This is a genomic window from Citrobacter sp. wls615, from assembly GCF_005281355.1.
In the GTDB taxonomy this organism is placed as follows: domain Bacteria; phylum Pseudomonadota; class Gammaproteobacteria; order Enterobacterales; family Enterobacteriaceae; genus Citrobacter; species Citrobacter werkmanii.
Window position 1 is genome coordinate 1 of sequence record NZ_SZXM01000089.1, and the last position, 57,671, is coordinate 57,671.

The following is a 57,671-nucleotide window of genomic DNA, read 5'->3' on the forward strand; positions in this document are numbered from 1 at the left end:
CTTACGCCTTACTGGTGCGCATAATGTATATTATGTTAAATTAAGTGATTCGCATAAAGTCATAGAATTAAGTCCCCATTAGTCTTTCGTTTGCTGGCATTTGGACATTGGTTGACACCACTACTAACTTATCGCTTCTGAAGAGTTCTTCCATCGCGATTATCCTGAAGTGTCAGGCTTGTCCACCCTCCTCTTTTTACTGCTTCAACGAACGTTCCTTGGAAGAACAGTGCCGATTTGGGCCATTGCTGGTCGTTCCGCTTTCTTGTAATCTGTCTCGTTGCATAACTGACAAAATCTGGAAATACCGAACTGGACTTCATATGAATGCTCATACTTCAAAAGACCCTTTACATGGCGTAACGCTAGAAATGCAGGTCAATGCGTTGGTCGATCGTTTTGGTTGGGCTGAGCTTGCTCAACGCATTAACATCAACTGCTTTAAAAATGAACCGAGCGTTAAATCCAGTTTAAAGTTTCTGCGCCGTACGCCGTGGGCGCGTGCTGAAGTTGAAGCGCTCTATCTTGATTCGCTGCATGACGTGACCCCGTACAACAACACCGCGCCTGCTATTGATCCCTGGGCTAACAGCCGCAACAAGAAACAATAAGAGCAAAGTCTGATGCCAGCATCCGGTTTCTTTTCAGGAAAATATCAGAAAAAACTGGCGAATATCTTCGTCCGTTGCCATGCCAGATTACCGCGAACCAACCTGAAATGGTTCGCGGTACTTGTGGGCAGTATGTTGTTACTGGGCAGTTGCTCTTCACAGCCGCCCGCTCCCAAAGTCACCCCACTACCTCCGGTGAATAAACCGCAACAGAGTAAGGAGCCGGTGCGTGGAATCTGGCTGGCGACGGTTTCTCGTCTGGACTGGCCGCCGATCTCATCAGTGAATGTCAGTTCCCCTGCCATCCGTATCAGCCTGCAGCAGAAAGCGTTGACGGATAAGCTGGATAACCTGAAACGTCTTGGCATCAACACCGTTTTTTTCCAGGTCAAACCCGATGGTACCGCATTGTGGCAATCTAAAATCTTGCCTTGGTCAGATACGCTAACCGGCACGATTGGTCAGGATCCGGGTTACGATCCGCTACAGTTTATGCTCGATGAAGCGCATAAACGCGGCATGAAAGTCCATGCCTGGTTTAACCCCTACCGTGTGTCCGTTAATATCAAACCGTCAACGATCACCGAATTAAACAGCACGCTGTCGCAGACGCCTTCCAGTGTTTATGTCCTGCATCGGGACTGGATCCGCACCTCGGGCGAGCGTTTCGTGTTAGATCCTGGTATTCCCGAAGTGCGCGACTGGATCACCAGCATTGTGGCGGAAGTGGTGGAACATTATCCGGTCGACGGCGTGCAGTTTGATGACTACTTCTATACCGAGTCTCCCGGTTCAGCGCTTAACGACAGCCAGACCTTCAGAAAATATGGTCAGGGATTTGATTCCAAAGCTGACTGGCGGCGCGATAACACGCAACGACTGATCGCCCAGGTTTCGCGGACCATCAAGAAACTTAAGCCTGAGGTGGAGTTTGGCGTCAGCCCCGCGGGTGTGTGGCGCAATCGCTCTCACGATCCTGCGGGTTCCGACACCCGTGGCGCGGCAGCGTATGATGAATCCTATGCCGATACCCGTCGCTGGGTGCAATTAGGCTTGCTGGACTACATCGCCCCACAGTTGTACTGGCCTTTTGCCCGTGATGCGGCACGATACGATGTGCTGGCGAAATGGTGGGCAGATGTTGTGAAATCAACCAATACCCGCCTCTATATTGGTGTGGCGCTGTATAAAGTCGGCGAACCTTCACGAAAAGAGCCGGACTGGACAGTCAAAGGCGGCGTGCCAGAACTGAAAAAGCAGCTCGATCTGAACGAGTCCGAACCACACATCAACGGCACCATCCTGTTTCGCGAAGATTATCTTAATCAGCCGCAAACGCAGGAGGCCGTAACCTATATTCGCAGTCGTTGGGGGCGTTAATGGTTATCTTTAGGTCTGTGTAGCGACTGAACCTGCATCACCGGGACAGTAACCGGCGGACATTATCATTAATTTGTTTCTGGATCGTATCCAGCGTGGTTTGCGTTATCTGATCGGGGTATTTGTCACTGGCGATAGCGCTCAGCCCTAACGCAGAGTGGCAGATCTTTTCGATTATGACGTTCACCTCGTCAGCAGAGAACTCAGCTTCCTGAACGCCAAGCAACTGAAGGTGCTTTCTTTCGATATCCAGCGCTTCCCCCAGCACGTCCATTTGGTGGTACCCGCCGGGTCCTTCACACCAGGTGACGTCGTAAGCCGGAGCCAGAGTCCAGTTTCCATCGGCTGACATTAAATAAGCAAAGTTCTTCGGATGATCGTCACGATTGTTGAATGCCACGTTGAAAACCACGCGTTCGAACGCTTTCGCCTTTTCTCTGACATCATTGGTACAGATCTGCGTGGCGCGCAGAAAATCCCGGTAATCTAAAGCGCCGGGTAACTGGTAATTTGCGCCGGTTAGAGCCGCCAGACTCTGCATTGGAATACGTATTGACTGGTCACGGTCGAAACGGCGGGTGGCAAAGGCCGCCTGCCCACCAGGCAGATCAAAATATGCCGTATCGGGCGTGCTAATCCCACATTGACGCAAGCATTCAGCATAAACAGCTTCGATGGCGCATACTTCAGCATGCTCATGCCTGGCGGGAAATTTAATCAACCAGCTTTCGCTCCCGGGCAGCGGAGCAGTGGTAAATTTTGACGTGACACTGTCACGATAAAGTAGCGCTTTTGGCCTTGCCCCTTGTGGCGAACCGCCCATCTGAAGCAATTTTTGCAAGAATTCCCCGCCGTCTCCACTCAAGACTTCCTGCACCTCTGCGGCCAGTTGTTCGAGAGGAACATCCTCTTTTGAAATCTTCTCGACATCTGACTGAACGGGCTGGAATGTCATGGCGCCCATCGCGTTGTTGCCGACCCAGGTTAACCGCTCCAAAGGACCTATGCGCGCTGCGTTTAGTCCGCGACGTTTAAATAATCGGTCCATCAACAGCATACCCCAGCCATCAGGTAACGAATCATAGACTGGTCCAGGCAATCCCAACTGATGAGCCGGGAAATCCCTGCGTAAACGTGGACCGTTCAGCGGTAACATCAGCCGGGACAGTTCCAGTCCCTTACGTATGGCGTCTTCACTGTATTCAAAGGCGATCAACGGGCGTCCGGTCAGGGCTGTGGAAGACACCAGTTTTCCCCACAGCCATTTTTCACCCCAGCCTTCATAAAAGACATCAACTTGTTCAGGCATCAGAATTTTTCCTTTTCACCCGCTGGCGTGCCGCGCTCTTCTCGTAACGCAAAATATCATCCAGACTGTCAATCTTGGGTTTGAATAAACCCTCCAGCGCATCGCCATAGCCTAACACCATTGCGACTTTGACCAGATTCTCAAATCCCACATTCTTACCTGTTTCCAGATTCGAAACGGTATTCACACCGACACCTGAACGCGCGGCAACATCTGCCTGCGTCATTTGTCGGGCGAGTCGTTCCTTACGTAATCTGTTACACAGCAGTTTGACGATGTCAGTAGCTGTATTGAGCGTTAAATCCATAATATTGGGCCTTATTTGGATAAATGCCAGTTTACACACAATATTATAGAGTTAAGTCGAAATTAATACAAAGCGGATAACATATGTTTTAATGGATTTAACGCCATAAGTCCGCGATAAAACCCATTATATTGTATTTAAATCATAGTCGGGTACGGTGATTAATCTGCCGCTATGCAGACTAAATGACCACGGTGCAGCTGGATCGCGCCCTGTCGTTTTAACCGGGCAAGCGTATCCATAATGGTGCTGCGAGAAAGTCCGGTTCGCTCCCTGATATATTGTACCGCCGGGATTCTTTTTTTGATGTCATCCGGCTCTTGTTGTAAAAGTTCAAGATGTCCCCAAACCATATCAGTTGCGGTTCGACTGGTGATCAGGCGATCGCGCTGGCTCATTACCTGAATAATATAGGCTTCAACTATTGCCACAGATTCCCAGAGTCGCTCACGGTTAACGATAGTCATGAAATCCGTTTTCTTTACTACATGAGTAGTACATGGGCTGACCGCTTCAATATCATAAAAGTTATGCCCTGTAGGAAGAAAGAACTCGGCCATTCCCAGCATCATCGGTGCCTGCTGACTGGCCAGGATTAGCCCATCAGTGCGTCGGCGAATGACGATTCTACCTTCGGTCAACAACCAGATCCCGTTCTCCCCCTGAGAATCCATAATAAAAGAACCGCTACGATATAGCGATTGGGCTTCAGAAAGTGGCAGTAATGCGTTGAAAAGTTTGGTTATATTAGTCGCAAGGAGTTCTTCGCTGCTACCGGTTTGTTCAGTATTGCTGGTCATAGAAGGCTCAGTATAATTCACTAAATAATCTTATTAATGATTATCGGTAATAGAGAAAAAATCAAACCTGAAAAGTCCATTTTTGGATTTGATTATTAACATTAGCCTTACAAGAAAGTCTGATTTTATACTTGCAATACATTAAAACTACTTGCTAATAAAAATGCAGCGATAATGTCGGCCAATAAAAATGGTTCTTATTGGAGTTCCTATGTTGCTCAATTATTTATCATTAGCAATACTCATCCTGGTGTTCTTAATTATTTTTTATGGCGTATTAATCTTGCACGACATCCCATACGAGATCGCTAAGAAACGCAACCACCCTCACCTCGATGCCATACATGTCGCGGGTTGGGTCAGTTTATTTACGTTACATGCGATTTGGCCATTTCTCTGGATTTGGGCAACATTATACAATGATAAGCATGGCTGGCATGGAAATACCTCAGGACATAATATCGCTGAGCTAAGCGCGCGGATTGCGATACTGGAAAAAACACATGAACAAACTAATAGCGCATACAGCCCGCAGGATCCAAAGGTAAATTAATCGTGGAAATATTATTAACATTAACCTACGCCGCTATCGTTTACGTCATTTTTAAAGTATTTAAGGTTCCGTTGAATAAGTGGACATTACCCTCAGCGGTATTGGGGGGCGTGGTCATGCTTGGGGCACTGATCCTTACCATGAATTATAATCATCCCTATACAGAAGATGCACAAAAATTGGTTGTGGGCATTCCCGTTGTTCCGCAAGTTACCGGGGTGGTTTCAGAAGTAACGGATAAAATTAACACACCAATAAAAAAAGGAGATGTACTGTTTAAAATCGATCCTGCCCGTTATAAAGCTAAACTGGAAAAGCTTGAAGCGGACATTGTTACGGCAAAACATGACGTTCTGGCCCTTGAGGAGAAACGCAATAGCGCGCGACTGCAGCTAGAACAGGCCAGGGCTGAACGTGATAAATATTACAAAAACTATCAGCGCTACCAGAAAGGCAGTCAGGCAAAAGTGAACCCATTTACTGCCAATGATATTGATACTGCGCGCCAGGATTATCTGGCTCAGGACGCGGCGATGAACGCCGCCAATGCTGAACTGAACAGTATCCAGAAAGAACTCGACAGCACCATTCATGGACAAAACTCGCAGATCGCCAGTCTGCAAGCTCAAATTGATGAGGCTCGATTTAATTATGAGCAAACCATTGTTCGCGCCCCCAGCGACGGTTATGTCAGCCAATTACTGGTTCGTCCTGGAACCTATGCGTCGAGACTGCCTTTTAAGCCTGTTATGGTGTTTATTCCTGCGCACAAAAACCAAATTGTTGCGGCATTTCGTCAAAATTCGATCTTACGTCTTAATGTGGGGGATGACGCTGAGATTGTCTTCAATGGCTTGCCGGGACAAGTAATACAAGGAAAAGTCGTCAGTGTTGCCCCCGTGATCCCTACCGGGGCTTATTATGCCCAGGGAACATTGCAATCCTTAAACGTCACACCGGGCAGTAACAAAGTGCTGGTCAGTATCGAAGTTGATAATAATCAGGCTGAACAGCAACTCCCAGACGGTGTTGCCGCTCAGGTTGCCGTCTATTCAGCTCAGCATTTTGAAGCATTATCATTGCTACGGAAAATACTCTTGCGCATGACCAGTTGGATGCACTACCTGTACCTTGATCATTAATCGACTGTCCGGGTGCGATAGCTGCACCCGGACTTCACTCGACGCTCAGACAGTAGCGGGTTCTGGTAATCTAAACGACGAGACCAGCAGCGCCAGTTGTTCCGCCTCCTCTTTCAGGGCCTGTGTACGTGCGGCGGCATCATCAATTAACGAGGCATTCTGCTGAACGGTGCTGTCCATTTCGGTAACGGCCAGCGTGACTTCGGAAACGCCTTTACGCTGTTCTTCGCCTGCAACGCGTATTTCTCCCATCAACTGACGCACCTGCCGTACGTTACTGACCAGTTCTCCCAGCCGTTCGCCTGCATTGTGAATTTGCTGACTCCCGCTACCAACATGTGATACAGATTCATCAATCAATGCTTTAATTTCCTGCGCGGCAGTGGCGCTACGCTGGGCCAGCGTACGTACTTCAGAGGCGACAACCGCGAATCCTCTACCTGCATCGCCCGCTCTGGCGGCTTCAACGGCGGCGTTCAGGGCGAGAATATTGGTCTGGAACGCAATGCTGTCAATCACCGCGACAATTTCTACCATTCTCCCGGATGACGCGCTGACGTTATCCATTGTTGAGATCACGCCCTGCATGACATCACCGCAACGGTTGGCCGTTTGCGCGGTGCTATCGGATAGCTCATCTGCCAGTTGTGTATTACTCGCATTTTGGTGAACGGTCGCATTTAACTGTTCCATCGCCGCCGAACTCTCTTCCAGCGCAGCGGCTTGCTGCGTGACGCGAGATGAGAGTTCCATATTGCTGTCAGCCAGGCTGACGGCATTATTCGCCACCACCACGCTGCTGCTTCTGACGGTGATCAGGATGGCTGATATTTTATCGACGAAAAGATTAAACGCCTCGGCGATAGCCGAAATCTCATCTTTACCGCGTACATCCAGACGACGTGTAAGATCGCCTTCGCCCTGCGCAATATCATCGAGTGCCTGGCGGGTATCATCGAGACGCGAAATCAGTCGGCGAACCACCAGCCAGGATCCCACCAGCAATAGCGTCATAATTGGGATCAACACTTCCAGCACGTCCTGCATCATCACTTTGGCGAGACCGACGATGCGTGATTCAGGCGTCACCAGCCCCACGACCCAGCCGGTATCCGCCATCGGGAATAGCATTACCCGGGACGGCGTATTCAACACATTGTCATTGGCAAGCGTAATCGTTTTCACTCCATCTGCCGGACGTAAAGATTTAAGACCGTTTTCCACCGGGATAAGCCATTGCGCGCTTTGCGCTAGCTCGTTAATGGTTTTGTGTTTTGTCAGGTCGGCCTGCGGGAAATAGAGAAGTTGTCCCTGTTTATCCACCACGAACGCGTAACCGCCGGTGCTATTTCCCTGCTGTTGCATAAAGGTGGCAACGTTATCCAGACGAATATCGGTAGTGGCGACGCCGGCAAACTTACCGGCCAGTTGGTAAGGAACGCTGCAGGTTACCATGTTGACCCCGGAACTGGCGTCCTGGTAAACATCAGACCATAAGCAGCTGTTTTGTGAATGACCTTTGGCATGCTGATACCAGCTTTCATTGTGGTATCCGCTTGATCCTTCGACGTTATAGTCGTTGGAATACATCAGCTTTCCTTCAGCGTTACGCGCCCAGAAAAAGCTGCGCTTTTCTACGCCTGCTGTGAAAGCGTCTGGCTCTGGCCAGATGCCGCCGCCGGTAATGATCGACTCTTTATCTTCACCAATCAAATGCGGAACAACGCTTTGGTACAGCGATTCATCGTTGGGCAGCACTTCGGCCAGTCGCGACAAACCGACGGTCTCACCTTCAATTCGCGACAACACGGTACTTAACTGACGGGTTAAACCTTGCCCCGTTTCTTCGATCAGGGCGGTATTGATTTCAACCACGCGCGGCTGCCCTCGCCAGAGCATAATCGCAACAATAACAAGTGTAGTGACTGCAAGCAGCAGAATGCCGCCAATGGTTAAACGCGTTGAAATACGAGTAGGATACCAGACCATACAAACTCCTTCTGCAAAAGGCTAACTTTTACCCAGTATCGGCACCGGCATTTTTATCTTTATAAACTTTCCTTAAGTATTGCAAAATAAATAAGTGACAGCGTCACAAATAGCAAAACCCAGCACTTTGGCCGGGTTTTAATAACGCTTTAATTTTATTTTGATAATTCTTTTTTGATTTCGTCTTTTATTTTGCTTAATTCACTCTGCGGATGTTTTTTACAAAGTTCTACGGTCAGAGGTACTGCGGTCGTGACGGTTTCGTTATAGTCGACGTAATCACCACCTTTGAAATCTTCATCTTCATTGAGCACCCAGAAAGCCACCGGAGCCATGGTCTGCGGGTTCAGATCGATGAACTCCTGGCAGCTCATGCCTTTCGGTGTCACTTCAGTTTTCGCGCTATCAGTGGCTGCATTGACGCTAACACTGGTTAACAGCGCTGCGACCAGAATACCTGCTGTAGAAAGGGAGAATTTATTCATTGTAGTACTCCATTTATAATATAGATAATATCTACACTCGCGCTTCAAACCGTTAATGTAGTTCGCAAAAAATAATACCCCTACCGTAATAAGAATAAAGATTGCCATTATTCATTTGGCTGAAAGTTATATTTACCATTACTGATTCTGATGTTTGAGAGGAAATGTTGTCGACAATGTGATCGTTCCGACGAAATCGGCATATTCATACCCCGCTCTGCTGTCGCTGCACCAAAACTGAACTACGCTGCACAAATGTTGATCATTAGTTAATGAATATGGTTTGTGTTTTAACAAAAACAGCCTGCGTGCAGCTGTTAGCGACCTGGCACGCGTCCTGCATTGTTAATTCACTAACAGTGAGCGGTAATCTGACAGACAACTAACAGCGAGAAGGTAATGACAGCGAAACCTGAATTATTTACCCGCATAGAACAGACCTTCAGCCAGCTTACGCCGAGCGAAAAGCGCGTAGCCGGATGGCTGTTAGCCCATGGTGTACAGATCCCTTTTGAAACTGCGGATGGCATCGCTAAAGCGGCAGGAACCAGCGGTATTACCGTAGGGCGCTACCTGCGTAAACTGGGCTTTCGCAATCTGGAGGATGCAAAAGCCAGCCTGCGTGAGCTGCCCGTAGTCCCCTATCAACCCTGGGGAATGAACGAGCGGCTGGATTCCTGGCACCAGCAACAAACCCTGCCAGATCGCGCGCAGCAGTCGCTGTTACTGGAAATCGACGCCATTACCCACGTCTATCAACTCGCGCAAAGCGATACATTTTTACGCATTGCGCAGCAGCTGGCGCATGCGGAAGCGGTTTACATCCTCGGAATCCAATCTACGCGTGGGATTGCCAACGCCTTTTTTAGTCATCTTGAATACCTGCGGCCTAAAGTCAGCTACTCCGAGGGGCTTTCCGGCAGTTGGGTCGAGTCGCTGAATTCGGGATTTAACCAGCCATACGTGGTGATCACCGACATGCGCGCCTACTCCGCCATCTCCCGACAATATTGCCGCGTCGCGACAGAACGCCAGATTCCACTGGCGCTGATCACCGATGTGTGGTGTCCGTGGGCCAGAGATTATGCCCTTGATTTACTCCAGGTAAAAACTGACACCGGACATTTCTGGGATTCTCTGGCTCCCGTGAGCTGTCTGTTCAACTTATTACTTTCTGCGGTGGTGGAGCAACTTGGTGATTCCCTCGCAGGACGCCTGCAAACCAATCGCCAGTTACAACAACAGTTTGGTCAATTCGAACAATAAACAGGAAATGTGCTATGTCAGAAATCCCAGAACTGGTCGATCTGTCGGTGATATTCCCGTCGCTGCATATCGATCTCAAATACGCCACTGCCGACAACATTACCGGCGCGCCTATCTACCGGGAAGCTCGCTGCCTGTTACACCGCGAGGCGGTAACCGCGCTGGCTAAAAGCATCAGTATCGCGCAACTGGCGGGCCTGAAGCTTGTAGTGTATGACGCGTATCGCCCCCAGCAGGCGCAGGCGGTGCTGTGGAATGCGTGCCCGGATCCCCAGTACGTCGTCGATGTGGCGATTGGATCCAATCACAGCCGCGGGACGGCCATCGACGTTACGCTGATGGACGAGCGTGGCAATGTCCTCGATATGGGCGCTGATTTTGATGAGATGCACGACCGTTCCCATGCCTGGCACCCTTCTGTTCCACCGGCCGCGCAGCGTAACCGGTTGCTACTCAACGCCATTATGTTCGGTGGCGGTTTTGTCGGCATTAACAGCGAGTGGTGGCATTTTGAATTGCCTGATGCCGCCCGTTATCCGCTGCTTGACGACCAGATAGCCTGTTTCCCTGTTCCCCCCATAACAACACAACATCCCTTTTAATTCTGGAGCCTGGTTATGAAGACTACACCTGCGTTAAATGCGTTTTTTCGCCCCGCTCTGATCGCCGTTGCGCTGGCATTTGCCCTGCCTGCCGCGCAGGCCGCCGTGCCTAAAGATATGCTGGTCATCGGTAAAGCCGCCGATCCGCAGACGCTCGACCCGGCCGTGACCATCGATAACAACGACTGGACGGTCACCTATCCCTCTTATCAACGTTTGGTTCAGTACAAAACCGAAGGCGGTAAAGGCTCCACGGAAGTTGAAGGTGATTTAGCCAGCGGCTGGAAAGCCTCTGACGATCAGAAAGAGTGGACGTTTACCCTGAAAAACGATGCCAAATTCGCCGACGGTACGCCGGTGACAGCTGATGCGGTGAAACAATCCTTTGAGCGCCTGCTCAAAATTGGCCAGGGACCCGCTGAAGCATTCCCGAAAGATCTGAAGATTGAGGCCATTGATGACAACACGGTGAAATTTACCCTCAGCCAGCCGTTCGCACCCTTCCTGTATACGCTGGCAAATGACGGGGCCTCAATTATCAATCCGGCTGTCTTAAAAGAGCACGCGGCAGATGATGCCCGCGGATTCCTGGCGCAGAACACAGCAGGCTCCGGTCCTTTCATGCTGAAAAGCTGGCAAAAAGGACAACAGCTGGTGCTGGTGCCAAACCCGCATTATTCCGGGGCCAAACCAACGTTTAAGCGGGTTTCGGTAAAAATCATCGGTGAAAGCGCTTCCCGTCGCCTGCAATTGTCGCGTGGCGATATCGACATTGCCGATGCGCTTCCTGTCGACCAGCTTGCCGCTTTAAAACAGGAAGGCAAAGTTAACGTAGCGGATTATCCCTCACTGCGCGTGACCTATCTGTATCTGAACAACAGTAAAGCGCCGCTCAATCAGGTGGATTTACGCCGCGCCATCTCGTGGGCCACCGATTATAAGGGCATGGTGAATGGGATCCTCAGTGGCAATGGTAAACAGATGCGCGGTCCGATCCCTGAAGGAATGTGGGGTTTTGATGACAAGGCTATGCAATACAGTTTTGATGAAGCCAAAGCGAAAGCTGCATGGGACAAAGTCACGAGCAAACCCGAAAGCCTGAGCTTCTTGTATTCAGATAATGACCCTAACTGGGAGCCGATTGCCCTCTCAACCCAGGCCAGTCTCAACAAGCTGGGTATTAAGGTGAAGCTGGAAAAACTGGCGAATGCCACCATGCGTGACCGTGTGGGTAAAGGGGATTACGACATTGCTATCGGCAACTGGAGTCCGGATTTCGCCGACCCGTACATGTTTATGAACTACTGGTTTGAGTCAGATAAAAAAGGTCTGCCGGGTAACCGTTCGTTCTACGAAAATAGTGAGGTCGATAAGCTGCTGCGTAGCGCATTAGCCACCACCGATCCGGTCGCCAGAACCAATGATTACCAGCAGGCGCAAACCATCGTGATTGATGAAGCGGCCTACGTCTATTTATTCCAGAAAAACTATCAACTGGCGATGAACAAAGACGTCAAAGGATTTGTATTTAACCCCATGCTGGAACAGGTCTTCAACATCTCCACCATGAGTAAATAAGCCACGTTGATGCGGAGCCACTCAGGCTCCGCAAGGGGAAGCTAATGACGTTCTGGAGCATTTTACGCCAGCGATGCTGGGGTCTTATTCTGGTGGTTATCGGTGTTTGCGTGATCACCTTTATTATTTCGCACCTGATCCCAGGCGACCCCGCGCGGTTGCTGGCGGGCGATCGCGCCAGCGATGAGATAGTCGAAAATATTCGCCAACAACTGGGGCTGAACCAGCCGCTATATGTGCAGTTCTTTCGCTATGTGAGCGATATCTTTCAGGGCGATTTAGGCATTTCCATTCGCACCGGTCGTCCGGTACTGGATGAGCTGCGTATCTTCTTTCCCGCTACTCTGGAGTTGGCTTTCTGCTCTTTGCTGCTGGCGCTGGTGATCGGTATTCCGTTAGGTATTTTATCTGCGGTCTGGCGCAACCGTTGGCTTGATCACCTCGTTCGCCTGATGGCGATTACCGGCATCTCCACGCCTGCATTCTGGCTGGGGCTGGGGGTTATCGTGCTGTTTTACGGTCATCTGCAAATTTTGCCCGGCGGTGGTCGGTTAGACGACTGGCTGGATCCACCGGCTCATGTCACTGGGTTCTACCTGATTGATGCCCTGCTGGAAGGCAATGGTGAAGTCTTTTTCAATGCGCTCCAGCACCTGATCCTACCATCACTGACGCTGGCTTTTGTGCACTTAGGGATCGTTGCCCGCCAGATTCGCTCCGCCATGCTGGAGCAACTGAGTGAAGATTACATTCGTACCGCGCGCGCCAGCGGGCTGCCGGGCTGGTACATCGTGTTGTGTTACGCGTTGCCGAATGCGCTTATCCCATCAATAACGGTTCTCGGCCTGGCATTGGGCGATCTGCTCTACGGTGCGGTACTAACCGAAACGGTATTCGCCTGGCCGGGAATGGGCGCCTGGGTAGTAACGTCGATTCAGGCGCTCGACTTCCCGGCGGTGATGGGATTTGCCGTAGTGGTCTCTTTCGCTTATGTGCTGGTCAACCTGGTGGTGGATTTACTCTACCTGTGGATTGACCCACGAATTGGACGCGGAGGTGCTGAATGATGCTCACTCAAGAAACGCCGACCGCCCCACAGACTGCTCGTCGTCGTACGGACTGGGCGAAATTGTTGTGGATGATGAAAAGCAGCCCGCTGACGCTGATAGGCGGGGTCATCATTGTACTGATACTGTTGCTGATGGTGCTGTCACCGTGGATTACGCCTTACGATCCTAATGCCATCAATTTAAGTGCGCGCCTGCTGCCACCGTCTGCGTCCCATTGGTTTGGTACCGATGAAGTGGGTCGCGATCTGTTCAGCCGTGTTCTGGTCGGAAGCCAGCAGTCGGTCGTCGCTGGTCTGGTGGTGGTGGGAATTGCCGGCGGATTGGGTTCGCTGCTGGGTTGTCTATCTGGCGTCATGGGGGGACGCGCCGATGCAATTATCATGCGAATAATGGACATCATGCTGTCCATCCCTTCGCTGGTGCTGACGATGGCACTGGCCGCTGCGCTGGGACCCAGCCTGTTTAACGCCATGCTGGCGATTGCCATCGTACGTATTCCTTTTTATGTGCGCCTCGCCCGCGGCCAAACGTTAGTGGTGCGTCAGTTTACCTATGTCCAGGCTGCGCGGACCTACGGCGCTTCTCGCTGGCACCTGATTAGCTGGCACATTTTACGTAACTCTTTACCGCCGCTGATTGTGCAGGCATCGCTGGATATCGGCAGCGCGATCCTGATGGCCGCCACGCTCGGGTTTATTGGTCTGGGCGCACAGCAGCCCAGCGCGGAATGGGGCGCGATGGTGGCGATAGGCCGCAACTACGTGCTTGATCAGTGGTGGTATTGCGCTTTTCCCGGCGCCGCAATTCTGATTACTGCCGTGGGCTTTAATCTTTTTGGCGATGGTATTCGCGACCTGCTGGATCCGAAAGCCGGAGGAAAACAGTCATGACACAACCCGTACTGGAAATTGAGGATTTGCATCTGAGTTTCCCCGGCTATAAAGCTGACGTGCATGCGCTGAACCATGTTTCGCTGCATATCAACCGCGGAGAAATTGTCGGCGTGGTCGGTGAATCCGGTTCCGGCAAGTCCGTGACGGCGATGCTTACCATGCGGCTGCTGCCGGAGGGCAGTTATCATATTCACCAGGGACGCGTTTCGCTGCTGGGTGAAGATGTGCTCAACGCCAGCGAAAAGCAGATGCGCCAATGGCGTGGCGCACGCGTCGCCATGATCTTCCAGGAGCCCATGACCGCGCTTAATCCCACGCGACGTATCGGCCAGCAGATGGTGGAAGTTATCCGCCATCACCAGGCGTTAAGCCGCGCGGATGCTCGCCAGAAAGCCATCGCTTTACTGGAGGAGATGCAAATTCCGGACGCGGCGGAAGTGATGAAACGTTTCCCGTTTGAGCTTTCCGGCGGTATGCGCCAGCGGGTGATGATTGCGCTGGCCTTTTCCTGCGAGCCGGAACTGATCATTGCCGATGAACCGACCACCGCACTTGACGTCACGGTACAACTGCAGGTGCTGCGTTTGCTGAAGCTAAAAGCGCGCGCCAGCGGGACAGCGGTGCTATTTATCAGCCATGATATGGCGGTGGTTTCACAATTGTGCGACCGGTTATACGTCATGTATGCCGGAAGCGTGATTGAGAGCGGCCCTACACCAACCGTTATTCAGCATCCGACGCACCCCTATTCCATCGGCTTGCTGAAATGTGCGCCGGAACACGGCGAACCGCGCGCATTGCTGCCTGCCATTCCCGGCACCGTACCGAATTTAACCCGCTTACCGACCGGATGCGCATTTCGTGAGCGCTGTTTTGCCGCCGGTCCTCGCTGTGACGAGACGCCTGCATTAAGCAGTCAGGGAGGCGCGGATCAACAATCTGCCTGCTGGTATCCGCAACTGGAGACAACACATGTCTGAATTTTTACTGGCCCTGCAGGATGTTCATGTCAGCTTTCCCGCGCGTAAAAACTGGCTCGGCAAGGTTACCGAACGGGTGCATGCGATCAACGGTCTGGATTTACAGATTCGTCAGGGAGAAACGCTGGGGATTGTCGGTGAGTCGGGCTGCGGAAAAAGTACGCTGGCGCAACTGCTGATGGGGATGCTGCAACCGAGTCAGGGAAACTACTCTCGCCACAATGACAAGCGGCACAGCGGCATGCAGATGGTCTTTCAGGACCCGCTTTCATCGCTTGATCCGCGTTTGCCGGTGTGGCGAATTATCACCGAACCGGTGTGGATCCAGAAACGAAGCTCCGAGCGTGAACGCCGCATTCTTGCCGAAGATTTGGCGCAACAGGTAGGGATCCGCCCTGAATATCTCGACCGTCTGCCGCATGCGTTCTCCGGCGGGCAGCGTCAGCGTATTGCCATTGCCCGGGCGTTGTCGTCTGAGCCGGACGTGATCGTACTGGATGAACCCACTTCGGCGCTGGATATTTCCGTGCAGGCGCAAATTCTTAATCTGCTGGTGTCATTGCAGGCCCGCAGAAATCTGACCTATGTGCTGATATCGCATAACGTGTCGGTGGTTCGCCATATGAGCGATCGCGTGGCGGTGATGTATCTTGGGCAAATTGTTGAACTGGGCGAAGCGCAGCAGGTTCTTACTCATCCAGCCCATCCCTACACGCGATTATTACTGGAATCAGTTCCGAAAACGGGAGCACCGCTGGCGGAGGATTTAGTGTTACGGAAAACCGAACTACCGGGGAACCGAACGCTGCCCGAGGGCTGTTTTTTTCGTGACAGATGTCCGTTGGCGATCCGTGGCTGTGAGAATAAACAGGCCTTGCTGACCAGCGAAACGGGAAGTGAAGTTCGCTGCTGGCGGGCGGTTAACATGCGCTGAATGCGGCGGAAAATCAGGTGCAATACGCCTTTTTCAGTGTTTCCACCAGCACTTCGGAGGCGGTAGATAACTTATGATGTGCCGAACGCAGAACGCCGATCCGACGCTGGATCACCGGCGTGTCCAGATTGATACAGGTTGCGCCTAATTCTGTCATTTGCGTACGGCACAGCGCGGGTACGGCGCTGCCGCCCAGGCCCTTAGCCACCAGCCGGCCAACGGTCACCAGCTGATGGCTCTCCAGCGCCACCTCCAGCGAATGCCCGCTTTGCACCAGTTGTTCTTCCAGCATCAGACGCACGGCGGAAGGACGTTGCAGGGTGATGAAATCCAGCGTCAGCAGTTCACGCCACGCAATACGATCCCGCCCTGCCAGTCGGCAGGTTGGCGGGACAATCGCGATAAAACGATCCACGCCAAGTGGGGTGAAATGCAGATGCCCGGAATAGTCCGGTTCGAAGGCAATGCCCATCTCCACCCGCCCTTCACTCACCATCTCAATGACCTGTTCGTTAATCACATCGTGAACCGTTACGTTGATACCAGAATAGGAATCACGAAACGTTTTTAGTACCGATGGCAGGACGTTAGCGGCAAATGAAGGCATGGCGGCAATAGAGATTTTACCGCGTTGCAGCGTGAATCGCTGGCGCATTGCCTCTTCCGTGTTCTCCCAGTCCGCAAGCAGCTGTCGCCCCATATTCAGCAACGTTTCCCCTTCCTGCGTCAGGGTCACTTTGCGGGTGGTTCTCAACAGTAAAGCTCCACCTAACGAATCCTCCAGTCCTTTGATCGCCAGGCTTAATGCGGGTTGCGACATATTCAGTCTTTCACTGGCATGAGCGAAATTCAGAGTGTGAGCTACCGCTAAAAACGCGCGTAACTGTTTGATGCTCATTCCCATTTCGCATTCCTTTAACTTGTTGAATACCTTTAATTAACATTAAATTGATAAAAAAACCCAATGAGTGAGTCACAAATTTAAAATTAACAAATCATTTTTCTCCCCCAATGATGTCTGCAAGGACAACAGGAGGGGCAAGTATATGGCTGGACTGGATAAACGGGTCGCCACGTATCAAGAGGCGCTGGAAGGACTGACCGACAACATGACGCTGCTGGCGGGCGGTTTTGGCTTGTGTGGGATCCCTGAAAATCTGATTGCCGAAGTGCGTCGTCGGGAAGTTCAGGGACTTACCGTGGTGTCAAACAACTGCGGCGTGGACGGTTTTGGCCTCGGCGTGCTGCTGGAAACGCGTCAGGTGCGCAAAGTGGTCGCATCTTATGTGGGTGAAAACGCGCTGTTTGAAAAGCAGGTGCTTAGTGGCGAACTGGAAGCCATCCTGACGCCGCAAGGCACGCTGGCTGAGCAGTTGCGCGCTGGCGGCGCGGGGATCCCCGCTTTCTTCACCGCGACCGGATACGGTACCCCCGTGGCCGAAGGAAAAGAGGTGCGCGAGTTTGCCGGACGTCCGTACATTTTAGAGCAGGCCATAACCGGGGATTTTGCGCTGGTCAAAGGCTGGAAAGCCGACTGGTACGGCAATGTTATCTATCGCCATACCGCACAGAATTTTAATCCGCTTATGGCCGCTGCCGGGCGCATTACCGTAGTGGAAGTCGAAGAGATCGTCCCCCCTGGCGAGTTGGATCCCGCTGCGATTCATACCCCCGGAATTTTTGTTAACCGCATTATTCAGGGGCAATTTGAAAAACGTATTGAACAACGCACCCTACGCCAGAAAGGAGCCTGACCATGTTAACGCGTGAACAAATGGCAATGCGTGTCGCCCGTGAGCTGCGCGACGGTTATTACGTCAACCTTGGAATTGGTATTCCCACTCTGGTAGCGAACTACATCCCCGATGGTATGGACGTGATGCTGCAATCGGAAAACGGTTTGCTGGGTATGGGGCCGTTTCCCACCGAAGACGAAATTGATGCTGACATGATCAACGCCGGAAAACAGACCGTGACGGCGCGTAAAGGCGCAGCGATTTTCGACTCGGCGCAATCCTTCGCGATGATCCGCGGCGGCCACGTTGACCTGACGGTGCTCGGCGCGTTTGAAGTCGATGTTAACGGCAATATCGCCTCGTGGATGATCCCCGGAAAAATGGTGAAAGGCATGGGCGGCGCAATGGACCTGGTGGCCGGAGCCGACAACATCATCGTGGTGATGACCCATGCCTCCAAAAACGGTGAGTCAAAATTGCTTCCCGCCTGCACCCTGCCGCTGACCGGCGTGGCCTGCATCAAACGCGTACTTACCGATCTGGCGTTGCTGGAGATTGCCGACGGGGCGTTCATTCTGCGTGAACGCGCCCCGGGTATCAGCGTGGATGACATCGTCGCCAGAACCGCCGGCAAGCTGATCGTTCCTGAAAATGTCCCCGAGATGCAATTTAACTGAGGAGCTGACCATGCAGGATGTTGTTATTGTCGCGGCAACGCGCACCCCGATTGGCAGTTTTCATGGCGCGCTGGCGCCGCTTTCGGCGGTTGAACTCGGTTCGGTGGTGATCCGTTCCCTGCTGGAAAAAACGGCGGTGGCACCAGAGCAAATTGATGAAGTGATTTTGGGTCAGGTGCTGACGACGGGTTGCGGCCAGAATCCGGCCAGGCAAACGGCGTTACGCGCAGGACTTCCGGTAACTACGCCGGCGTTAACCATTAATCTGGTGTGCGGCTCGGGCCTTAAAGCTGTGCATCAGGCGGTACAGGCGATTCGCGGCGGTGATGCGCAAATTGTGATTGCCGGTGGGCAGGAGAGCATGAGCAACGCGCCCTATTTTCTCGACGGCGCGCGGGCAGGTCTGCGCCTGGGTCATGCCAGCCTGAAAGACAGCGTAGTACATGACGGTTTGTGGGATGCCTTCAACGACTATCACATGGGCATTACTGCGGAAAATCTCGCGGATAAGTTTGTTATCAGTCGTGAGCAACAGGACGCATTTGCTCTGCACTCCCAGCAAAAAGCGGCTGCCGCAATGGAAGCCGGTCGTTTTAGTGCGGAGATTACCCCGGTCAGCGTTCCGCAGGGGAAAAAACCGCCGCGTGTAGTGGACCGTGACGAACAGCCTCGCCCGGATACTCAGGCCGATAAGCTGGCGCAGCTCAAGCCCGCCTTTCGGCCAGGAAACGGTACGGTGACCGCCGGGAATGCTTCTTCAATTAATGATGGCGCCGCGGCGGTGATGCTAATGAGCGCCGCCAAAGCCGCGGAACTCAATTTGCCGGTTCTGGGACGGGTGGCGGGCTACGCGGTCTCCGGCGTCGATCCGGCCATTATGGGCATTGGGCCAGTAGAAGCGTCACTTCAGTGTCTGAAACGGGCTGGCTGGACGCTGAACGATGTTGATCTCATTGAAGCCAACGAAGCATTTGCCGCACAAGCGCTGGCGGTTGGCGAATCACTGAACTGGGACAGCAGCAAAGTTAACGTCAATGGCGGCGCGATCGCGCTGGGTCATCCGATTGGTGCCTCCGGGTGCCGGATTCTGGTGACCCTGCTGCATGAAATGGCCCGCAGCAACGCCGCCAAAGGGTTGGCCACACTGTGCGTAGGCGGTGGTCAGGGGGTCGCACTGGCAGTAGAGCGTCCAGAGGGGGTATCTCATGCAAAATAATTCTATCTGCGTACTTGGCGCAGGTTTAATGGGCGTCGGCATCGCTACCCACTTTGCCCGTTTTGGTCACGATATCTGGTTGTACGACACCGATAGCAGCCGGATTGCGGAAATTAACCTTATTGCCAGCGGTATTGTGGATGAGCTTATTGCTACTGAACAATTTGCTCTAAACGAAAAAGCATCGGTTATAAACCGTCTACACGGCACGACGTCGCTACAGGATATTGCCGCGTGCGGCTTGCTGATTGAAGCCATCCCGGAACGCCTCGAACTTAAGCATGCGCTGTATGCGCAACTGGAAGAGCTGATCGCACCGGAGGCAGTGATCGCCAGTAATACCAGCGGATTGCCCCCCGATGCCCTGGCAGAAAAACTTGTCCATCCTGAGCGGTTGCTGATCGCCCATTTCTGGAACCCGCCGCACTTTATTCCGCTGGTTGAAATTGTGCCGGGGACGGCAACGAAGGCGGAATATCTTCATGAATTACAACAACTACTGCTGTCGATGCAACTGGAAGCGGTCGTGCTCGATCGCGCCGCGCCAGGGTTTGTCGGCAACCGTCTGCAATTCGCCCTGCTGCGTGAAGCGTTGCATATCGTTAAAAGCGGTATCGCCAGAGCGGAGGTGGTGGATCAGGTAATGCGTGCCTCGCTCGGACGACGCTATGCCATGGTTGGCCCGCTGGAGGCGGCTGATATGACCGGTCTTTCTACGGTACAGGACATTTGTCGGCATCTGTTACCGGAGCTGGCAACAGGTAGCGACATGATGTCGCTGGTCGCTGACAAGGTCGCCAACGGTGATACCGGTTTGCGCAGCGGCCAGGGATTTTATCGCTGGGATGATTCGCGCAAAGAGTACATCCAACAACGCAGAGAGCATCAACTGCGCTTTGCCCTGAAACCGTAACTTCTCTTTCTGTACCCTACTATAACAATGATATTGAGGAGTCATGATGAGTGTATTAATCGCCCTGGCAGCGCTGGGCCTGCTGATGCTTGCAGCCTATCGCGGATACAGCGTCATCCTGTTTGCCCCCATCGCGGCATTAGGTGCTGTATTGCTTACCGAACCCAGCGCCGTCGGCCCTGCCTTCACCGGCCTGTTTATGGAAAAAATGGTCGGTTTTGTGAAGCTGTACTTCCCGGTGTTTTTGCTGGGAGCGGTGTTTGGCAAGTTAATCGAGTTATCTGGTTTTTCCCGCTCAATTGTTGCCGCCGCCATCAATATCCTCGGGCGGCGTCACGCCATCCCGGTGATCGTGCTGGTGTGCGCGCTGTTAACCTACGGCGGGGTATCGCTGTTCGTCGTGGCGTTTGCGGTGTATCCATTTGCGGCGGAGCTGTTCCGCCAGAGTAATATTCCTAAGCGCCTGATCCCGGCCACCGTCGCGCTGGGCGCGTTCTCCTTCACGATGGACGCCTTACCTGGCACGCCGCAGATCCAGAACATTATTCCGACCAGTTTCTTTGGGACTAACGCCTGGGCCGCACCGTGGCTGGGGCTGATAGGCTCACTGTTTATTATTTTCGTCGGTCTGGTTTATCTCGAACGTCAGCGTCGTAAAGCGCAGGCTAAGGATGAAGGCTATGGCACTGAACTGTTAAACGAGCCGGAAACGCCGGATAACATTAACCTGCCAAACCCGATAATCGCTATCTCTCCGCTGATTCTGGTTGGGGTGTTTAACCTGCTGTTTACCCGTTGGATCCCACAGTGGTATGGCGCAACACATCAACTGGAACTGCCAGGCCTTGCCAAACCGATTACCACCGAAGTCGGTAAAATCACCGCTATCTGGGCAGTGGAAGCGGCGCTGATTTCAGGGATCTTACTGGTGGTGCTGTTCGGCTATCGCAACATTAAAGGTCGCCTGGCGGAAGGCAGCAGAACGGCGGTTGGCGGCGCGATCCTCGCGGCGATGAACACCGCGTCGGAGTATGGTTTTGGTGCGGTGATCGCTGCCCTGCCGGGTTTCCTTGTGTTGTCAAAAGCGCTGGCGGCGATCCCTGACCCGCTTCTTAACGAAGCCATCAGCATCACCACGCTGGCCGGGATCACCGGCTCGGCATCGGGTGGGATGAGTATTGCCCTTGCCGCCATGTCTGACACTTTTATTGCCGCTGCCCATGCCGCCAATATTCCACTCGAAGTCTTCCACCGCGTGGCGTCAATGGCTAGTGGCGGCATGGACACCCTGCCGCACAACGGCGCGGTCATTACCCTGCTGGCAATTACCGGCCTCAGCCATCGTCAGGCATATGGCGGGATTTTCGCCATCACCGTGATCAAAAGCCTGGCCGTGCTGTTTGTTATCGGCGTCTTCTACACCACCGGAATTGTTTAAGGAAAATTATCATGAACTTAACGGGAAAAACCGCCCTGGTTACCGGCTCGACCAGCGGTATTGGATTAGGCATCGCTCAGGTGCTGGCACAAGCGGGCGCTACGTTGATCCTCAACGGGTTTGGTGATGTTGAAGCCGCCAAAGACGCCGTGGCGCAATATGGCAAAACGCCAGGCTATCATGGCGCGGACCTGAGCGATGAAGCGCAAATTGCTGACATGATGCGCTATGCCGCAAGCGAATTCGGCGGCGTGGATATTCTGATCAACAACGCCGGGATCCAGCATGTGTCTCCGGTAGAAACCTTCCCGGTTGAAAAATGGAACGCGATTATTGCTATTAACCTCTCATCCGTTTTTCACACTACGCGGCTGGCGCTGCCGGGTATGCGCGCACGAAACTGGGGACGCATCATTAATATCGCCTCGGTTCACGGCCTGGTAGCTTCAAAAGAGAAATCCGCTTACGTGGCCGCAAAACACGGTGTGGTGGGATTAACCAAGACCATTGCACTGGAAACCGCGCAGACGGGCATTACCTGCAATGCGCTGTGCCCCGGTTGGGTACTCACGCCGCTGGTTCAGCAGCAGATTGATAAACGTATTGCCGAAGGCGTGGCGCCTGACGTCGCACGTGACGCCCTGCTGGCGGAAAAACAACCGTCGCGTGAATTCGTCACGCCGGAGCAGTTAGGGGAACTCGCGTTGTTTTTATGTTCAGACGGTGCGGCACAGGTGCGCGGCGTTGCGTGGAATATGGATGGCGGCTGGGTGGCGCAATAACATCATCGGGTGCCGGATAAGACGTAGTCGCATCCGGCACGCCACGATTAAGACTTCAGCTGATAATCCAGTGTAATTTCCGCGTTCAGCACCTGCGAAACAGGGCATCCGGCTTTCGCTTTCTGGATGATGCCGTCAAACGTGGCGGCGTCTATCCCCGGAACGCTTACTTCACTGTGCAGCGCTACTTTGGTTATCGCAAAACCCGCATCCACCTTATCCAGAGAAACATCGGCAGTGGTATCAATAGCATCTGGCGTAAAGCCCGCTTCACCCAGCATTAACGAAAGCGCCATTGAGAAGCAAGCCGCATGAGCCGCGCCAATCAACTCTTCAGGATTGGTGCCTTTTACCCCTTCAAACCGGGTATTAAACCCATACGGTTGCTGATTTAGCACGCCGCTTTCAGTCGATACGGTACCTTTACCGCGCTTAATGTCGCCTTCCCAGTGTGCCTGACCTTTCTTATGGATAGTCATTACCGTTCTCCTGTGTTGTCGTTGAAGTTACAAGTATAGGACGCCTGAGAAAATGCATGACACATACGGGATAGTTCTGCATTTACCGCTTAAGCATTGACCTTTCAGATAAAATGACCGACCATCCGGAAAGCCGTTATTTTAAACATCGGCTTTCTATCAGGTTGTATTTCGTCCGTTTTTATACGGACTCGCCCTTGAAACCAGAAACAGGATTAAGGAGTTAGAATGAAATCGAACCGTCAGGCCCGTCATATTCTTGGACTGGACCACAAAATCTCAAACCAACGTAAAGTCGTGACCGAAGGTGACAAAACCAGTGTGGTCAACAATCCTACCGGAAGAAAGCGCCGCGCTGACGGCAAATAGTCTTTCGCTGGTCTGACTGAATAACGAGATAAACACCATTGCAACCGCAGTGGTGTTTTTGCTTATAAAACCCCTTAACCCATTCACAATGCTTTATACTTCGCCCGTTTCCCTGGCGGACAGGCCACACTCGATCATAAAGAACGCCAGGGACGGTTATTCAAAAAAGAGTGAGTGACATGGAAAACGAAACTAAAAAACTGCGTTCCCTTTACATCCCCTACGCTGGCCCGGTACTGCTGGAATTCCCTTTACTGAATAAAGGGAGCGCTTTCAGTGTGGAAGAACGCCGTAACTTCAACCTGCTGGGGTTACTGCCGGAAGTGGTCGAGACGATTGAAGAACAGGCTGAACGCGCCTGGATCCAATATCAGGGATTCAAAACCGAAATCGACAAGCATATTTACCTGCGCAACATCCAGGACACCAACGAAACCCTGTTTTACCGACTGGTGCATAATCACCTTGATGAGATGATGCCGGTTATCTATACCCCAACGGTAGGTGCTGCCTGTGAGCGTTTCTCTGAGATCTACCGTCGCGCGCGCGGCGTATTTATCTCTTATCAGAACCGCCACAATATGGACGATATCCTGCAGAACGTGCCTAACCACAATATCAAAGTCATCGTCGTTACCGACGGTGAACGTATTCTGGGCCTTGGCGACCAGGGGATCGGCGGGATGGGTATTCCGATCGGTAAGCTGTCGCTGTATACCGCGTGTGGTGGGATTAGTCCGGCCTACACCCTGCCGGTCGTTCTGGACGTCGGTACCAACAATCAGCAACTGCTGAACGATCCGCTGTATATGGGCTGGCGTAACCCGCGTATCACTGATGATGAATACTACGAATTTGTCGATGAATTTATCCAGGCTGTGAAGCATCGTTGGCCGGACGTACTGCTGCAGTTCGAAGACTTCGCACAGAAAAATGCGATGCCGTTGCTGAACCGCTATCGCGATGAAATTTGCTCATTTAACGACGATATTCAGGGCACCGCAGCCGTTACCGTTGGTACGCTCATTGCCGCCAGCCGCGCGGCGGGTAGCCAGTTAAGTGAACAGAATATCGTGTTCCTCGGAGCGGGCTCCGCCGGTTGCGGGATTGCCGAGCAGATCATCGCGCAGATCCAGCGTGAAGGTTTAAGCGAGGAAGCGGCGCGTCAACGCGTGTTTATGGTCGATCGCTTCGGCCTGTTAACCGACAAAATGCCGAACCTGCTCTCCTTCCAGACCAAACTGGTGCAAAAACGCGAAAATCTGCAGCACTGGGATACGCAAGAGGATGTGTTGTCGTTGCTCGACGTGGTGCGTAACGTTAAGCCGGACATCCTGATTGGTGTTTCCGGACAGACCGGCCTGTTTACCGAAGAGATCATCCGCGAAATGCACAAGCATTGTCCGCGCCCGATCGTCATGCCGCTGTCTAACCCGACTTCACGCGTGGAAGCTACGCCACAGGATATTATCGCCTGGACCGAAGGTAACGCACTGGTTGCGACCGGTAGTCCGTTCGCGCCGGTAGTGTGGAAGGAAAAAGTCTTCCCGATTGCCCAGTGTAACAACGCCTATATTTTCCCGGGTATCGGGCTGGGTGTTATTGCTTCTGGCGCATCGCGCATTACCGATGAAATGCTGATGTCAGCCAGTGAAACACTGGCGCAGTATTCTCCGCTGGTGTTGAACGGCGAAGGACTGGTGTTACCAGAACTGAAAGATATTCAGATCGTTTCCCGCGCGATTGCCTTTGCCGTGGGTAAAATGGCCCAGCAGCAAGGCGTGGCGGTGAAAACGTCCGCCGAAGCGCTGCAACAGGCGATTGACGATAATTTCTGGCAGGCGGAATATCGCGACTACCGTCGTACTTCTATTTGACGGTTTGCCCGGCAGACTCAGCTGCCGGGCGTTCAAAGCTTGCGCAACTGCGTAACTTGCGATTACACTTTCATCACCGATTAACTTTCTGAAAAACAAAAGGAGGATACTTATGCTGTACTGTGAACGTTTTATCGTTTCACATGCTTTTGGCGATCGCCAGTGCTCAAGCGTTATCGGTATCGTGCTGCGATAACTTCTACTTGAGCGAAGCTAACTTCTCAATCCCCTTCTCTCGGGCTTACCGGGTTATCGTCAGCGATGTTTGACGAGGCGTTTTTACGCCTGTAACTCTTGAGTAAGCAACAATGAGCACATTACTAACCGCACAATCCTTACACGTTGATACGGCATTCGGTACGCTATTCGAAGATCTTTCCTTCACCCTGAAAAAAGGCGACCGCATCGGGCTTATCGGTTACAACGGCTGCGGCAAAAGTACGCTGTTAAAACTACTCGATGGCACGATTTCACCCACCAGCGGGACAATTGCGCAGGCGAATCACTGTCATCTTGCGCGTGTGGAGCAACATTTACCTGACGATATACTGCCGCTGACGCTGCAAGAGGCGGTGCTTGCTCAACTTCCCGAGCATGAACGCGCGAGCCAACAATGGCGAGTTGAAGCGTTGCTGGCCGAAATGGGTTTCACGCCGGAGAATTTATCTCTGACAGCACAAACGCTGAGCGGCGGACAACACACGCGTCTGTTATTAGCGCGGGCGCTGATGCGAAACCCTGACCTGCTACTGTTGGATGAGCCAGGTAACCACCTGGATTTGCCCACGTTACTGTGGCTGGAACAGTTCTTACAGAACTGGTCTGGTAGTTTTGTGGTTGTTTCCCACGACCCGCAGTTGCTGGATGCCGTGACTCACGGAACCTGGATCCTGCGCGATCGCACCCTGCATGCCTTCGATCTCCCCTGTAGCCCGGCGCGTCAGGCTCTGGTAGACAGAGACACCAGCGATGCCTTGCGCCATAAGGCTGAACAAAAGGAGATCGATCGCGTCACCGCCAGCGCCAAACGGTTGGCGACCTGGGGACGGGTCTACGACAACGAAGATCTTTCCCGTAAAGCCAAGCAGATGGAAAAACAGGTGTTGCGCCTGAAAGAGGTACAGACCGAAGTAACCTCGGGAAGTCAGTGGACACTAACATTGCAGGGTGATGCCCTGCGTGCGGATCGTTTGCTGGAGATGACTCATCTGTCCGTAGCCCCTGCTCCTGGCGCAGATTCGCTGTTTTCGATAGCCGGTATCCGCGTAAAAAGCGGCGATCGCGTAGCGATTGTCGGGCGCAACGGTTGCGGGAAATCATCGTTGTTAAGGCTTATCTGGCAACAGTTTCAGTCACAGCTGGCATCGCCTTCATTGGTGTTACACCCGCGCGTTACGCTGGGGTATTACGATCAGACGCTGCACCAACTCGCTGATGACGATTCGCTGTTTGACGCGCTGGAAGCGTTCGCTCCTCAGCCTGATATCCGCAAAATGGCGCTGATTAGCGCGGGCTTTCCATGGGTTCGTCACGCGCAGCGGGTCAGTACATTAAGCGGTGGTGAGCGTTCCCGGTTATTGTTTGTTGGACTGACTCTGGCGCGTTATAGCCTGCTGATGCTCGATGAACCGACCAACCATCTGGATATGGAAGGCAAAGAGGCGCTGGCTGAAACGCTGCAAAGCTATCACGGAGGCGTGCTGCTGGTAAGCCACGATCGCCAGCTTATCAGCAAAAGTTGTAACCGGTTCTGGTTTATTGATAACGGCGAAATCAGCGAATGGCACGATCTGGACGCGATCAACGCGCGAATTCGGGAAACATCTGCTGAGATACCTGTCCCGAAAATGGTGGTCGAAGCGAGAAATGAAATAAGCTGCGACAGTGATGCGTTACTGGAACAACTTCTCGAACTGGAGCAGCGGCTGGCCGACGATCTCGCTCGTAAGCCGAAGCATCAAAAACCGCTGTTACAGGCGCAATGGCGTAAGGAGATTGCGCGGCTGAACTCACAACTGGAGTAAACCGCATTGCCGGATGGCGGCCTACATCAGCAAAATGCGCCTGTAGGCCCGTCATCCGGCAATTCTTGCGTGACGCTTTCCACATATTCCCCTTCTCCCTTTTTCTTTTTGCACATTCGCCGCAAAATTTAAAATATCGCAATCCTGGTGTTGCGCTTAAAGGAACATTAATGGTACCGTTCCTCTTGAGGGAACAAGGAAGGTATGGATGATCATGAACTTCAGACACAAAGGATTGCGCGACTTGTTTCTTCATGGGCGAACATCAGGCGTTATGGCGAAGCATGTCCGACGATTACGACACAGGCTTGCTGTTATTGATGCGGCAAGTAAGGTTACAGATATCAATATGCCCGGTTATAAGCTTCATTCTCTTATAGGCGAGCGTGATGGAGTTTGGGCAATTTCTGTTTCAGGTAACTGGCGTATTACGTTTGAATTCGTCAATGGCGATGCGTACATACTGGACTACGAGGACTATCATTGATGAAAATGGCAAATCATCCCCGCCCTGGGGATATCATTCAGGAAGCACTGGACGAACTCAATGTCAGTCTGCGCGAATTTGCCAGGGCGATGGAGATTGCACCTTCGACGGCAAGCCGACTATTGACCGGGAAAGCGGCCCTCACGCCTGAGATGGCGATCAAACTCTCTGTCGTAATTGGTAGTTCACCCGAAATGTGGTTAAACCTGCAAAATACCTGGAGCCTGGCAGAGGCCCAAAAAAACGTGGATACTTCACGCCTGCGCAAACTGGCAGTGCAGTGATAAAAGTTGAATGCCGGATAAACTTTTGCCATCCGGCATGCCATGTATTACTGCGGTTTTTTCTCTTTCCAGGCATCCCAGGCCTGTTTGATCTCTTGCTTAGCCGTGGCGGCGTCGTTGAAACCGTTTAATTCGACCTTCTTGCGCCCTTCCGGCAGATCTTTGTACACGCGGAAGAAAGATTCCAGGCGTTGCACTTCAATCTTGGGCAGATCGCTCAACTCTTTGATGTCATCATAAGTCGGGTCAATTTTACTGGCCGGAACGGCGACAATTTTGTCGTCCTTTTCTCCGCCGTCGATCATCTTCAGCACGCCAATGGCGCGCAGCTTAATCAATGTTCCAGGGGCCAACGGCGCACGGGTATAAAAAATGACGTCCAGCGGGTCGCCGTCACCGGCTAAAGACTGGGTTAGTGAACCGTAGTTGGCGGGATAAGCAACCGGCATAGACTGGAAGCGATCGGCAACGATAAACCCCGTTTTGGCGTCGGTTTCATATTTAATCATTCCACCTGCCGGAATTTCAGTTACGGCATAAAACTCTTCCGGGTTATTTTCCGGCTGAGGAAATTCGAGGATGTTCTGCGCCTGAGCGGACGCACAAAGAAACACGCTAATTGCGAGTAATTTTTTCACCAGATGCATTGTCTTTTAACTCTTCTATTATTGGAAAGACAACACCTTACGTTTAGCAGATGACAGTAACATGACGTTTTTTTGGCAAAAAAATGGCGCTACCGATGTAGCGCCATTACGTGGAGGGAACGTCTGGGATTAATTAACCCCTTCCTCGCTCTCTTTTTTCGCTTCTTGTCTTTCGACTTCGCGATACCAGCGCGGGTGATGTTTCTTCGCCCAGCGACGGCTCACTTTCCCTTCGATCATGCCTTTAATAGAGCCTTTCACCCAGAATGCCATATACATATGGATGAGGATGGCGTGCATCAGGATAATGCCTGCCGCCGCATGGATCAGCAGGCTGTAACGCACGACCTGCATCGGGAAGAACTGCGCAAAGTACGGACGCCAGATAATAATGCCGGTAATCAGCAGCACGAAAATCATGCTCATGATCGACCAGAACATCATTTTCTGTCCGGCGTTGTACTTGCCCACATCCGCCACTTTATGTTCATTGCCTTTCAGCACTTCCACAATGTTTTTCAGCCACGGGATATCTTTTTTATCCGGGATGTTGTGGTGAACAAAGCGTACAAACATGAACATTAACGCCACGAAGATCAGCAGTCCGAAGAACGGGTGTAAGATACGCCCCATCTGCGGCGTACCGAAAGTCTGCGTCAGCCATTGCAGAGTCGGGAAGAAAAAGGAAATTCCCGACAGCGCCACCAGGAAGAAGCAGATCACCACCGTCCAGTGACAGGCGCGGTCGATAAACTTCGTGCGCACAATCATTTTCGACTTACTCATGATGATCCTCCTCGTCGTCGTCCACTTCCTTATTCGGACCAATACCAACGTAGTGATAAATAAGTCCGGCGAAGGTGGCGATAAATCCGGCAGCAGCCAGCGGTTTCAGCGCCCCTTTCCACAGATTGATAGAGGTATCGATCTGCGGTTCTTTCGGCAGGCCGTGGTACAGCTCCGGCTGGTTGGCATGGTGCAGAACGTACATCACATGCGTTCCCCCAACACCTTCCGGGTTGTAGAGACCGGCGTGTTCATAACCGCGTGCTTTCAGTTTGGCCACCCGCTGTTCGCCCATTTCCAGCATTTCCTGCTTAGTGCCGAAATGTATTGCCCCTGTCGGACAGGTCTTGACGCAGGCAGGTTCCTGCCCGACGCTGACGCGGTCCACACACAGCGTACATTTATACACGCGGTTATCCTCTTTATTGAGGCGCGGAATATTAAATGGACACCCGGCAATACAGTAGCCGCAGCCAATGCAGTGCTCTGACTGGAAATCGACAATCCCGTTGGCGTACTGAATAATCGCCCCGGCAGACGGGCACGCCTTCAGGCAGCCCGGATCTTCACAGTGCATACAGCCGTCTTTACGAATTAGCCACTCCAGCTTGCCGTTCTGTTCGGTTTCGCTAAATCGCATTACCGTCCAGGATTTGGCGCTGAGATCGGCGGGGTTGTCATACACCCCGACGCAATGGCCGACTTCATCGCGGATATCGTTCCACTCTGAACATGCCACCTGGCAGGCCTTACAGCCTATACAGGTGGACACATCGATCAGTTTCGCGACCTCTGCTTTGTAATCACGGGCCTGAGGCGGCGGCGTGATGGAGTTTGTTGCGGACCGTTTGATGATGTCCTGCGTTTCCATAGACATATATTCGCCCCCTTACGCCTTCTCGATGTTAACTAAAAACGCTTTGTATTCAGGCGTTTGCGAGTTTGCATCACCGACATTCGGCGTCAGGGTGTTGGCGATGAAGCCTTTACGCGCGACTCCTTCAAAGCCCCAGTGGATCGGGATCCCAACCGTTTCGACCTGCTGACCGTTGACATTCAGAGTACGCAAACGACGTGTCACCACCGCAACTGCGCGAATAAATCCACGTTTGCTGCTGACTTTCACGTGATCGCCGTTATTAATACCTTTCGCTGCCGCCAGCGTTTCGCTGATTTCCACAAACTGTTCTGGTTGGGCAATCGCATTCAGCAATGCGTGCTTGGTCCAGGTATGGAAGTGTTCGGTCAGACGATAAGTCGTCCCAACGTACGGGAAGTCCTGTTTCGTGCCCATGCGTAGCTTATCCGCCTCGTACAGACGCGCTGCCGGGTTGGAGATCACATTCGGGTGCAGCGGGTTAGTGCCCAGCGGCGTTTCCATCGGCTCGTAGTGTTCCGGGAACGGCCCTTCCGCCATTTTATCAATGGCGAACAGACGTCCCAGACCTTCCGGTTGCATGATAAACGGATTGGTGCCGCTGCCTGGTGCCGCGGTGTTGAAGTCCGGGATGTCATTCCCCGTCCATTTCGTACCGTTCCACTGGATCAACATGCGTTTTGGATCCCACGGTTTACCCTGCGGATCCGCTGACGCGCGGTTATACAGAACGCGACGGTTCAGTGGCCATGCCCATGCCCAACCCAACGTATTACCCAGCCCTGACGGGTCGGAGTTATCGCGGTTGGCCATCTGATTGCCCTGCTCGGTCCAGCTCCCGGTATAAATCCAGCAGGAAGATGACGTAGTACCATCATCACGCAGCAGCGCAAAGCTATTGAGCAACTGGCCTTTCTTCGCAATCAGCACACCGTTGGCATCATAGAGATCTTCCAGCGCGTAGCCGTTGTTCTCTTTCGCCACTTCCTCTGAATGCGGTTCGTCCGGCTGCTTATAATTCCAGCTCATTTTCAGTACAGGTTCTGCGGCTTTACCGCCTTCGGTGCGATACATATCGCGCAGACGGTGGTATATACCGGCCAGAATTTCGCCGTCGTTACGGGCTTCGCCCGGCGCGTCCTGACCTTTCCAGTGCCACTGCAACCAGCGTCCGGAGTTGGCAATTGAACCGTCCTCTTCCGCAAAGCAGGTTGACGGCAAACGGAAGACTTCGGTCTGGATAGATGCCGGATCAACGTCGTTTGATTCGCCGTGGTTTTGCCAGAACGTTGAAGTTTCTGTCACCAGAGGATCGATAACGACCAGATACTTCAGTTTGCTCAGGGACTGCACCACTTTGTTTTTGTCCGGGAAGGACGCAACCGGGTTAAAGCCCTGACAGATGTAGCCGGTGACTTTTCCGCTGTCCATCATGTTGAAGTATTTGATCACGTCGTAGGACTGATCCCACTTCGGCAGCCACTCAAAGCCCCAGTCATTCTCTTTCTGCGCCGCATTGCCGTAGAAGGATTTCATCAGGCTAACGAAAAACTTCGGATAGTTGCCCCAGTAGTTAACCTGATCGGCCAATGTCGCTTTTGGCGTGTTCGCGGCCAGATAGGTTTGCAGATCTGTCTGTTTCTCTGACGGCAGCGTCAGGTAGCCCGGCAGGCTGGTAGAGAGCAGACCTAAGTCGGTTAACCCCTGAATGTTGGAGTGACCGCGCAAGGCGTTGACACCACCACCGGCCATCCCCATATTACCGAGCAGCAGCTGGATCATCGCCATGGTGCGGATGTTTTGCGCCCCGACGGTATGCTGCGTCCAGCCCAGCGCATACAGGAAGGTGGTGGTACGATCGGCCGCGCTGGTGGAGGCCAGCACTTCGCAGACTTTCAGGAAGTCTTCTTTCGGCGTACCACAAATGTTTTCCACCACATCCGGCGTGTAGCGGGATACATGCTGTTTCAGCAGGTTCCATACGCAGCGCGGATGGCTTAATGTCTCATCGCGTTTGGCGTAGCCGTTTTCATCGAACTGATAGTTCCAGGACGATTTATCGTACTGACGCTTTTCCGCATCGTAGCCGCTGAACAGGCCGTCTTCGAATGTAAAGTCTTCCCGCACCAGCAGGCTGGCGTTGGTGTAATGCTTAACGTATTCAGCGTTGATTTTGTTGTTTTCAATCAGGTACAGCAAAACCCCGGACAGGAACGTAATGTCCGTGCCGGAACGGATCGGTGCGTAAATATCCGCCACCGAGGCTGTACGTGTAAAACGAGGGTCAACAACAATCAGCGTGGCGTCATTGTTGTTTTTAGCTTCCATCGCCCAGCGGAATCCCACCGGATGTGCTTCAGCGGCGTTACCGCCCATCACCATCACGACGTTAGCATTTTTAATATCAACCCAGTGGTTGGTCATCGCACCGCGACCAAATGTTGGAGCAAGACTTGCTACCGTTGGTCCGTGTCAGACGCGCGCCTGGTTATCTACTGCCAGCATGCCGAGTGAGCGCACAAATTTTTGCGTCAGCATGCCGGTTTCATTACTGGCTGCAGATGCACACAGCATCCCGGTGGAAAGCCAGCGGTTAACCGTTACGCCCTGCTCATTTTTCTCAATAAAGTTGGCGTCACGGTCAGTTTTCATCAGCTTCGCGATGCGGGAGAAAGCTTCATCCCAGCTGATACGCTGCCATTTGTCGGAACCTGGAGCGCGATATTCAGGGTAACGCAGACGGTTTTCACTGTGTACGTAATCCAGTAATCCTGCGCCCTTAGGACATAACGCACCTCGGCTCACCGGATGATCCGGATCCCCTTCAATATGGTAAATCGACTCTTTGGCGTTTTTTGCTCCATCACCCAGGCTATACATTAATAGCCCGCAACCTACGGAACAGTATGTGCAGGTGTTTCGGATCTCTTTGGCGCGTAATAACTTATAGTTTCGCGCCTGAGCCAGTGCCATTTTGGGTGCAAAACCCAGAGCGGCTACTGTTGTTCCCGCCATACCGCCCGCGCAGATTTTAAAAAATTGTCTGCGGCTGACGTCCATTGCTTTCCTCTTTTTTGCAGGGATTCGTACAAGAAATCTCTCAAAGCGCGTAATCGAGGCAGCCTGAAAGATGACATGTACAACTTCGCGATGAAACTATCAGCTATATCCATATTTTTTTTGCGTCAAATCAAAAACGAAACGGTTCCGCTACTAAATAGTGCACTTTGTTTAACCCTTGTACCCATAAGGAGGTACGTAAAAGGTAATTAATTAGCGCGCTACGGTGTAAAAGTGCTATAAATTTCAGCTTATTTTTTGCCAGTGGCATGGACAGAGAAACAGAATGACAAAACAAAAAGCAACGTTAATTGGTCTGATTGCCATCGTACTCTGGAGCACGATGGTTGGACTTATTCGGGGAGTGAGTGAGGGACTGGGACCTGCTGGCGGTGCAGCGATGATTTTTTCATTAAGCGGCCTGTTGCTCATATTTACCGTCGGATTTCCAAATATCAGAAAAATTCCTGTTCGTTATTTAATCGCCGGTAGCGTGCTTTTTGTGAGCTATGAAATTTGTTTAGCGCTGGCCCTGGGTTATGCCGCTACCCGTCATCAGGCTATTGAAGTGGGGATGGTAAATTATCTTTGGCCAAGCCTGACGATATTGTTCGCCATATTATTTAATGGTCAAAAATCAACCTGGTTGGTCATTCCTGGATTAATTATCGCATTGACCGGCGTTTGTTGGGTACTGGGCGGTGAAAATGGTCTCAATCCAGGCGAAATTATCAGCAATGTTGCCAGTAGCCCACTCAGCTATTTTCTCGCCTTTCTGGGAGCTTTTATCTGGGCCACATATTGCACAGTGACCAATAAATATGCAAAAGGCTTTAACGGCATCACGGTGTTCGTTTTACTGACCGCCGCAAGTCTGTGGATTTACTATTTTGTCACCCCACAGCCGGAGATGGTTTTCAGCACTCCGGTGACGATTAAGATGTTCACTGCAGCATTAACATTAGGATTTGCCTATGCTGCGTGGAATATTGGTATTTTGCACGGTAATGTCACCATTATGGCGGTAGGTTCTTATTTTACTCCCGTACTGTCCTCCGCGCTGGCTGCCGTGCTACTCAGCTCCCCGCTCTCACTTTCTTTCTGGCAAGGCGCGCTGATGGTCTGCGCTGGCTCACTGCTCTGCTGGGTGGCAACTCGCCGCGCCTGAAAAAAACCGGGTTTTATCACAAACAAATAAAATCCGGCTATACTTTAGCCAGACTGATGGATAATTATGCTCATTGCACTTGTGTTTTATGTTTATATTTGTTTAATTAAATGTTAAATATATGATTATTAGTTAACGCGTGAAAGTATTTCATGTTTATCTATAACCCTCCGCATGTATATATTATACAAGCGAAACTAACACCATTTAAACCATAGCTGCCATAATAGTCCCCTGCGTAAATATATCTCATCAGATTTGTCACATATTAAGATTAATACAATCAGCTGTATTATATAGATCTGGATCACACAACTTCAAATATTTCGCAATATTATGAAACTTATTATTGAACTTATACCACTGCGTCATTTAAAAATGGTTTGCCATTGACGAACCCCTTCGTTTAGCAATGGTTTAGGAAACACACCAAGAAAAAATTATAAGGATTATTTAGAATGAAACTTAAATTAGTTGCAGTGGCAGTGACTAGCCTGTTGGCGGCAGGTGCAGTAAACGCGGCTGAGGTATATAACAAAGACGCAAACAAACTGGATATCTACGGTAAAGTTCACGCTCAGCATTATTTCTCTGATGACACCAGCAGCGATGGCGACAAAACCTACGCACGTCTGGGCTTCAAAGGCGAAACTCAGATCAACGACCAGCTGGTTGGTTTTGGTCAGTGGGAATATGAATTCAAAGGCAACCGTTCTGAAGATCAGGGTTCCGAAGCAGACAAAACCCGTCTGGCATTCGCTGGCCTGAAATTCGCTGAATACGGTTCTTTCGACTACGGTCGTAACTACGGCGTAGCTTACGACATCGGCGCATGGACCGACGTTCTGCCAGAGTTCGGTGGCGATACCTGGACCCAGACTGACGTATTCATGACTGGCCGTACTACCGGCGTTGCAACCTACCGTAACACCGATTTCTTCGGTCTGGTTGAAGGTCTGAACTTTGCTGCTCAGTATCAGGGCAAAAATGACCGTACCGACGTGAAAGAAGCAAACGGCGACGGCTTCGGTCTGTCTACCACTTATGAGTACGAAGGCTTCGGCGTAGGTGCTACCTATGCAAAATCTGACCGTACTGACCGCCAGGCTGTGGGTGACTCCAGTTTCATGGCTTCCGGTAAGAACGCTGAAGTATGGGCTGCTGGTCTGAAATATGATGCGAACAACATCTACCTGGCGACCACCTACTCCGAAACTCGTAACATGACCACCTATGGCGGTTCTGGTGTTAAAGGTATTGCAGATAAAGCACAGAACTTTGAAGCTGTTGCTCAGTACCAGTTCGACTTCGGTCTGCGTCCGTCCATTGCTTACCTGAAATCCAAAGGTAAAGACATCAATGGTTACGGCGACCAGGATCTGGTTGAATACGTAGACCTGGGTGCTACCTACTACTTCAACAAAAACATGTCTACCTTCGTTGATTACAAAATCAACCTGCTGGATGACAATAACTTCACCAATGCAGCAAAAGTTTCAACTGACAACATCGTGGCTGTTGGTCTGAACTACCAGTTCTAATTTTGTTGTAGTCTGAATACAAAGCCAGTCCTTTCAGGGCTGGCTTTTTCTCTTGATGTAGTCTCGGTCATAAGGAGTATGCCGTGCAGACGTTCACTGGTCGTTGTCTTTGCGGACAGAGTCATTTTACCGTTGACGTCGAAATGCTGGATGTCTATGCCTGCCACTGTACGTTGTGTCAGAAATGGTCGGGTGGCATCGCTATGTATCTGGAGGCCAGCGCTCATCCGCAGATGTCGCCGGATTCAGCCCAACCCTCGCACTTTCCTTCTTCAAATCGTGGTGAACGTTTCTTCTGTTCAGGCTGTGGGTGCCCGCTGTGGTTTACCCTGACGGGTAGCGAACGCTATTTTGTGCCGTGGACGCTACTGGAACTTAACGAGGTAGATCGCCGCCGCCTGGTGTTAGCGGCAGAGATCTATACGGAAACTCAACCTGCATTCTGGAGACTGACGGGGCAATACGCTCGCTTGAGTGGAAAAGAAGTCGAAGAGATGGATTACCCCTGTCATTTAGCCCACTAGTTATTGACGCTGTATCTTTGCCAGACTGAACCACATCCCTATCGCTAATACGATAAGCATACTGCCAGCGCTGCTTAAGGCCACGCTATGTGACCAGGTAAAGGCTTCTCTGGCAGCCGCCAGCAATGCCTCACTCAGCGACGACGGGAGCGAATGCGCCAGTTGTACCGCTTCACCCATTGATGATGAGGCGCGCTCTATCTCCTGCGGATTGAGTCCGGCTGGCGGCAGAATTGAGGCAGAAAAGCTACGGCTCAACAGTAAGCCAAAGATAGCGATGCCAAGCCCGGCGCCAAGTTCATAAGCCATCGTCTCAATGGCGCCAGCCGCTGCCGCTTTTTCTGCCGGCGCTGCTGCCATGATTGCCGCAGTTGAGGCCAAAAGCGCACTTGCCGCACTGAATCCGAGCAAGGCCATCAATATCCACGCTTGTATTTGCTGCGTACTGAAATCCGTCATCGCCAGACCGTAAAAACTGACGGCGCTGAGCGCCATGCCTGCCGTTGCCACACAACGTAGTCCCAGGCGTGACACCAACATGCCGGCAATGGGGCCGCTGAAACCACTTGCCAGCATTACCGGCAGCATAAACAACCCAGCCTGATACGGCGTCAAACCGTGGACAAACTGGAGCTCCTGAGCCATCAGCAATTCGAAACCAACCAGCGTAATCATCGCAGTCATCGCCATTACTACGCCGCTTAAGATAATGCGGTGCGTAAACAGCCGCATATCAATCATTGGCCGGGAAGCCGCTAGCTGGATACGGACAAACTGCCCCAACAGCAATGCTCCGGCTAACAATGTCAGCACGATGACAGTGGTCGCCATATGACCTTTCAGTGCGGTTTTGGCGCTATAGACCAGCAGCAGAATAGCGACAATCAGCATTACCGCATGACCGAAATTTAACGATTGATCGCGACGTCCAGCCTGGCGCGGTACGAAACGAGCCGTCAATGCCATTACCACCACAACAATAGGCACATTGATTAAGAACACGGATCCCCAATAGAAGTGCTCCAGCAGTATGCCGCCCACTAATGGCCCAAACGCCGCGCCGCCGGACCCAACGGCGGCCCAGACGCCGAGCGCCATATTGCGATGACGCTGCTCGGCAAAGGTGGCACGAATACCCGCCAGCGTAGCCGGAACAATCATCGCCGCCCCGATCGCCAATACCGCCCGCGTGGCAATCAGCCAACTGGCGCTGTGGGCAAAAGCGGCGGCCAGCGATGCCAGACCAAATAAGCCCCCGCCCAACAGCAGCAGACGTTTAAAACCGATGCGATCGCCCAATGCCCCCATTGGCAACACCATGCCGGCCATTACCAGGGAATAAATATCAATAATCCACAGCAGCTCGTTACCACTGGCACCCAGCGTCATACTCAGCGTGGGCGCGGCAACGTGCAGCACCGTTGCATCAATCGCAACAGGGATGTAGACCAGTACAATAATGACTAACGTTAACCACTGACGAAACATAAAACTCCCTAACGAAACCAAAACTGGACACATGTCCAGCTTTAGCGATCTTACGGAAAATTGAACATATGTCCAACTTTTTGTTAGACTGCGTGCTATTGAGATACAGGAGGAATGATGAGTTATCTGAATCGGGATGAACGTCGGGAAGTGATTCTGCAAGCGGCAATGCGCGTTGCGCTGGAAGAAGGGTTTACTGCCATGACCGTACGACGTATAGCGGCGGAAGCCCACGTGGCGACGGGCCAGGTGCATCATCACTTTACCTCTGTCGGTGAACTCAAGTCTCAGGCTTTTGTGCGCCTGATCCGTACCCTGCTTGATGCGGAACTGGTCAGTGAGGATGCCAGCTTCCGTGAGCGACTGCATGCCATGCTGGGCAGTGAAGATGGCGGCTTCGAACCCTACATTAAGCTGTGGCGTGAAGCGCAGGTTGTAGCCGGTAAAGATCCAGAAATCAAAAGCGCCTATCTGCTAACCATGCGGATGTGGCATGAGGAAACGGCCAATATCATCATTCAGGGACAGAAAGCCGGTGAGTTTTCATCCACCCCAGATGCCGCCGACGTCGCATGGCGTTTAATCGCACTGGTGTGCGGCCTGGATGGTATGTATATGTTGGGCATCGAGGAAATGGCCGATCCTGCTTTTGATCGCCACCTGGATCGTATGATTACGCTGGAGTTATTTAGCTAATGTTATAGATGAATAAACAATACCTCTTTTAAGTTTACAATTAGTAACACTTAACCAACATGTAATTCTCCCCTCATCCCGCGTTATTGCACTTTTTTATCTATTCTTTCAATCAATATTCCCAAAACCTTTCAATAGTTTCTAAAAAGAAGCCGCGCGGCCTGTATGCGTTTATTTCTTTTTCATGAACGGCATGTGCATGGAGAATAATATGTCATCATCAAATGAGAAAAATAATCGTTATCTTTTGACTGACTGGAAACCAGAAAACCCCGCCTTTTGGGAAAACAAAGGCAAGCACATTGCCCGTAGAAATCTTTGGATATCAGTAAGTTGCCTTTTACTTGCCTTCTGCGTCTGGATGCTGTTTAGCGCCGTAGCCGTCAATCTGAATAAAATTGGTTTTAATTTCACCACCGATCAACTGTTTTTATTAACGGCATTACCCTCCCTTTCTGGGGCAATATTGCGCGTCCCCTACTCCTTTATGGTACCTATATTTGGCGGTCGCCGTTGGACCATTTTTAGCACGATTATTCTGGTTATTCCCTGCGTCTGGCTGGGATTTGCCGTGCAAAATACCGCTACTCCGTTTGGAGTATTTATTATTATTGCGCTGATGTGCGGTTTTGCTGGCGCTAACTTTGCCTCCAGCATGGGCAACATCAGCTTTTTCTTCCCCAAAGCAAAGCAAGGCAGTGCGTTGGGGGTTAACGGCGGCCTTGGCAACCTCGGCGTCAGCGTGATGCAGCTAATCGCGCCGCTGGTGATTTTTCTGCCCATATTTACCTTTTTGGGCGTCCAGAGCGTACCGCAAGCTGACGGCTCGTTACTGTCGCTGGCCAATGCCGCATGGATTTGGGTTCCACTTCTGCTGATAGCCACCCTGGCGGCAGGCATGGGAATGAATGATATTGCCAGTTCGAAGGCTTCTATTGCTTCCCAGCTACCGGTCCTCAAGCGTTTTCACTTGTGGCTGTTAAGCCTGCTGTATCTCGCGACTTTCGGGTCATTTATCGGCTTTTCGGCTGGTTTTGCCATGCTGGCGAAAACCCAATTTCCTGACGTGAATATTCTGCAACTGGCGTTCTTCGGCCCCTTCATCGGCGCGCTTGCGCGATCGGCGGGCGGCGTTATCTCTGACAAGTTCGGCGGTGTACGCGTCACGTTAATTAACTTCATCTTTATGGCACTGTTCAGCGCCCTGCTGTTTCTTACTCTGCCGGGCTCAGGAGAAGGAAACTTTGTCGCCTTCTATCTGGTGTTTATGGGGCTGTTCCTGACCGCGGGTCTGGGAAGCGGGTCGACCTTCCAGATGATTGCGGTGATCTTTCGCAAAATCACGATTTACCGGGTGAAACTGCGCGGTGGCACAGAGGAACAGGCTCAGCGTGAAGCGGTAACTGACACCGCCGCAGCGCTTGGATTCATCTCTGCCATCGGCGCTGTGGGGGGCTTCTTCATTCCCAAAGCGTTTGGTTCATCCCTGGCGCTTACCGGCTCTCCGGTGGGGGCTATGAAAATATTTCTGGTGTTTTACATCGTCTGCGTGCTGGTGACCTGGCTGGTCTATGGTCGCCGTAAGCCTAAACAAAAATAACAACAAGTTTATCGCAGGATCGGACGTAGGCCTGATAAGCGCAGCGCCATCAGGCAATAACTGCGCCGGATGGCGGCTTACGCCTTATCCAGCCTACAAGACCGCCTGGCACATTATCGAAGCAGGAGTTATGTCATGAGTAAACTGTTAGACCGCTTTCGCTACTTTAAACAAAAGGGCGATACGTTTGCCGAGGGGCATGGGCAAGTGATGCACACCAACCGGGACTGGGAAGACAGCTATCGTCAGCGCTGGCAGTTCGACAAAATTGTGCGCTCTACCCACGGCGTGAACTGTACCGGCTCATGTAGCTGGAAAATCTACGTCAAAAACGGACTGGTAACCTGGGAAACACAGCAAACTGACTACCCGCGTACTCGACCTGACCTGCCTAACCATGAACCCCGCGGCTGCCCGCGCGGCGCCAGCTACTCCTGGTATCTTTACAGCGCCAACCGCCTGAAATATCCGTTAGTGCGTAAACGTTTGATCGAACTGTGGCGCGACGCCCTGACCCGCCAGTCCGACCCGGTGCTGGCCTGGGAATCGATTATGAACGACCCGCAAAAATGCCAGAGCTACAAGCAGGTACGCGGTCGAGGTGGTTTCATCCGTTCCAACTGGAAAGAACTTAATCAGCTGATTGCTGCCGCCAACGTCTGGACGGTGAAGACCTACGGCCCGGATCGCGTGGCCGGCTTCTCCCCAATCCCTGCGATGTCGATGGTCTCCTATGCCGCAGGCACGCGTTATCTTTCCCTTCTTGGCGGCACCTGCCTGAGTTTTTATGACTGGTATTGCGACTTACCGCCTGCGTCACCGATGACCTGGGGCGAGCAGACCGATGTACCTGAATCCGCCGACTGGTATAACTCCAGTTATATCATCGCCTGGGGATCTAACGTCCCACAGACCCGTACGCCTGACGCGCACTTTTTTACCGAAGTGCGCTACAAAGGCACTAAAACCATTGCCATTACGCCAGACTACTCGGAAGTCGCCAAACTGTGCGACCAGTGGCTGGCACCAAAACAAGGCACCGACAGCGCGCTGGCGATGGCGATGGGCCACGTCATCCTGAAAGAGTTTCACCTCGACAATCCCAGCGATTATTTCCTCAATTACTGTCGCCGTTATACCGACATGCCGATGCTGGTTTTACTGGATACCCGGGAAGATGGCAGCTACGTGCCTGGACGTATGATGCGCGCCTCAGACCTTGTCGATGGTCTCGGCGAAAGCAACAATCCAGAGTGGAAAACCGTGGCCTTTAACAGTGAAGGTGAGCTGGTCGTGCCGAACGGCTCCATCGGCTTTCGCTGGGGTGAAACAGGCAAATGGAACCTCGAGTCGTTGGCCGCTGGGGCAGAAACAGAACTTTCCCTCTCGTTGCTGGGTCAGCATGATGAAGTGGCTGGGGTAGCATTCCCCTACTTTGGCGGCAACGAAAACCCTCATTTTCGCAGCGTCAAACAAGAACCTGTGCTGGTACGGCAACTTCCGGTAAAACGTCTCACCCTCGCCGATGGCCGCAACTGTCCGGTAGTGAGCGTTTATGATCTGGTGCTGGCGAATTATGGCCTCGATCGTGGTCTGGATGACGTTCATAGCGCACAAGATTACAGCGAAGTGAAAGCCTACACCCCGGCCTGGGGCGAGCAAATTACCGGTGTGCCACGCCGTCATATCGAACAAATCGCCCGTGAATTCGCCGATACTGCGCACAAAACACATGGTCGTTCGATGATCATCCTCGGGGCTGGCGTCAACCACTGGTATCACATGGATATGAACTACCGTGGGATGATTAACATTCTGGTGTTCTGTGGTTGCGTGGGACAAAGCGGCGGAGGCTGGGCGCACTATGTGGGGCAGGAGAAACTGCGTCCGCAAACCGGTTGGTTGCCGCTGGCCTTTGCGTTGGACTGGAACCGTCCACCGCGTCAGATGAACAGCACTTCATTTTTCTACAACCACTCCAGCCAGTGGCGTTATGAAAAACTCACCGCACAGGAACTCCTCTCTCCGCTGGCCGATGCGTCGAAGTTTACCGGACATTTGATTGACTTTAACGTACGCGCCGAAAGGATGGGCTGGCTGCCGTCCGCCCCGCAGCTTAACCTCAACCCATTGACCGTGAAAGCAAAAGCCGAACAAGCAGGGCTATCTCCTGCGCAATACACCGCACAGGCGCTGAAGTCAGGTGAAATTCGTTTTGCCTGCGAACAGCCGGACAGCGGCCACAACCATCCGCGAAACCTTTTTGTCTGGCGCTCTAACCTGCTCGGCTCCTCCGGTAAAGGGCATGAATACATGCTCAAGTATTTACTGGGTACCGAAAGCGGGATCCAGGGAGAAGCGCTCGGTTCAAGCGAGGGTATTAAACCTGAAGAGGTGGAATGGCAGTCCGCTGCGATTGAAGGCAAGCTTGATCTGCTGGTCACGCTCGATTTCCGTATGTCGAGCACCTGCCTGTTCTCCGATATCGTTCTGCCGACCGCGACCTGGTATGAAAAAGACGATATGAACACCTCGGATATGCATCCGTTTATTCACCCGCTGTCAGCGGCGGTCGATCCGGCGTGGGAATCGAAGAGCGACTGGGAAATTTATAAAGGCATCGCCAAAGTGTTCTCGGAGGTCTGTGTCGGGCACCTTGGGCAAGAAACAGACATCGTCCTGCAACCGCTGCAACACGACTCACCGGCAGAACTGGCGCAGCCGTTTGACATCCTCGACTGGCGCAAAGGCGAATGCGATCTTGTTCCAGGAAAAACCGCGCCTAATATTGCTGTCGTTGAGCGTGACTACCCTGCCACCTACGAACGTTTTACCTCGCTCGGCCCGCTAATGGACAAACTCGGAAACGGTGGCAAAGGTATCTCCTGGAATACCCAGACCGAGGTCGATTTCCTCGGCAAGCTGAACTACACCAAACGCGAAGGCCCGGCAAAAGGCCGACCGCTGATTGACACCGCACTGGATGCGTCGGAGGTGATCCTCGCCCTGGCGCCGGAAACCAATGGTCAGGTGGCGGTCAAAGCCTGGAAAGCGCTGGGGGCGATGACCGGACGCGACCATACGCATCTGGCGTTGAACAAAGAAGATGAGAAGATCCGTTTTCGCGATATTCAGGCGCAGCCGCGCAAAATTATCTCCAGCCCTACCTGGTCCGGCCTTGAAAGCGAACATGTCTCCTATAACGCAGGCTATACCAACGTCCACGAGCTGATCCCATGGCGCACCCTGTCCGGTCGCCAGCAGTTGTATCAGGATCACGCGTGGATGCGTGCATTTGGTGAAAGCCTGGTGGCGTATCGTCCGCCAATTGATACCCGCAGCGTCAGCGACATGCGTGAAGTTCCACCAAACGGCTTCCCGGAAAAAGCGCTCAACTTCCTGACGCCGCATCAGAAATGGGGCATCCACTCTACCTACAGCGAAAACCTGCTGATGCTAACGCTGTCACGTGGCGGACCGATTGTCTGGATCAGCGAGACCGATGCCAAAGAGTTGGGTATTGAAGATAACGACTGGATCGAAGCCTTTAACGCCAATGGCGCGCTCACCGCGCGTGCGGTGGTGAGTCAGCGCGTACCACCGGGAATGACCATGATGTATCACGCTCAGGAGCGAATCATGAACATTCCCGGCTCCGAAGTCACCGGAATGCGTGGCGGGATCCATAACTCGGTCACCCGCGTATGCCCGAAACCGACGCATATGATCGGTGGCTATGCGCAGTTGGCGTACAGCTTTAACTATTACGGTACGGTCGGCTCTAACCGCGATGAGTTCATCATGATTAGAAAAATGAAAAATATTAACTGGCTGGATGATGAAGGTCGCGATCAGGTACAGGAGGCGAAAAAATGAAAATACGCTCACAGGTAGGCATGGTTCTTAATCTGGACAAGTGTATCGGCTGCCACACCTGCTCCGTCACCTGTAAAAACGTCTGGACCGGGCGCGAAGGGATGGAATATGCATGGTTTAACAACGTCGAGACCAAACCAGGGATTGGTTATCCGAAAAATTGGGAAGATCAGGAAGAGTGGCAAGGCGGCTGGGTTCGCGATGTTAACGGCAAGATAAGACCGCGTCTGGGCGGCAAGATGGGGGTGATTACCAAAATTTTCGCCAACCCGGTGATCCCGCAAATCGATGATTACTATGAACCGTTTACCTATGATTACCAGCATCTGCATAGCGCACCGGAAAGCAAAAACCAGCCCACTGCGCGTCCACGTTCGTTGATTGACGGCAAACGAATGGACAAGATTATCTGGGGCCCCAACTGGGAAGAACTGCTCGGCGGCGAATTCTCAAAACGCGCCCGTGACCGTAACTTCGAGAAAATGCAGAAGGAGATGTACGGTCAGTTCGAAAACACCTTCATGATGTATTTGCCGCGACTTTGTGAACACTGCCTGAACCCAAGCTGTGTCGCTACCTGCCCGAGCGGTGCCATCTATAAGCGTGAAGAAGACGGCATTGTGCTGATCGACCAGGACAAATGCCGCGGTTGGCGCTTGTGCATCAGCGGCTGTCCGTACAAGAAAATCTATTTTAACTGGAAGAGCGGTAAGTCAGAGAAGTGCATTTTCTGCTACCCGCGTATTGAATCCGGCCAGCCGACGGTATGTTCGGAAACCTGCGTCGGGCGCATCCGCTATCTCGGCGTATTGCTGTACGACGCCGACCGCATTGAGGAAGCGGCCAGCACCGAGCATGAGACCGATCTGTATGAACGTCAGTGCGATGTGTTCCTCAATCCGCACGATCCGGCAGTTATCGAAGAGGCGTTAAAACAAGGCATTCCGCAGAATGTTATCGACGCCGCCCAACGTTCGCCGGTCTACAAAATGGCAATGGACTGGAAGCTGGCGCTGCCGTTACACCCTGAGTATCGCACCCTGCCAATGGTCTGGTATGTGCCGCCGTTGTCACCGATTCAGTCGGTGGCTGATGCCGGTGGTCTGCCACACAATGGCAACATTTTGCCGGCGGTGGAATCACTACGTATCCCGGTACAGTACCTCGCTAACATGCTCAGTGCTGGCGATACCGGTCCGGTATTGCGCGCGTTGAAACGTATGATGGCGATGCGACACTATATGCGCTCACAAACCGTCGAAGGCGTGACGGATACCCGCGCCATTGAGGAAGTCGGTCTTACGGTTGAACAAGTCGAGGAGATGTATCGCTATCTGGCTATCGCTAACTATGAAGACCGCTTCGTGATCCCGACCAGCCACCGTGAAATGGCGCGCGACGCTTTCCCGGAGAAAAACGGTTGTGGTTTCACCTTTGGCGATGGCTGTCACGGTTCGGATACCAAATTCAACCTGTTTAACAGCAGCCGTATTGATGCCATCGACATCACCGAAGTGCGCGATAAAGCGGAGGGTGAATAATGCAAATTCTGAAGATTATCGGACTGCTGCTGGAATATCCGGACGAGTTGCTGTGGGAGTGTAAAGACGACGCGCTGGCGCTGGTGTCCAGCGATGCCCCAATGCTTACCGAATTTAGCCGGGGACTACTCAATGCCCCATTACTGGATAAGCAAGCCGAATGGTGTGAGGTGTTTGATCGGGGGCGCGCCACCTCACTGTTGCTATTCGAACATGTCCATGCCGAGTCACGTGACCGCGGCCAGGCGATGGTTGAGCTACTGGCGCAGTATGAAAAGGTCGGGCTCCAGCTTAACTGCCGCGAGCTGCCGGATCATCTACCGTTGTATCTGGAGTATTTAAGCGTGCTGCCGGAGGCCCAGGCTAAAGAAGGATTACAGAATGTCGCCCCCATTCTGGCGCTGCTTGGCGGTCGTTTAAAACAGCGCGATACGCCATGGTATCAGTTGTTTGATGCCCTGTTGCTGCTTGCCGGAAGTTCCCTTTCAAGTGACAGTGTCACCAAACAGGTTGCCGCAGAAACACGTGACGATACCCGTCAGGCGCTGGATGCAGTCTGGGAAGAGGAACAGGTGAAGTTTATCGAAGATAACGCCACCGCTTGTGAAAGTTCACCGTTACAAAACTATCAACGACGCTTTAGCCAGGACGTGGCGCCGCAGTATGTCGACGTCAGCGCGGGAGGTCCGAAATGATACAGTATCTGAACGTCTTCTTTTACGATATCTACCCGTATCTGTGCGGCACGGTGTTTATCCTCGGTAGTTGGTTGCGATACGACTACGGGCAATACACCTGGCGCGCCTCTTCCAGCCAAATGCTGGACAAACGCGGTATGGTGTTATGGTCAAACTTGTTCCATATCGGCATTCTGGGGATTTTTTTCGGTCACCTGTTCGGCATGTTGACCCCGCACTGGATGTACGCCTGGTTCCTGCCGATTGCGGTGAAACAGCAAATGGCAATGATTCTCGGCGGTGTCTGCGGCGTGTTAACGCTGGTTGGGGGCGCGGGTTTGCTGGTGCGCCGCCTGACTAATCCACGCATTCGCGCGACATCATCCACCGCCGATATTCTGATCCTGTGCATTCTGCTGGTTCAATGCATTCTCGGTTTAACCACTATTCCGTTCTCCGCACAACATCCTGACGGCAGTGAAATGCTGAAACTGGTCGGTTGGGCGCAGTCGGTGGTGACTTTCCAGGGCGGCGCATCTGCGCATCTGGATGGCGTGGCGCCGATATTCCGTGCTCATCTGGTGTTAGGCATGACGATATTCTTACTGTTTCCGTTCACACGTCTGGTCCACGTGTGGAGTGCGCCGTTTGAGTACTTCACCCGCCGCTATCAAATTGTGCGCTCGCGCCGCTAATTGTCTCTGATGTCTTATCCGGTCAGTAGACCGGATAAGACGCAGGGCGTCGCCATCCGGCATTTTGCACGCTATGATGCTTCTCCATCCCAGGGAGAACGCTAATGAAACCACAGGTTTACCACGTCGATGCCTTTACCTCGGTCCCCTTTCGCGGCAATTCAGCGGGAGTGGTGCTGCATGCTGACGGACTGAGCGAAGCGCAGATGCAGCTGATTGCCCGCGAGCTGCGTCATTCGGAAACCGCATTCCTGCTGACCAGCAACGATAGCGATGTACACATCCGCTATTTCACGCCGACGGTTGAAGTCCCCATCTGTGGACATGCTACCGTCGCGGCACACTATGTGCGGGCCAATGTGCTGGGGCTGGGCAACACTACCGTCTGGCAAACCTCGCTGGCCGGACGTCATCGGGTGAATATCGAAGCCATCGGGGATGACTATCGTATTAGCCTTGAGCAAGGAATACCTGGATTTGAGCCTCCGCTGCAAGGCGCTGTTCGTACTGCAATTATCCGCGCGCTGCATCTGAGCGAAGACGATATGCTGCCAGGACTACCGATCCAGGTTGCCACCACCGGCCATTCGAAAGTGATGATTCCGCTAAAGCCTGAGGTAGACCTGGACGCCCTTTCCCCAGATTTACAGGCGCTGGCGACAATCAGCCAACAAATTGGCTGTAACGGTTTCTTCCCTTTTCAAATCCGCAATGGCGAAAACGCCACCGATGGACGCATGTTTTCTCCCGCAATTGGTATTGTGGAAGATCCAGTCACGGGCAATGCCAACGGGCCGATGGGCGCGTGGCTGGTTCACCACCGGCTGATGGCGCATGATGGCAAAACGTTACGTGTTCAGGGGCATCAGGGCCGTGCGCTGGGTCGTGACGGTATAGTTGATGTGACGGTCGCTATTCGTGATAACCAGCCGGAAAAAGTCACCATTACTGGTTCGGCGGTGATCCTGTTCCATGCAGAGTGGGCAATAGATTTTTAATCTATTCCTGTGGGCCGGATAAGACGATTACGCCGCATCCGGCACTATTCCCGATGGCGTTATTTCCCTGCTTCCGGGTGCGTATCAAACGCCGCCATTACCGTCGCCAATTCTGCTTCAGTAAATCCATGCTTCACATCATCCACGCCCAATCCAAACCGCGCCTGCAATAAGGCGTACAGGCTGGCGACGTCGGGCAGATTAATCTGCTCTACCGCATGGCCATCCTGATAATGGGTAAAATGAAAATTGGTTAACGTAAATTTACCGCCGTCTGGCAGATGACGACACATCAGCAGATGATGACGAAAATGCGACTGCGGCCAATGTGCCGACCAGAAGTTGCCCATCAGATAATCGCTCTGATGCTGCATAACCAGATCAAAACGGTACATTGATTGCCAGTGTTCGTGATGACGGAACTGCAAAATCCAGTCTTCACCGTCCTGAATCAGACGATACTCCCCGTGTGGTGTGTGCTGTGCAACATCTGCCTGCAGACGAATCGGTGCGGTCAGCGTTTGCCCACCAAATCCGACGTCAGCGATCCACTGTTCTCCCTGTAGCTCAACCAGCAGCAGACGATGCGTGCGTGGCGGTAGGCTTGACGGATTTGCCAGCACCACACGTCCAAGTAAACTGCGGACGGTAAAACCGATTTCGCGGAGCGCCCGCTCAAATAACCCATTTTGCTCAAAACAATAACCGCCGCGACGCGCCGTCACCAGCTTCTCTTCCAGCGATGCGTCGTCGAGTTGCATTTCGCGTGGCAGCAGCACATCGAGATTTTCAAAAGGAATGGCGCTGTTGTGCAGTAAATGCAGCGCTCGCAGGGTTTCAATGTTGGCGTTGGCCGAACCTGACCAGCCAATACGGGCAAAATAAGCGTTTAAAAAAGGCGTCATACCAGCTTCCTGTTTGTGTAATGTTGTACTTATAACGCATTTTTAATTTTACGCCGTCGATTTTGTGCGTTGTTCTTCCTCACGAGGCGACAAAATCGCTAATACCGTTAATATCTAAGTTAATTGTGGTGTGTTATCTCTCAGCCAAGGAGCATCCATGAGCCATTTTCGTCCTCTCGAATTAAAACATGCCAGCCGACTGCTAAATCACGGCCCGACCATTTTAATAACCAGTCGGGACGATCATACAGAGCGGCGGAACGTGATGGCTGCAGCGTGGTCGATGCCCGTTGAGTTTGAACCACCGCGTATCGCGATTGTTGTCGACAAGACAGCCTGGTCACGTGAGCTAATTGAACGCAGCGGCATGTTTGGCATTGTTATTCCGGGAGTTGCCGCCGCCAACTGGACCTGGGCCGTTGGCAACGTTTCCGGCCGTGTGGAAGATAAATTCAACTGCTACGGCATTCCTGTGGTGCAAGGACCGGTGCTGGGTTTACCGCTCATAGAAGCAAAATGCCTGGCCTGGATGGAATGCCGCCTGCTTCCTGCCACAGCGGCTCAGGACAAATATGACACCCTGTTTGGGGAAGTGGTCTCCGCTGCCGCTGATGAGCGAGCCTTCGTGGAGGGACGCTGGCAGTTTGATGATGACCAGCTCACTACATTTCATCATCTTGGGGGCGGAACGTTTGTCTCCAGCGGAAGACGCATTACCGCATGTGAATAATTGTCTGCTAACGGATGGCAACTCATGCTTTCCATCCTTCACCGTGTTCTTAAAACTTCTGAAAAACCAGTCGGATGAATCGCTGTCCTTCCTTGCTGAATCATTTGCGTGAATTATATATAGTTAATCTTGCTCTAACTCAAATATCTCTTCCAACCCCAATCAGTCAAAGCAGCATCCCCCAACTGTACTTATAAAGTGTCAGAGAGGTTTTACGATGCAACTGAATAGAATCGCACAAAGTTTTATCCTTGCCGGGTTACTCACCTCTGCCTCTGCTCCCCTGATTGCCGCTGAAGCGCCAAAAGACGCGACCGCTTCCACGCAACAAGCGAACAATGCGCTCTACAACCAACTGCCCTTCTCCGATAACACCGACTTTACCGATGCTCATAAAGGCTTCATCGCCCCTATTCCTCAGGATGTGATCAAAGGTGAGCAAGGAAATGTCATCTGGAATCCGCAACAATATGCGTTCATTAAAGAAGGTGATAAAGCCCCGGATACGGTAAATCCGAGTCTGTGGCGTCAGTCCCAGTTGATCAACATCAGCGGACTGTTTGAAGTGACGGAAGGCGTTTACCAGATCCGTAACCTCGATCTGTCCAACATGACGATCATTGAAGGTAAAGAAGGCGTCACCGTTGTTGACCCGCTGGTATCAGCAGAAACGGCCAAAGTCGGGATGGATCTTTACTTTAAAAACCGCGGTCAAAAACCCGTTGTCGCGGTGATTTATACACACAGCCACGTTGACCATTACGGCGGCGTGCGCGGCGTTGTTGACGAAGCCGATGTTAAAGCGGGCAAAGTGAAGATTTATGCACCTGCTGGCTTTATGGAGGCGGCGGTGGCTGAGAATATCATGGCCGGCAACGTTATGAGCCGTCGCGCGAGCTATATGTACGGCAATCTACTAAAACCTGATGCCAAAGGTCAGGTTGGTGCCGGACTGGGAACCACAACCTCCGCGGGAACCGTCACCCTGATTGCGCCAACCAATATAATTGAAAAAGACGGGCAAAAAGAGGTCATTGATGGCCTGACCTATGACTTCATGTTGGCCCCAGGCTCCGAAGCGCCTTCGGAAATGCTGTGGTACATCGAAGAGAAGAAACTGATTGAGTCTGCTGAAGACGTCACTCACACCCTGCACAACACCTACTCCCTGCGCGGGGCCAAAATTCGTGAGCCGTTGCCCTGGTCCAAATACATCAACGAAGCGATTGTACGCTGGGGAGATAAAGCAGAAATCCTGATGGCGCAGCACCACTGGCCAACCTGGGGTAATGACAAAGTCGTGAACCTGCTGAAAAGTCAGCGGGATCTGTATCGTTACATTAACGACCAGACGCTGCGTATGGCTAACGAAGGTCTGACCCGCGATGAAATCGCCGCGAACTTTAAACTGCCGGGCTCGCTGGCGCATACCTGGGCTAACCGCGGCTACTATGGTTCCGTCAGTCATGATGTGAAAGCGACCTATGTGCTCTATCTCGGCTGGTTTGATGGCAACCCGGCAACACTGGATGAACTGCCACCGGAAGAAGCCGCGAAGAAATTCGTCGATTATATGGGTGGAGCGGATGCCATTCTGCAGAAAGCAAAAGCCGACTATGACCAGGGTAACTATCGCTGGGTGGCTCAGGTGGTGAGCAAAGTGGTGTTTGCCGATCCCAATAACCAGGCCGCGCGCAATCTGGAAGCTGATGCGCTGGAACAGCTAGGATACCAGGCTGAATCCGGCCCGTGGCGCAACTTCTACCTGACCGGTGCGCAAGAGCTGCGTAATGGTGTGGTTAAAGGCCCAACCCCGAACACCGCCAGCCCGGATACCGTACGCGCCATGACGCCGGAAATGTTCTTCGACTATCTGGCGGTACATATTAACGGGCAGAAAGCGGGTGATGCCAAATCGGTGTTTAACATCGACCTTGGCAGCGACGGCGGTAAATACAAGCTTGAGCTGGAAAATGGCGTGCTAAACCATACCGCCAATGCCGAGGCAAAAGAGGCTGACGCCACGATCACGCTGAATCGCGACACGCTCAATAAAATCATTCTTAAGGAAGTGACGCTGAAACAGGCTCAAGACAGCGGTGACGTGAAGATAACCGGCGACGGCGCTAAACTTGACGCTATGCTCGGCTATATGGATAAGTTCGAATTCTGGTTTAACATCGTTACACCGTAAACCTGTTGAAAACGGGCGGAAAATTCGCCCGTTTTATCTTACATGCTGTAGCCAGGTTTTTTAATTAACGTTGCCATCTGCGGCTTAATCTCCGCATCCCACACGCCCTGCCACGCCTCTGGCTCAACTTCAGTCAGCGCCACGCTTATCGAGCTGTCTTTGCTTTGCAAATGACGAATAATGACTTCGGTAATATCCGCCGCCAGCGCGGATTTTTGCTTGTCGCTCAGATCGCGGGGAAAACATTTAATATCAACGTGCGGCATAGCAGGTTCCTTATTGTTTTGGTCAGAAAGCGTGTTTTCTCAAATAATCTTATTGTTTTTCAGCACAGTACGTAGCCTCGGATGCTGACAAACCGCATCGGCGATGGCGCTAATATTCGGCGTATTGTCCTGGAACCAGTCATGTCCCGGCCCCCAGCTGCGCATCACGCAAATATAAACGTCCAGCAAGGTTAACTGCTCTCCGAACGCGTACGGCTCGGCGCTTAGCTGGTTATTCAACCACATATAGAGAGATTTTCGGTACTCAATACAATTTTTTTTCAACTGCGCCGGAGCATCCGGCACCCAGCGTTCAGGATAATCGGCATAAGTAAACGTGGGATAGACATTTGCCACCAGCCATATCAACAGACGCTGGAACTGCTGACGCTCGCTGCGCCCAACAAAGGGCGAAAGCTCGGGACAACGATCGAGGATCATCAGGGCGATCGCCGCTGTTTCCGTCATGACTTCGCCATTTTCCAGTACCAGTGTGGGCACCTGGCATAGCGGATTCATTGTCTTAAGCAGTTCCCGCGAAGGACCATCGCTATCAAAGCCGTCGACATTAATAAAACTGTAAGGGATCTCCGCCAGTGTGAGCATCACTTCACTGATGGCCGATCCCCAGCCCGGCACCCCATAGACCTTAATCATGCTGCAACCCTCAACGTTAAAACCCTAAGTGTAGAGCAGCATTCAACAACCTATGCAGACATGATTATTACTCTCATAATAACAATGATCGGATACCGGGAGATAATAAGCGATGCGTTCGAGTATGTTTGAATACATGACCATTTTTATACAGGTTGTTGAGCAAGGGGGATTTGCCAGAGCTGCAGACGTGTTACACCTGCATCGCCCCGCAGTGACCAAAGCCATCCAGCACCTTGAAGACGAGCTGGGGGCCAAGTTGCTTAACCGCACAACCCGTAAAGTGTCGCTGACCGATGAAGGTGACGCTTTTTATCAACGTACAAAAATACTGCTCAGTGACGTTGATGACATCATGGCCTCTTTCTCGCCAACTCGCCCGCCACGCGGAAAACTCAGGGTTAATGCACCTCTGTCGCTGGCGCACTCCGTGTTAGTTCCTGCGCTGAAAGATTTCCAGTCGCGGTATCCTGATATCGAGATGGTGCTCACCTCCACCGACCGTAGAATCGATATGCTTGCCGAAGGCATCGACTGCATGATCCGTATCGGCGAGTTACAAGACTCTTCCCTGATATCCAGGCAGCTTGGTGAAGTAAAGATGGTGACCTGTGCGTCACCGGATTATCTGCAACAACATGGCGTACCGCAGACGCCAGAGGATTTATCCCGACACCAGGCGCTTAACTTTTTCAGCGAGCGTCACCGCGAAGCGCTGGAGTGGACCTTCATCAGCGGAGGTGAAATTTTATCATTCACGCCCACCGGACGGATTAGCGTTGATAACTCCGATATATTGCTGACCGGCTGTTTATCGGGGCTCGGCATCATCCGCGGTGTGCATGCCGTGCTGGCCCCCTACCTCCAGTCGGGTCAGCTCGTTGAGGTACTGGCCGATTACACCGGGGAATCAAAACCGGTTTCAGTGCTTTACCCGGACAGACGTCATCTCGCCCCTCGGGTACGGGTATTCATTGACTGGCTGTGCGAACTTTTTAGCCAACAAAAACTGCGGCTTCAGGGATTATTACAAAATCAGTAATAGTGAAGTTCCGCAACTGCGGTTTTTCACTCTCATCTGAATCGTTAAATTGTGCGGACCCAATACAGAACAATTTACTGAGGTCTGCTATGTCTAAGGTCGTAGTTTTTAATCAAATTGGTGGCGCTGACGTCTTGAAGATTCAGGACATGCAGGTTCCCGCGCCTGGTGCGAATGAGGTTCAGATCCGCGTACGGGCTATTGGTATCAACCGTGCGGAGATTATGTACCGCACAGGCCAGTATATTTACCAACCTAATTTCCCGGCACGGTTGGGTTATGAAGCTGCCGGAGTCGTTGAATCCGTAGGAGACAACGTACGTGAGTTTGCACCTGGCGATGATGTTAGCGTCATCCCGGCTTTCAGCTTTCATCAATATGGTATGTATGGAGAAGTCGTTAATGCCCCGGCACACGCGGTCGTAAAACATCCGCAAAACCTCAGCTTTGCCGAAGCTGCCGCCAGTTGGATGATGTATGTGACCGCATTTGGTGCGCTGGTTGAATATGCGGATATTAAACCTGGAGATAATGTGCTGATCAATGCTGCTTCCAGTAGCGTCGGACTGGCGGCAATTCAGATTGCTAATATGCTCGGCGCAAAGCCTATTGCGATGACGCGGACCAGTGAGAAACGAGCTCAGCTACTGCAACTGGGCGCGGCAGAGGTTATTGCAAGCCAGGAGCAGGATCTGGTGGCTGAGATTCAACGGATTACTGATAGCAAAGGAACCCGAGTGGTCTTCGACCCGGTCGGTGGCCCGGGAGTGGCAAAAATTGCCCAGGCAATGCCAGCCGGTGGGATCTTTTTCCAATATGGCTCGCTTGATGCACGCGACCTTTCTATACCGGTCATTGAGATCCTCGGTCGCCATTTGACTTTCCGTGGTTATGAAATTTTTGAAATCACCTCGGACGCAGAAAAACTTTCGCGAGCGAAACGGTTTATCTTTGAAGGATTGCAGTCCGGGCAGCTCAAGCCACTGATTGATAAAACCTTTGCCTTTGATGATATCGTCAAGGCACATCAATACATGGAAGCCAACGGTCAGGTAGGCAAAATCGTCGTCACTGTATAACCCCTGTGCGGCACAGCCTTGTGCCGCAATGTGTATCAAAGCACTTTCGACAAAAACTGCTGAGTGCGCGTGTGGCGTGGATGATTCAGCACCTGTTCGCTGCTGCCCTGCTCGACAATTTTGCCATCGACCATAAACACCACCTGGTCCGCCACTTCCCGGGCGAAGCCAATCTCGTGCGTTACCACAACCAGCGTGGTTCCCGACTGCGCCAGAGTTTTAATCACATCCAGCACTTCGCCCACCAGTTCGGGGTCAAGCGCTGACGTGGGTTCATCAAACAGCATGACGCGCGGATTTAATGCCAGTGCACGGGCAATGGCGATACGTTGTTGTTGTCCGCCGGATAAGTGACGCGACCAGGCATCGGCTTTATTACGCAGCCCTACCGCATCAAGCAGGGTTAATGCCCGCTCGGTGGCGGCTTTACGCGATGCCAGTCCGTGTGCAATGGGCGCTTCAATCAAATTCTCCAGCACTGTTAGGTGTGGGAATAGATTAAAGTTCTGAAACACATAGCCGACGTTGACGCGCTGGCGCAAAATTTCCGCCTCTTTCAGCTCATACAGCTTATCTCCCTGCCGACGATAACCAATGTAATCGCCATCAATTTGAATAAACCCTTCATCCACACGCTCCAGATGGTTGATTGTCCGCAAAAGCGTGGATTTCCCGGAACCGGATGGGCCAAGAATAACGGTTACCGTACCGGGCGGGATCTCCAGCGATACGTTATCCAACGCTTTATGGCGGCCGAAGTATTTGCTGACGCCGGTAATAGAAATATGGCCTTCAGGCGAGTGGGACATGGGCGGCCTCCTGCTGTGGACGTTGACGACTGCGTTTTTCTGCACGACTCACCCGGGCGGTATTGATCGCTGAACGTCGTTCGCTACGTGCCAGCGCGCGTTCGACCAGGTGCTGAATTAGCGACAGGACGGTGGTGATCACCAGATACCACACCGCGCCGACCATCAGCAGCGGGATCACCTCCTGCGTGCGGTTGTAGATCATCTGGATGGTGTAGAACAACTCCGGCATGGCCAGCACGTATACCATCGCCGTCCCTTTCGCAAGACTGATGATTTCATTGAACCCGGCAGGCAAAATAGTGCGCAGCGCCTGCGGCAGGATAATTCGCAGCGTACGTCGCCATGCCGGTAAGCCCAGCGCCGCAGCGGCCTCGTACTGACCGTGATCAACGCCCAAAAATCCACCACGAATAATTTCAGCGGTATAGGCGCTTTGCACCAGTGTCAGGCCGACTACCGCAGTGGAAAACTGGCCGAGTACATTGATGGTCTCAAAACTGCCCCACTGAAGCGGAGTAAATGGAATACCAATCGTCAACGTGTCGTACAGATAGGAGAAGTTGTACAGAACGATTAGCACCACAATCAACGGTAATGAACGAAACAGCCAGATGTATCCCCATGCCAGACCGTTCAGCAACCAGGAAGATGAAAGTCGCGCCAGCGCCAGCAGACCGCCGATGATAATACTCAACAGCGTACCGATAAGCGTCAGCAACAATGTTTGCCCGAGACCGGACAAGATAACCGGATCAAAGAACCAGCGGGCAAATACGGCCCATTCCCAGCGCGGGTTAAATGCCACGGACTGGATAATCACCGCCAGGACAAACAAGGCAACAACCGCTCCCACGGTGCGCATAGGATAGCGCGCCGGTACGACTTTAATGCTATCAGTCGTTTTCATTTTATCTCCTCAGGCAATTCTGGCCTGACCGGCGATGGTCAACAGTTTGGTAAAGCGCAGTCGTCCATCAAACGGCGGCTGGCTGTACTCTTCCGGATCCCGCGCCGTATCAAATTGCGGATCGTAGCCCTGACTTAAATACAGCCGGACGGCCTCCGGCTGGCGAAATCCTGTGGTCAGATATATCCGGCTGTAGCCCGCGAGCAGCGCCCGACGCTCCAGTTCCTGCACCACGCGCGCCGCCAGTCCCTGCTGACGTAGCGTGCTTTTCGTCCAGATACGCTTAATCTCGGCGGTGTCTTTGTCGTAAGGTTTGTAGGCTCCGGTGGCGATAATCTCGCCGCCACGCTCCAGGACCACAAACAGCCCCTGCGGCGCCAGATACCATTCGGTCAGTTCCACCTCTGCGTCACGAGAAAAATAATCGCCATAGCGGGCGGCATATTCACCAAACAGACCGTTCAAAATGGGTTGCAGCTCGCTGGCTTCAGGTGAGACCACGCGAAATTGATCGCTCACGATGACCTCCTTAGTCGCCTAACCCGGCTGGGTTGATTTCAGATTGCGGAATGCGTTCCACCCCTTCCCCCCAACGGTTCAGTACCTTGTCGTAGTCGCCGTTGCCAATCACGCCGTTGAGGGCGGTTTGCACAGGCAGAACCAAACCGCTGTCTTTTTTCAGCGTCACGGCGATATGTGCCGCTTTTGGCCAACCGCCATCAAC

At 52.4% G+C, this 57,671-nt stretch carries 54 protein-coding genes and 1 pseudogene (1 of these 55 running past the window's edge); 36 read left to right on the top strand and 19 right to left on the bottom strand.

The window, feature by feature from the left end; all coding sequences use genetic code 11:
- Positions 1-323: 323 nt before the first annotated feature.
- Together FDX04_RS23170 and FDX04_RS23175 are read left to right on the top strand one after the other, a co-directional pair.
- The gene (locus tag FDX04_RS23170; protein WP_137371520.1) at positions 324-611 is read left to right on the top strand and encodes a VF530 family DNA-binding protein; all 288 of its coding nucleotides are present in this window, start codon (positions 324-326) and stop codon (positions 609-611) included.
- A gap of 12 nt (positions 612-623) precedes the next feature.
- Positions 624-1,991, top strand: a complete 1,368-nt coding sequence (locus FDX04_RS23175; RefSeq protein WP_137371521.1) for a glycoside hydrolase family 10 protein — start codon at positions 624-626, stop codon at positions 1,989-1,991.
- A 37-nt stretch (positions 1,992-2,028) separates the two neighbouring features.
- On the opposite strand, the gene FDX04_RS23180 is transcribed toward FDX04_RS23175, so the two are convergent.
- The 3 genes from FDX04_RS23180 to FDX04_RS23190 all read right to left on the bottom strand — a co-directional run bounded on the left by FDX04_RS23180 (position 2,029) and on the right by FDX04_RS23190 (position 4,407).
- Positions 2,029-3,300: a type II toxin-antitoxin system HipA family toxin gene (locus FDX04_RS23180; protein ID WP_137371522.1), complete on the bottom strand. Its 1,272-nt coding sequence runs from the start codon at positions 3,298-3,300 to the stop codon at positions 2,029-2,031.
- Positions 3,293-3,607 carry a helix-turn-helix domain-containing protein gene (locus FDX04_RS23185; protein WP_137371523.1) on the bottom strand — a complete coding sequence of 105 codons (315 nt, stop codon included), beginning with the start codon at positions 3,605-3,607 and terminating at the stop codon, positions 3,293-3,295. The genes FDX04_RS23180 and FDX04_RS23185 overlap by 8 nt, the downstream gene beginning before the upstream one ends.
- Before the next feature lie 161 nt (positions 3,608-3,768).
- The gene (locus FDX04_RS23190; RefSeq protein WP_137371524.1) at positions 3,769-4,407 is read right to left on the bottom strand and encodes a helix-turn-helix domain-containing protein; all 639 of its coding nucleotides are present in this window, start codon (positions 4,405-4,407) and stop codon (positions 3,769-3,771) included.
- Positions 4,408-4,618: 211 nt separating this feature from the next.
- On the opposite strand from FDX04_RS23190, the gene FDX04_RS23195 reads away from it, so the two are divergent.
- Positions 4,619-4,960 carry a DUF3302 domain-containing protein gene (locus FDX04_RS23195; RefSeq protein ID WP_137371525.1) on the top strand — a complete coding sequence of 114 codons (342 nt, stop codon included), beginning with the start codon at positions 4,619-4,621 and terminating at the stop codon, positions 4,958-4,960.
- Positions 4,961-4,962: 2 nt separating this feature from the next.
- The gene (locus FDX04_RS23200) at positions 4,963-6,102 is read left to right on the top strand and encodes an HlyD family secretion protein (protein WP_061381336.1); all 1,140 of its coding nucleotides are present in this window, start codon (positions 4,963-4,965) and stop codon (positions 6,100-6,102) included.
- A gap of 45 nt (positions 6,103-6,147) precedes the next feature.
- Here FDX04_RS23200 and FDX04_RS23205 read toward each other — a convergent pair whose 3' ends face one another.
- Both FDX04_RS23205 and hdeB read right to left on the bottom strand, forming a co-directional pair.
- A complete protein-coding gene (locus tag FDX04_RS23205; RefSeq protein WP_137371526.1) occupies positions 6,148-8,091 on the bottom strand; it encodes a methyl-accepting chemotaxis protein in 1,944 nt (647 codons plus the stop codon).
- 155 nt (positions 8,092-8,246) lie between these two features.
- Positions 8,247-8,576: an acid-activated periplasmic chaperone HdeB gene (gene hdeB / locus FDX04_RS23210; RefSeq protein WP_032939734.1), complete on the bottom strand. Its 330-nt coding sequence runs from the start codon at positions 8,574-8,576 to the stop codon at positions 8,247-8,249.
- A 399-nt stretch (positions 8,577-8,975) separates the two neighbouring features.
- On the opposite strand from hdeB, the gene FDX04_RS23215 reads away from it, so the two are divergent.
- Genes FDX04_RS23215 through FDX04_RS23245 form a run of 7 tightly spaced genes read left to right on the top strand, consistent with a single transcriptional unit; the run spans position 8,976 to position 15,899 of the window.
- Positions 8,976-9,842: a MurR/RpiR family transcriptional regulator gene (locus FDX04_RS23215; protein WP_137371527.1), complete on the top strand. Its 867-nt coding sequence runs from the start codon at positions 8,976-8,978 to the stop codon at positions 9,840-9,842.
- 14 nt (positions 9,843-9,856) lie between these two features.
- Positions 9,857-10,444, top strand: coding sequence for a D-alanyl-D-alanine dipeptidase (gene ddpX / locus FDX04_RS23220; RefSeq protein ID WP_137371528.1), 588 nt, complete (start codon positions 9,857-9,859; stop codon positions 10,442-10,444).
- 15 nt (positions 10,445-10,459) lie between these two features.
- Positions 10,460-12,022, top strand: coding sequence for an ABC transporter substrate-binding protein (locus FDX04_RS23225; protein WP_137371529.1), 1,563 nt, complete (start codon positions 10,460-10,462; stop codon positions 12,020-12,022).
- A 44-nt stretch (positions 12,023-12,066) separates the two neighbouring features.
- Complete coding sequence (locus FDX04_RS23230) at positions 12,067-13,089, top strand: ABC transporter permease (protein WP_042308389.1); 1,023 nt, start codon at positions 12,067-12,069, stop codon at positions 13,087-13,089.
- On the top strand, positions 13,086-13,982 hold the full coding sequence (gene ddpC, locus FDX04_RS23235) for a D,D-dipeptide ABC transporter permease (RefSeq protein ID WP_038640605.1): 897 nt from the start codon (positions 13,086-13,088) through the stop codon (positions 13,980-13,982). The genes FDX04_RS23230 and ddpC overlap by 4 nt, the downstream gene beginning before the upstream one ends.
- Positions 13,979-14,965: an ABC transporter ATP-binding protein gene (locus FDX04_RS23240; protein WP_042308384.1), complete on the top strand. Its 987-nt coding sequence runs from the start codon at positions 13,979-13,981 to the stop codon at positions 14,963-14,965. The genes ddpC and FDX04_RS23240 overlap by 4 nt, the downstream gene beginning before the upstream one ends.
- Positions 14,958-15,899, top strand: a complete 942-nt coding sequence (locus FDX04_RS23245; RefSeq protein ID WP_137371530.1) for an ABC transporter ATP-binding protein — start codon at positions 14,958-14,960, stop codon at positions 15,897-15,899. Before FDX04_RS23240 ends, FDX04_RS23245 begins: the two co-directional genes overlap by 8 nt.
- A gap of 13 nt (positions 15,900-15,912) precedes the next feature.
- On the opposite strand, the gene FDX04_RS23250 is transcribed toward FDX04_RS23245, so the two are convergent.
- A complete protein-coding gene (locus tag FDX04_RS23250; protein WP_137371531.1) occupies positions 15,913-16,803 on the bottom strand; it encodes a LysR family transcriptional regulator in 891 nt (296 codons plus the stop codon).
- A gap of 142 nt (positions 16,804-16,945) precedes the next feature.
- Between FDX04_RS23250 and FDX04_RS23255 the strand changes: the two genes are divergently transcribed.
- From FDX04_RS23255 to FDX04_RS23280, 6 genes are read left to right on the top strand one after another with little or no spacing between them, the layout of a single operon-like run.
- Positions 16,946-17,653 (top strand): CoA transferase subunit A, encoded by a 708-nt coding sequence (locus FDX04_RS23255; RefSeq protein WP_032939731.1) that lies wholly within the window; start codon positions 16,946-16,948, stop codon positions 17,651-17,653.
- A gap of 2 nt (positions 17,654-17,655) precedes the next feature.
- Complete coding sequence (locus FDX04_RS23260; protein ID WP_038640615.1) at positions 17,656-18,312, top strand: CoA transferase subunit B; 657 nt, start codon at positions 17,656-17,658, stop codon at positions 18,310-18,312.
- 10 nt (positions 18,313-18,322) lie between these two features.
- Positions 18,323-19,528 carry an acetyl-CoA C-acetyltransferase gene (locus FDX04_RS23265; protein WP_137371532.1) on the top strand — a complete coding sequence of 402 codons (1,206 nt, stop codon included), beginning with the start codon at positions 18,323-18,325 and terminating at the stop codon, positions 19,526-19,528.
- Entirely contained in the window at positions 19,518-20,441 is a 924-nt protein-coding gene (locus tag FDX04_RS23270) for a 3-hydroxyacyl-CoA dehydrogenase family protein (protein ID WP_137371533.1), read from the top strand. The genes FDX04_RS23265 and FDX04_RS23270 overlap by 11 nt, the downstream gene beginning before the upstream one ends.
- A gap of 43 nt (positions 20,442-20,484) precedes the next feature.
- The gene (locus tag FDX04_RS23275) at positions 20,485-21,879 is read left to right on the top strand and encodes a GntP family permease (RefSeq protein WP_204554957.1); all 1,395 of its coding nucleotides are present in this window, start codon (positions 20,485-20,487) and stop codon (positions 21,877-21,879) included.
- Positions 21,880-21,890: 11 nt separating this feature from the next.
- Entirely contained in the window at positions 21,891-22,661 is a 771-nt protein-coding gene (locus tag FDX04_RS23280) for a 3-hydroxybutyrate dehydrogenase (RefSeq protein WP_137371534.1), read from the top strand.
- Between the two features lie 47 nt (positions 22,662-22,708).
- On the opposite strand, the gene osmC is transcribed toward FDX04_RS23280, so the two are convergent.
- Positions 22,709-23,140 (bottom strand): peroxiredoxin OsmC, encoded by a 432-nt coding sequence (gene osmC / locus FDX04_RS23285; RefSeq protein WP_042308368.1) that lies wholly within the window; start codon positions 23,138-23,140, stop codon positions 22,709-22,711.
- Positions 23,141-23,368: 228 nt separating this feature from the next.
- Here osmC and sra point away from each other — a divergent pair, with 228 nt between their 5' ends.
- The 5 genes from sra to FDX04_RS23310 all read left to right on the top strand — a co-directional run bounded on the left by sra (position 23,369) and on the right by FDX04_RS23310 (position 28,181).
- Positions 23,369-23,509 carry a stationary-phase-induced ribosome-associated protein gene (gene sra, locus FDX04_RS23290; RefSeq protein WP_038640628.1) on the top strand — a complete coding sequence of 47 codons (141 nt, stop codon included), beginning with the start codon at positions 23,369-23,371 and terminating at the stop codon, positions 23,507-23,509.
- A 179-nt stretch (positions 23,510-23,688) separates the two neighbouring features.
- The gene (gene maeA, locus FDX04_RS23295) at positions 23,689-25,386 is read left to right on the top strand and encodes a malate dehydrogenase (RefSeq protein WP_042308364.1); all 1,698 of its coding nucleotides are present in this window, start codon (positions 23,689-23,691) and stop codon (positions 25,384-25,386) included.
- Positions 25,387-25,694: 308 nt separating this feature from the next.
- A complete protein-coding gene (locus tag FDX04_RS23300; RefSeq protein WP_137371535.1) occupies positions 25,695-27,410 on the top strand; it encodes an ABC-F family ATP-binding cassette domain-containing protein in 1,716 nt (571 codons plus the stop codon).
- A 208-nt stretch (positions 27,411-27,618) separates the two neighbouring features.
- Positions 27,619-27,897: a type II toxin-antitoxin system RelE/ParE family toxin gene (locus FDX04_RS23305; protein WP_061381325.1), complete on the top strand. Its 279-nt coding sequence runs from the start codon at positions 27,619-27,621 to the stop codon at positions 27,895-27,897.
- Positions 27,897-28,181 carry a HigA family addiction module antitoxin gene (locus FDX04_RS23310; protein WP_137371536.1) on the top strand — a complete coding sequence of 95 codons (285 nt, stop codon included), beginning with the start codon at positions 27,897-27,899 and terminating at the stop codon, positions 28,179-28,181. Before FDX04_RS23305 ends, FDX04_RS23310 begins: the two co-directional genes overlap by 1 nt.
- A 47-nt stretch (positions 28,182-28,228) precedes the next feature.
- On the opposite strand, the gene FDX04_RS23315 is transcribed toward FDX04_RS23310, so the two are convergent.
- The 4 genes from FDX04_RS23315 to fdnG form a co-directional block, all read right to left on the bottom strand.
- Positions 28,229-28,828 carry an inorganic diphosphatase gene (locus FDX04_RS23315; RefSeq protein WP_137371537.1) on the bottom strand — a complete coding sequence of 200 codons (600 nt, stop codon included), beginning with the start codon at positions 28,826-28,828 and terminating at the stop codon, positions 28,229-28,231.
- Between the two features lie 129 nt (positions 28,829-28,957).
- The gene (gene fdnI / locus FDX04_RS23320; protein WP_038640638.1) at positions 28,958-29,614 is read right to left on the bottom strand and encodes a formate dehydrogenase-N subunit gamma; all 657 of its coding nucleotides are present in this window, start codon (positions 29,612-29,614) and stop codon (positions 28,958-28,960) included.
- On the bottom strand, positions 29,607-30,491 hold the full coding sequence (gene fdnH / locus FDX04_RS23325; protein WP_042308353.1) for a formate dehydrogenase N subunit beta: 885 nt from the start codon (positions 30,489-30,491) through the stop codon (positions 29,607-29,609). The genes fdnI and fdnH overlap by 8 nt, the downstream gene beginning before the upstream one ends.
- Positions 30,492-30,503: 12 nt before the next feature.
- Positions 30,504-33,551 (bottom strand): formate dehydrogenase-N subunit alpha, encoded by a 3,048-nt coding sequence (gene fdnG, locus FDX04_RS23330; RefSeq protein ID WP_137371538.1) that lies wholly within the window; start codon positions 33,549-33,551, stop codon positions 30,504-30,506.
- A 286-nt stretch (positions 33,552-33,837) separates the two neighbouring features.
- On the opposite strand from fdnG, the gene yddG reads away from it, so the two are divergent.
- The 3 genes from yddG (at position 33,838) to FDX04_RS23345 (ending at position 36,784) form a co-directional block, all read left to right on the top strand.
- Entirely contained in the window at positions 33,838-34,719 is an 882-nt protein-coding gene (gene yddG / locus FDX04_RS23335) for an aromatic amino acid efflux DMT transporter YddG (protein WP_137371539.1), read from the top strand.
- A gap of 458 nt (positions 34,720-35,177) precedes the next feature.
- Positions 35,178-36,260, top strand: coding sequence for a porin OmpD (ompD, locus tag FDX04_RS23340; RefSeq protein ID WP_137371540.1), 1,083 nt, complete (start codon positions 35,178-35,180; stop codon positions 36,258-36,260).
- 143 nt (positions 36,261-36,403) lie between these two features.
- Positions 36,404-36,784 carry a GFA family protein gene (locus tag FDX04_RS23345; protein ID WP_087856632.1) on the top strand — a complete coding sequence of 127 codons (381 nt, stop codon included), beginning with the start codon at positions 36,404-36,406 and terminating at the stop codon, positions 36,782-36,784.
- Here the strand turns inward: FDX04_RS23345 and FDX04_RS23350 are convergent, their stop codons facing one another.
- A complete protein-coding gene (locus FDX04_RS23350) occupies positions 36,785-38,272 on the bottom strand; it encodes an MFS transporter (RefSeq protein ID WP_137371541.1) in 1,488 nt (495 codons plus the stop codon).
- Positions 38,273-38,389: 117 nt separating this feature from the next.
- On the opposite strand from FDX04_RS23350, the gene FDX04_RS23355 reads away from it, so the two are divergent.
- The 7 genes from FDX04_RS23355 to FDX04_RS23385 all read left to right on the top strand — a co-directional run bounded on the left by FDX04_RS23355 (position 38,390) and on the right by FDX04_RS23385 (position 48,355).
- Positions 38,390-38,968 carry a TetR family transcriptional regulator gene (locus FDX04_RS23355; protein ID WP_137371582.1) on the top strand — a complete coding sequence of 193 codons (579 nt, stop codon included), beginning with the start codon at positions 38,390-38,392 and terminating at the stop codon, positions 38,966-38,968.
- Between the two features lie 211 nt (positions 38,969-39,179).
- A complete protein-coding gene (locus FDX04_RS23360) occupies positions 39,180-40,568 on the top strand; it encodes a NarK family nitrate/nitrite MFS transporter (RefSeq protein ID WP_137371542.1) in 1,389 nt (462 codons plus the stop codon).
- Positions 40,569-40,703: 135 nt separating this feature from the next.
- The gene (locus tag FDX04_RS23365) at positions 40,704-44,444 is read left to right on the top strand and encodes a nitrate reductase subunit alpha (protein WP_137371543.1); all 3,741 of its coding nucleotides are present in this window, start codon (positions 40,704-40,706) and stop codon (positions 44,442-44,444) included.
- A complete protein-coding gene (narH, locus tag FDX04_RS23370; RefSeq protein WP_042308334.1) occupies positions 44,441-45,985 on the top strand; it encodes a nitrate reductase subunit beta in 1,545 nt (514 codons plus the stop codon). The genes FDX04_RS23365 and narH overlap by 4 nt, the downstream gene beginning before the upstream one ends.
- Complete coding sequence (narW, locus tag FDX04_RS23375) at positions 45,985-46,680, top strand: nitrate reductase molybdenum cofactor assembly chaperone (protein WP_137371544.1); 696 nt, start codon at positions 45,985-45,987, stop codon at positions 46,678-46,680. The genes narH and narW overlap by 1 nt, the downstream gene beginning before the upstream one ends.
- Positions 46,677-47,357, top strand: coding sequence for a respiratory nitrate reductase subunit gamma (gene narI / locus FDX04_RS23380; RefSeq protein WP_038640663.1), 681 nt, complete (start codon positions 46,677-46,679; stop codon positions 47,355-47,357). The genes narW and narI overlap by 4 nt, the downstream gene beginning before the upstream one ends.
- Before the next feature lie 104 nt (positions 47,358-47,461).
- Positions 47,462-48,355 (top strand): PhzF family isomerase, encoded by an 894-nt coding sequence (locus tag FDX04_RS23385; RefSeq protein WP_137371545.1) that lies wholly within the window; start codon positions 47,462-47,464, stop codon positions 48,353-48,355.
- 59 nt (positions 48,356-48,414) lie between these two features.
- On the opposite strand, the gene nhoA is transcribed toward FDX04_RS23385, so the two are convergent.
- Positions 48,415-49,260, bottom strand: a complete 846-nt coding sequence (gene nhoA / locus FDX04_RS23390) for an N-hydroxyarylamine O-acetyltransferase (protein WP_061381316.1) — start codon at positions 49,258-49,260, stop codon at positions 48,415-48,417.
- Positions 49,261-49,417: 157 nt separating this feature from the next.
- On the opposite strand from nhoA, the gene FDX04_RS23395 reads away from it, so the two are divergent.
- Positions 49,418-49,990: a flavin reductase family protein gene (locus FDX04_RS23395; RefSeq protein ID WP_137371546.1), complete on the top strand. Its 573-nt coding sequence runs from the start codon at positions 49,418-49,420 to the stop codon at positions 49,988-49,990.
- A 217-nt stretch (positions 49,991-50,207) separates the two neighbouring features.
- Positions 50,208-52,184 carry an alkyl/aryl-sulfatase gene (locus FDX04_RS23400; protein ID WP_137371547.1) on the top strand — a complete coding sequence of 659 codons (1,977 nt, stop codon included), beginning with the start codon at positions 50,208-50,210 and terminating at the stop codon, positions 52,182-52,184.
- A 38-nt stretch (positions 52,185-52,222) separates the two neighbouring features.
- Here FDX04_RS23400 and pptA read toward each other — a convergent pair whose 3' ends face one another.
- Both pptA and FDX04_RS23410 read right to left on the bottom strand, forming a co-directional pair.
- Positions 52,223-52,450, bottom strand: coding sequence for a tautomerase PptA (gene pptA, locus FDX04_RS23405; protein WP_137371548.1), 228 nt, complete (start codon positions 52,448-52,450; stop codon positions 52,223-52,225).
- A gap of 39 nt (positions 52,451-52,489) precedes the next feature.
- Positions 52,490-53,107, bottom strand: coding sequence for a glutathione S-transferase family protein (locus FDX04_RS23410; protein ID WP_137371549.1), 618 nt, complete (start codon positions 53,105-53,107; stop codon positions 52,490-52,492).
- Positions 53,108-53,219: 112 nt separating this feature from the next.
- Here FDX04_RS23410 and FDX04_RS23415 point away from each other — a divergent pair, with 112 nt between their 5' ends.
- Positions 53,220-54,149: a LysR family transcriptional regulator gene (locus FDX04_RS23415; RefSeq protein WP_137371550.1), complete on the top strand. Its 930-nt coding sequence runs from the start codon at positions 53,220-53,222 to the stop codon at positions 54,147-54,149.
- Positions 54,150-54,238: 89 nt separating this feature from the next.
- Entirely contained in the window at positions 54,239-55,228 is a 990-nt protein-coding gene (locus FDX04_RS23420; protein WP_137371551.1) for a zinc-dependent alcohol dehydrogenase family protein, read from the top strand.
- A gap of 35 nt (positions 55,229-55,263) precedes the next feature.
- Here the strand turns inward: FDX04_RS23420 and FDX04_RS23425 are convergent, their stop codons facing one another.
- The 4 genes and pseudogenes from FDX04_RS23425 to FDX04_RS24255 all read right to left on the bottom strand — a co-directional run.
- Positions 55,264-56,037, bottom strand: a complete 774-nt coding sequence (locus tag FDX04_RS23425; RefSeq protein WP_042308310.1) for an amino acid ABC transporter ATP-binding protein — start codon at positions 56,035-56,037, stop codon at positions 55,264-55,266.
- On the bottom strand, positions 56,021-56,947 hold the full coding sequence (locus FDX04_RS23430) for an amino acid ABC transporter permease (protein WP_137371552.1): 927 nt from the start codon (positions 56,945-56,947) through the stop codon (positions 56,021-56,023). Before FDX04_RS23430 ends, FDX04_RS23425 begins: the two co-directional genes overlap by 17 nt.
- Positions 56,948-56,956: 9 nt before the next feature.
- Positions 56,957-57,466, bottom strand: a complete 510-nt coding sequence (locus tag FDX04_RS23435) for a GNAT family N-acetyltransferase (RefSeq protein WP_042308308.1) — start codon at positions 57,464-57,466, stop codon at positions 56,957-56,959.
- Between the two features lie 10 nt (positions 57,467-57,476).
- Positions 57,477-57,671 (bottom strand): annotated as a pseudogene (locus FDX04_RS24255) (NtaA/DmoA family FMN-dependent monooxygenase) (it continues 2,064 nt past the right edge of the window).

Bases quoted from the DNA above. Each gene is read 5' to 3' on its own strand.
- narI (WP_038640663.1), top strand. From the start codon at position 46,677: ATGATACAGTATCTGAACGTCTTCTTTTACGATATCTACCCGTATCTG.
- FDX04_RS23175 (WP_137371521.1), top strand. From the start codon at position 624: ATGCCAGCATCCGGTTTCTTTTCAGGAAAATATCAGAAAAAACTGGCG.
- FDX04_RS23225 (WP_137371529.1), top strand. From the start codon at position 10,460: ATGAAGACTACACCTGCGTTAAATGCGTTTTTTCGCCCCGCTCTGATC.
- maeA (WP_042308364.1), top strand. From the start codon at position 23,689: ATGGAAAACGAAACTAAAAAACTGCGTTCCCTTTACATCCCCTACGCT.
- FDX04_RS23345 (WP_087856632.1), top strand. From the start codon at position 36,404: ATGCTGGATGTCTATGCCTGCCACTGTACGTTGTGTCAGAAATGGTCG.
- FDX04_RS23400 (WP_137371547.1), top strand. From the start codon at position 50,208: ATGCAACTGAATAGAATCGCACAAAGTTTTATCCTTGCCGGGTTACTC.
- ddpX (WP_137371528.1), top strand. From the start codon at position 9,857: ATGTCAGAAATCCCAGAACTGGTCGATCTGTCGGTGATATTCCCGTCG.
- narW (WP_137371544.1), top strand. From the start codon at position 45,985: ATGCAAATTCTGAAGATTATCGGACTGCTGCTGGAATATCCGGACGAG.
- FDX04_RS23255 (WP_032939731.1), top strand. From the start codon at position 16,946: ATGGCTGGACTGGATAAACGGGTCGCCACGTATCAAGAGGCGCTGGAA.
- FDX04_RS23300 (WP_137371535.1), top strand. From the start codon at position 25,695: ATGAGCACATTACTAACCGCACAATCCTTACACGTTGATACGGCATTC.
- FDX04_RS23195 (WP_137371525.1), top strand. From the start codon at position 4,619: ATGTTGCTCAATTATTTATCATTAGCAATACTCATCCTGGTGTTCTTA.
- FDX04_RS23205 (WP_137371526.1), bottom strand. From the start codon at position 8,091: ATGGTCTGGTATCCTACTCGTATTTCAACGCGTTTAACCATTGGCGGC.
- FDX04_RS23365 (WP_137371543.1), top strand. From the start codon at position 40,704: ATGAGTAAACTGTTAGACCGCTTTCGCTACTTTAAACAAAAGGGCGAT.
- FDX04_RS23410 (WP_137371549.1), bottom strand. From the start codon at position 53,107: ATGATTAAGGTCTATGGGGTGCCGGGCTGGGGATCGGCCATCAGTGAA.
- FDX04_RS23215 (WP_137371527.1), top strand. From the start codon at position 8,976: ATGACAGCGAAACCTGAATTATTTACCCGCATAGAACAGACCTTCAGC.
- FDX04_RS23415 (WP_137371550.1), top strand. From the start codon at position 53,220: ATGCGTTCGAGTATGTTTGAATACATGACCATTTTTATACAGGTTGTT.
- yddG (WP_137371539.1), top strand. From the start codon at position 33,838: ATGACAAAACAAAAAGCAACGTTAATTGGTCTGATTGCCATCGTACTC.
- FDX04_RS23430 (WP_137371552.1), bottom strand. From the start codon at position 56,947: ATGAAAACGACTGATAGCATTAAAGTCGTACCGGCGCGCTATCCTATG.
- FDX04_RS23420 (WP_137371551.1), top strand. From the start codon at position 54,239: ATGTCTAAGGTCGTAGTTTTTAATCAAATTGGTGGCGCTGACGTCTTG.
- FDX04_RS23360 (WP_137371542.1), top strand. From the start codon at position 39,180: ATGTCATCATCAAATGAGAAAAATAATCGTTATCTTTTGACTGACTGG.
- FDX04_RS23395 (WP_137371546.1), top strand. From the start codon at position 49,418: ATGAGCCATTTTCGTCCTCTCGAATTAAAACATGCCAGCCGACTGCTA.
- FDX04_RS23355 (WP_137371582.1), top strand. From the start codon at position 38,390: ATGAGTTATCTGAATCGGGATGAACGTCGGGAAGTGATTCTGCAAGCG.
- FDX04_RS23230 (WP_042308389.1), top strand. From the start codon at position 12,067: ATGACGTTCTGGAGCATTTTACGCCAGCGATGCTGGGGTCTTATTCTG.
- FDX04_RS23305 (WP_061381325.1), top strand. From the start codon at position 27,619: ATGATCATGAACTTCAGACACAAAGGATTGCGCGACTTGTTTCTTCAT.
- FDX04_RS23260 (WP_038640615.1), top strand. From the start codon at position 17,656: ATGTTAACGCGTGAACAAATGGCAATGCGTGTCGCCCGTGAGCTGCGC.
- FDX04_RS23250 (WP_137371531.1), bottom strand. From the start codon at position 16,803: ATGGGAATGAGCATCAAACAGTTACGCGCGTTTTTAGCGGTAGCTCAC.
- narH (WP_042308334.1), top strand. From the start codon at position 44,441: ATGAAAATACGCTCACAGGTAGGCATGGTTCTTAATCTGGACAAGTGT.
- osmC (WP_042308368.1), bottom strand. From the start codon at position 23,140: ATGACTATCCATAAGAAAGGTCAGGCACACTGGGAAGGCGACATTAAG.
- FDX04_RS23240 (WP_042308384.1), top strand. From the start codon at position 13,979: ATGACACAACCCGTACTGGAAATTGAGGATTTGCATCTGAGTTTCCCC.
- fdnI (WP_038640638.1), bottom strand. From the start codon at position 29,614: ATGAGTAAGTCGAAAATGATTGTGCGCACGAAGTTTATCGACCGCGCC.
- ddpC (WP_038640605.1), top strand. From the start codon at position 13,086: ATGATGCTCACTCAAGAAACGCCGACCGCCCCACAGACTGCTCGTCGT.
- FDX04_RS23350 (WP_137371541.1), bottom strand. From the start codon at position 38,272: ATGTTTCGTCAGTGGTTAACGTTAGTCATTATTGTACTGGTCTACATC.
- FDX04_RS23245 (WP_137371530.1), top strand. From the start codon at position 14,958: ATGTCTGAATTTTTACTGGCCCTGCAGGATGTTCATGTCAGCTTTCCC.
- ompD (WP_137371540.1), top strand. From the start codon at position 35,178: ATGAAACTTAAATTAGTTGCAGTGGCAGTGACTAGCCTGTTGGCGGCA.
- FDX04_RS23310 (WP_137371536.1), top strand. From the start codon at position 27,897: ATGAAAATGGCAAATCATCCCCGCCCTGGGGATATCATTCAGGAAGCA.
- fdnH (WP_042308353.1), bottom strand. From the start codon at position 30,491: ATGTCTATGGAAACGCAGGACATCATCAAACGGTCCGCAACAAACTCC.
- FDX04_RS23315 (WP_137371537.1), bottom strand. From the start codon at position 28,828: ATGCATCTGGTGAAAAAATTACTCGCAATTAGCGTGTTTCTTTGTGCG.
- FDX04_RS23185 (WP_137371523.1), bottom strand. From the start codon at position 3,607: ATGGATTTAACGCTCAATACAGCTACTGACATCGTCAAACTGCTGTGT.
- nhoA (WP_061381316.1), bottom strand. From the start codon at position 49,260: ATGACGCCTTTTTTAAACGCTTATTTTGCCCGTATTGGCTGGTCAGGT.
- FDX04_RS23170 (WP_137371520.1), top strand. From the start codon at position 324: ATGAATGCTCATACTTCAAAAGACCCTTTACATGGCGTAACGCTAGAA.
- FDX04_RS23265 (WP_137371532.1), top strand. From the start codon at position 18,323: ATGCAGGATGTTGTTATTGTCGCGGCAACGCGCACCCCGATTGGCAGT.
- pptA (WP_137371548.1), bottom strand. From the start codon at position 52,450: ATGCCGCACGTTGATATTAAATGTTTTCCCCGCGATCTGAGCGACAAG.
- FDX04_RS23275 (WP_204554957.1), top strand. From the start codon at position 20,485: ATGATGAGTGTATTAATCGCCCTGGCAGCGCTGGGCCTGCTGATGCTT.
- FDX04_RS23180 (WP_137371522.1), bottom strand. From the start codon at position 3,300: ATGCCTGAACAAGTTGATGTCTTTTATGAAGGCTGGGGTGAAAAATGG.
- FDX04_RS23385 (WP_137371545.1), top strand. From the start codon at position 47,462: ATGAAACCACAGGTTTACCACGTCGATGCCTTTACCTCGGTCCCCTTT.
- hdeB (WP_032939734.1), bottom strand. From the start codon at position 8,576: ATGAATAAATTCTCCCTTTCTACAGCAGGTATTCTGGTCGCAGCGCTG.
- FDX04_RS23270 (WP_137371533.1), top strand. From the start codon at position 19,518: ATGCAAAATAATTCTATCTGCGTACTTGGCGCAGGTTTAATGGGCGTC.
- FDX04_RS23425 (WP_042308310.1), bottom strand. From the start codon at position 56,037: ATGTCCCACTCGCCTGAAGGCCATATTTCTATTACCGGCGTCAGCAAA.
- FDX04_RS23280 (WP_137371534.1), top strand. From the start codon at position 21,891: ATGAACTTAACGGGAAAAACCGCCCTGGTTACCGGCTCGACCAGCGGT.
- FDX04_RS23190 (WP_137371524.1), bottom strand. From the start codon at position 4,407: ATGACCAGCAATACTGAACAAACCGGTAGCAGCGAAGAACTCCTTGCG.
- sra (WP_038640628.1), top strand. From the start codon at position 23,369: ATGAAATCGAACCGTCAGGCCCGTCATATTCTTGGACTGGACCACAAA.